The following is a 57671-nucleotide window of genomic DNA, read 5'->3' on the forward strand; positions in this document are numbered from 1 at the left end:
CAATGTAGCCAGCGGTGACATCACCGATGACAGCAAACCGCTCATCAGTGGTATCGGTGAAGCCGGGAACACCGTCTTTGTCTACACCACCGACTCTTCCGGCAAACACCTGATTGGTACAGCGGTGGTAGGCAGTGATGGCACCTGGAGCCTGACACCAGAAACCCCACTGACGGAAGGCCTGAACAAGCTGACCCTGGAGACGCAGGACCCGGCGGGCAACCGCGTTGCCGGTGAAGCGCCGTCTTACGACATCAATCTGCTGATCCCGGTGAGTACTGCACCGTCCATTAACAGCGTTGTGGACAACGCCGAGCCACATGTGGGTCCGTTGCAGAAAGGTGAATCCACCAACGACACCACCCCAACCCTGAGCGGCAGCGCTGCACCGGGCGACATTGTGTCTATCCTTGACAACGGGAAAGTGATTGGTACCGTCACGGCGGACAGCAACGGGAAGTGGGCGTTCACCCCGGATACCGCGCTGGCGGATGGCAAGCACACCTTCACCGTCACGGCGACTGACGCAGCGGGCAACGCGCGCACCAGCGGCAGCTTCCCGATCGTGATCGATACTGCGGCACCGTCTCCGGCAAGAAAATATCGTTATCAATGATAACGTGGGCGACAAGCAGGGGCCGGTAGGTCCAGGCGACACCACCGACGATCAGTCCCCGACCCTGAGCGGCGAAGCTGAGCCGGGCAGCGTGGTGGACATCTATGATAACGACGAGAAGATCGGTTCCGTCATCGTTGATGACGAAGGTAAATGGTCCTATACGCCAGACACGCCTCTGGCTAAAGGCGATCATGAGATCACCACTACCGTGACCGATCCGTCTGGCAACACCAGTGAACCGTCTCCGGGGATCTCCTTCACCGTCGATCCGGATCCAAACCAGGTGACCGTGGGTGAAGTGGTGGATGACCAGGGCCCGATCGTGGGCAACCTGAAGCCAGGCACCGTGACCGATGATGTCCGCCCTGAACTGAGCGGTAAAGGTAAGCCAGGCAGCACCGTGACCATCATGGATGGCGACGATGTACTGGGCTCCACCGTGGTGGATCCGGACGGCAACTGGACCTTTACCCCTGAACAGGATCTGGCCGATGGCGATCACAGCCTGACCGTGATTTCCAAAGACCCGGCCGGAAACGAGGTGACCTCTCCGTCCTTTGATATTACCGTTGATGCGACCGCCCCGGAAAAACCTGTACTGGGATCCGCAACGGATGATGTGGGAACAATTCGTGGCGATCTGAGCAACGGCGGCACCACCGACGACGCAAACCCAACCTTCAACGGCTCTGCAGAGCCGGGCAGCCGTGTCGATATTTATGACAACGGTGAGCATATTGGTTCGACGATTGCGGACGACAACGGCGCCTGGCAGTTCACGCCAACCACACCTCTGCCAGAAGGTGAGCACCATATCACCACCACCGCAACGGATGAAGCGGGCAACACCGGTCCGGAATCGGATGATTTTGTGCTGGTGACCGACTACACCCCACCAGTGGCAAGCAGCGATGTACTGAACATTACGTCCGTAATGGATGATGTCGGCGGCCGTCAGGGTAACGTGGCCAGCGGTGAAATCACCGATGACAGCAAACCGGTTATCAATGGTATTGGTGAAGCGGGAAGCACCGTCTTTGTTTACAGCACGGATGCTAACGGCAAACATCTGCTGGGCTCAGCCGTGGTCGACAGTGAAGGCAACTGGACGCTGGCACTGGATACACCGCTGGTGGAAGGGCTTAATCAGCTGACGCTGGAAACCCAGGACGCAGTAGGCAACCGCGTAGCGGGTGAAGCACCGTCTTACGACATTACCGTTCTGATCCCGGTCAGCACCGAGCCGTCCATCAACAGCGTTGTGGACAACGCCGAGCCGCACGTCGGCCCAATGCAGAAAGGTGAAACCACCAACGACACCACCCCAACCCTGAGCGGCAGCGCTGCACCGGGCGACGTTGTGTCTATCCTCGACAACGGGAAGGTGATTGGCACCGTCAAGGCGGACAGCAGCGGTAAGTGGTCGTTCACCCCGGATACCGCGCTGGCGGATGGTCAGCACACCTTCACCGTCACGGCGACTGACGCAGCGGGCAACGCGCGCACCAGCGGCAGCTTCCCGATCGTGATCGATACTGCGGCACCGTCTCCGGCAGAAAATATCGTTATCAATGATAACGTTGGCGACAAGCAGGGGCCGGTAGGTCCAGGCGACACCACCGACGATCAGTCCCCGACCCTGAGCGGCGAAGCCGAGCCGGGCAGCGTGGTGGACATCTACGATAACGACGAGAAGATCGGTTCCGTCATCGTTGATGACGAAGGTAAATGGTCCTACACGCCAGATAAGCCTCTGGCTAAAGGCGATCATGAGATCACCACTACCGTAACCGATCCGTCTGGCAACACCAGTGAGCCGTCTCCGGGGATCTCCTTCACCGTCGATCCGGATCCAAACCAGGTTACCGTGGGTGAAGTGGTGGATGATCAGGGGCCGATCGTGGGCAACCTGAAGCCAGGCACCGTGACCGATGACGCACGTCCTGAACTGAGCGGTAAAGGTAAGCCAGGCAGCACCGTGACCATCATGGATGGCGACGATGTACTGGGCTCCACCGTGGTGGATCCGGACGGCAACTGGACCTTCACTCCTGAACAGGATCTGGCCGATGGCGATCACAGCCTGACCGTGATTTCCAAAGACCCGGCCGGAAACGACGTGACCTCTCCGTCCTTTGATATCTCTGTCGATACCGTGGCACCGGAAAAACCGGTTATTGGTGTTGCGACTGATGACGTCGGCTCCAGCCGTGGCGATCTGAGCAGCGGTAGCACCACCGATGATGCGAACCCAACCTTTAAAGGTTCCGCAGAGCCGGGCAGCCGTGTCGATATCTATGATAACGGGGAGCTGATTGGTTCTACCATGGTGGACGAAAATGGCGGCTGGCAATTTACGCCAACCACCGCGCTGCCAGAGGGTGAGCACCATATCACCACTACCGCAACCGATAAGGCCGGTAACACGGGTCCGGAATCAGATGATTTTGTACTGATCACCGACTACACCGCGCCTGACGCCAGCAAAGTGGCGATCACCGAAGTCTACGACGACGTGAACACCGCAGGCGTGATTGCCTCCGGCGGAGAAACCGACGACAACCGTCCGCTGATCAAGGGGACGGGCGCAGAGCCGGGCAACACCATCACCGTCTACAACGGCGACAAGGTGATTGGCACCGCGAAAGTGCAGGCTGACGGCACCTGGTCCCTGGAGCCGACCACGCCGCTGCCGGACGGGAAGTACACCCTGACGGCGAAAGAGACCGACGGCGTGGGCAACGTCTCCGGCCCGTCCGGTGAGTACATCATCAACGTGGCCACCGTACCGCCGCAGGCACCGACGCTGGATACCGTCTATGACGATGTGGCCCCGCATGCGGACTACCTGCAGAAGGGCGATGTCACCAACGACACCACCCCGACCCTGAGCGGCAGCAGCGGCGTGGCGGGCGGCACCATCAGTATCTACGACAACGGTCGTCTGATTGGCACCACCTCCGTGGCCGGCAACGGCAGCTGGAGCTTCACGCCGGATACGGCGCTGGCAGACGGCAGCCATAACTTCACCGCCACCGTCACCGACGGCGTGGGCCGCACCAGTGAGCCAACCGGCGGCTTCGGTATCGTTATCGATACAAAAGCCCCGGACGCGGCCTCTGACCTGCTGGTCACCGACAACGTCGGCGCCTACCAGGGCCCGGTCGTGAGCGGCGACACCACCGATGACAACACCCCGACCCTGAGCGGTAAGGCCGAGCCGGGCAGCACGGTGAACATCATCGACAACGGCCAGGTCATCGGCACCGCGAAGGTGAACCCGGACGGCACCTGGAGCTACACCCCGGACCAGCCGCTGGCGAACGGCGCACACGACCTGACCACCACCGTCACCGATCCGTCGGGCAACACCGGGCCGGAAGGCTCGCACGTGGTCATCACCGTTGACGTGGTCCCGGGCAAGGTGGAAATCACCGCCGTGACCGATGACACCGGCAGCGTGACCGGCAGCCTGTCGCAGGGCGCGCTCACCGACGACACCCGTCCGCAAATCAGCGGCACGGCGAAGGCGGGCAGCACCGTGACCATCATGGACGGCAGCAACGTGCTGGGCACCACCACCGCGGGCGCGGACGGCACCTGGAGCTTCACGCCGAGCGTGGACCTGGGCCGCGGCGACCACACCTTCACCGCCACGGCGAAGGACCCGATGGGTAATGAGTCAGCCAGCAGCAGCTGGACCGTGACCATCGACACCGATGCACCGGTGAAACCGACCATCGATGCGGCGCTGGACGACGTGGGCAGCGTGCAGGGTAACCTGGCGAACGGCGGCACCACCGACGATCCGACCCCGACCCTGAGCGGCAAGGCGGAAGCGGGCAGCACCGTGAAGATCTACGATCAGAACGGCCTGCTGGGCGAAGTGACGGCGAAAGCTGACGGCACCTGGAGCTTCTCACCGGTGGCGAAACTGCCGGAAGGCGAGCACCGCTTCCACGTGACGGCCACCGACAAGGCGGGCAACACCAGTGTGGCATCGGACGACTTCGTCCTGACCCTGGACTACACCGCCCCGGATGCGAGCAAGCTGGCGATCACCGAAGTCTATGACGACGTGAACACCGCAGGCGTGATTGCCTCCGGCGAAGAAACTGACGACAACCGTCCGCTGATCAAGGGTACCGGTGCGGAGCCGGGCAACACCATCACCGTCTACAACGGCGACAAGGTGATTGGCACCGCGAAAGTGCAGGCCGACGGCACCTGGTCCCTGGAGCCGACCACGCCGCTGCCGGACGGGAAGTACACCCTGACGGCGAAAGAGACCGACGGCGTGGGCAACGTCTCCGGTCCGTCCGGTGAGTACATCATCAACGTGGCTACCGTACCGCCGCAGGCACCGACGCTGGATACCGTCTATGACGATGTGGCCCCGCATGCGGACTACCTGCAGAAGGGCGATGTCACCAACGACACCACCCCGACCCTGAGCGGCAGCAGCGGCGTGGCGGGCGGCACCATCAGTATCTACGACAACGGTCGTCTGATTGGCACCACCTCCGTGGCCGGCAACGGCAGCTGGAGCTTCACGCCGGATACGGCGCTGGCAGACGGCAGCCATAACTTCACCGCCACCGTCACCGACGGCGTGGGCCGCACCAGTGAGCCAACCGGCGGCTTCGGTATCGTTATCGATACAAAAGCCCCGGACGCGGCCTCTGACCTGCTGGTCACCGACAACGTCGGCGCCTACCAGGGCCCGGTCGTGAGCGGCGACACCACCGATGACAACACCCCGACCCTGAGCGGTAAGGCCGAGCCGGGCAGCACGGTGAACATCATCGACAACGGCCAGGTCATCGGCACCGCGAAGGTGAACCCGGACGGCACCTGGAGCTACACCCCGGACCAGCCGCTGGCGAACGGCGCACACGACCTGACCACCACCGTCACCGATCCGTCGGGCAACACCGGGCCGGAAGGCTCGCACGTGGTCATCACCGTTGACGTGGTCCCGGGCAAGGTGGAGATCACCGCCGTGACCGACGACACCGGCAGCGTGACCGGCAGCCTGTCGCAGGGCGCACTCACCGGACGACACCCGTCCGCAAATCAGCGGCACGGCGAAGGCGGGCAGCACCGTGACCATCATGGACGGCAGCAACGTGCTGGGCACCACCACTGCGGGCGCGGACGGCACCTGGAGCTTCACGCCGAGCGTGGACCTGGGCCGCGGGGACCACACCTTCACCGCCACGGCGAAGGACCCGATGGGCAATGAGTCGAGCAGCAGCAGCTGGACCGTGACCATCGACACCGATGCACCGGTGAAACCGACCATCGACGCGGCGCTGGACGACGTGGGCAGCGTGCAGGGTAACCTGGCGAACGGCGGCACCACCGACGATCCGACCCCGACCCTGAGCGGTAAGGCGGAAGCGGGCAGCACCGTGAAGATCTACGATCAGAACGGCCTGCTGGGCGAAGTGACGGCGAAGGCCGACGGCACCTGGAGCTTCTCACCGGTGGCGAAACTGCCGGAAGGCGAACACCGCTTCCACGTGACGGCCACCGACAAGGCAGGCAACACCAGTGTGGCATCGGACGACTTCGTCCTGACCCTGGACTTCACCGCCCCGGATGCGAGCAAAGTGAGCATTACCGATGTGGTGGATGATTTTGGTTCCGTGACCGGATCGATTGCTTCGGGTGGTAAGACGGACGATAACACGCCGTTGATCAAGGGTACGGGCGCAGAGCCGGGCAACACCATCACCGTCTATAACGGCGACAAGGTGATCGGCACCGCGAAAGTACAGGCTGACGGCACCAGGGAACTTCAGGTTACGAAAGCCCTGCCTGACGGGACGTACAACCTGACGGTGAAAGAGACCGATAGCGTGGGTAACACCACGGCGGCATCACCGGAATACATTATTCAGATCGATGCTGGCGGTCAGCCGCTGCCACCGACCCTGAGCAGTGTGGAAGATGATGTTGCGCCGCATACCGGGCCATTACAAAAGGATGCGACAACCAACGACAACACCTTGTTGTTGACGGGTACGGCTGAAGCCGGTGTCACGGTTCGCATTTATGGCGGCCCGAACGGTACCACCCTGCTGGGTGAAACCAAGGCCGATGCCCAGGGCAAATGGAGCTTCAATACGCCGAAACTGGCGGACGGCGTTCATACGTTTGTCGCGGAAGCGATTAACGACATTGGTCAGGTAAGCCCGCAGACTGGCGGCTTCCCAATCACGGTTGATACCAGCGCGCCGGGTGAGGTCACTGGCTTTATCGTGAGCGATAACGAAGGTCCGAAGACCGGTACATTGTCCAATGGCGATACCACTGACGATGCGACACCGACGATCAGCGGTAAAGCAGAGCCAGGCAGCGTTGTTCACATCTATGTGAACGGCCAGGAAAACGGTACTGCGGTTGCAGACGCGAACGGTAACTGGACTTACACCACCGGTTCTCTGGCGGATGGAGAATACACCTTCACCGCGCGTGCTGAAGATTCAGCAGGCAACCTGGGGGCTGAAAATGCCGGTGTCACCGTCACGCTTGATACCTCCAGCGTTCCGGTCACCATCGTCCGCGTAATGGATGATAAAGGCAGCGTCACGGGTGAACTGAAGGCGAACGACGTCACTGACGACGCGCGTCCGGAAATCATCGGTAAGGCGAAAGCAGGCAGCACTGTCACCATCATGGATGGCAACGTGGTGTTGGGCAGCGTCAAGGCCGATGCCAGTGGCAACTGGGTATTTACGCCTACCAGCGATCTGGGCGATGGTGTACACAACATTACGGCAATCGCGAAAGATCTGACGGGTAACGAGGATACCTCCAGCACCTTCAGCTTCGAAATTGACAGTAAAGCACCGAACCGTCCGAGTATCGATTACGCGGAAGATCAGGTGGGAACGATCAAGGACGATCTGAACAGCAACGATGTCACTGACGATCCGCAGCCAATCCTGCACGGTACGGCTGAAGCGGGTAGCACCGTCAATATTTACACCGTTGACGGCACCCTGCTGGGTTCAGTCACCGCGAACAGCAACGGTGCATGGAACTTCAAACCGGGCAGCAAGTTACCGGAAGGCAAAAACACCTTCTACGTGACGGCCACGGATGAAGCCGGCAACGTCAGTGACAAGTCTGCGGACTTTATTCTGACTACCGACTACACCGCGCCGGATGCGAGCAAAGTGACCATTGATTCCGTAACGGATAACGTGGGTAACGTTCAGGGTATTGTTGCAGATGGCGGGGTACTGGATGACTCACGTCCGGTGATCCGTGGCTCTGGTGCTGAAACGGGCAACGTCATTACCGTCTATACCACCGACAAAGACGGCAACACGAAAGTGTTGGGCACGACCAAAGTGGATCAGAATGGCAAATGGGAACTGACGCCATCTGAGTCTCTTTACGGTGATTCAATCAACAAACTGACCGTGACGGAAACCGATAGTGTTGGCAACGTGGCGAAACCGGCTGACAGCTATGACGTCATTATGTCTGACACCCCGAATGCGCCAGCGATTGTTAACGTCCTGGATGATACTGGCACAACCGTTATCAATCTGGCCGACAATGCGTTGACCAAAGATGACACGCCGACCCTGAAAGGGACTGCGGATGGTGTTGCAGGCGATACCATCACCATCTACAACGGTAGTCAGGTTGTGGGTAAAACAACGCTGAACAGCGATGGCACCTGGAGCTTTACGCCATCACCAGCGCTGGCTGATGGTAACTATATCTTTACGGTGACCAATACCAACAGCGCGGGTCAGGAGAGCGAGCGTAGTGGTTCGTTCACCCTCACTATTGACTCAACAGCACCAAATCCGGTTTCCGGTTTACAGGTGGCTGACGATCAGGGGGCCTGGAAAGGTCAGTTAACCGACGGTATGACCACCGACGACAACAAACCGACCTTCACGGGTAAAGCAGAGCAGGGTAGCACGGTCACTATCTACGATAACGGCCAGGCGATTGGTTCAGTTGTTGTGACTAACACTGATGGTAGCTGGCAGTACACGCCAACCACGCCATTAGCAGATGGTGAACACCAGTTTGCGACCCAGGTAACGGATCCGGCGGGTAACGCGAGCGCGATCGTTGACGATATCACCGTTAACGTCTCCACGGGCGCAAGCTATCTGCAACTGCTGCAGGTGGTGGATGATGTCCAGGAAACGGGCGGCTCACGCGTGCTTCGCGAGGGTGAAGTCACCAACGACAGCCAGGTACAGCTGGTTGGTAAGGCGACGGCAGGCAGCACCATTATCATCACTGACGTCGGTGGCGTTCAGCTTGGCACGGTGAAAGCAGATGCCAACGGTGACTGGGAATTCACGCCGCTGAGCAGCCTGAGTGATGGCGCGCATACGCTGCGTATTACCGGGACCGATCCGTCAAATAACCCGCTCACCCCGATTGACTTCGATCTGGTGGTGGACACGGTTGCGCCTGTTGCGCCGGTTATCACAAACGTGCTGGATGATGTGAACCCTGTTCAAGGTTCCGTTGCTCACGGCAAGCCTACCAACGACACCACGCCGGAAATCACCGGTACGGCGGAGAAGGGAAGCACGGTCAATGTGTACCATCAGGTGGATGCGACCACGCGTATTCTGCTTGGTACCGCCGTTGCCGATAGCACGACGGGCCTGTGGACGCTGCAGATCACTGACGCGAACAAGCTGACTGAAGGCACCTGGAATCTGGTGGCAACCTCCACGGATGCGGCTGGCAACATCAGTACGCCGAGCAACACCTGGACGATTGTTGTCGATACCACCGTGTCTGACGCGGTTATCAATATCAGCTCTATTTCAGAAGACCGGGGGGCATCAGATACTGACTTCATCACCAGCGATAACACGCTGTTGATTAACGGTCAGCTGACGAAAGCCCTGCAGGCGGACGAATGGGTTGAGATTAGCCTCGACAACGGTGCAACCTGGACGCGTGCCTCAACGGTGACCAGTACATCCTGGACTGTGGATATGCAGAACACGCCGCTGAATGATGGTGCTTACACCATTCAGGCTCGCGTGGTGGATAACGCCGGTAACGTTGGTAGCACTGATTCTCAGGCGCTGCAGGTGACAACAGGCGGCAGTGACATGAATGGTCTGTCTACGACCACCAAAGTCACCACCGATACCAGCCATGGCCTGACGACCGGTGATCACTTCAGCCATGCTGCGACAGCAACTAACAGCGACATGGTCACCCGTGACCGTACGGTGACCATCAGCGGTAACCTGAGCGCGGCGCTACAGGCGGGTGAGCATCTGCAGATCTCCCTGGATAACGGCAAAACCTGGCAAACGCTGGCACTCAACGGCCAGAGCTGGAGCTATGTACTGCCGGAAGCGACAGCAAGCACCACTCACAGCTTCAAGCTGCAGGTCATTGACGTTGCGGGCAACCCAGGTACGAACACGAAGTTTGCGGATAGCTACAACGTGGTTATCGATCTGGATTCTCCGAACGGTATTACCGGGGCGCCAGATGTGCCGCAGCACACCACCACAGGAGATTCGTTCACCTTCTCCAGTGGTCAATACGGTCGTGTTGAAGCGGGGGCGATTGTCTCGCTGGTGAGTGATGTCAACAACAACGGGACATATCAGGAAGGTCTGGATCAGGTCATTGGCTTCGTGAAGGCTAACGCTGACGGCTCCTGGAGTCTGAATACGTCACTGCCTTCTGGCGCACATAACCTGGCCTTTGTGGTCTGGGATGAAGCGGGTAACCGCTCAAGCATGAGCGCCAGCACCAGTACAGGTGTCACCGAAGGTGGCGGCAGTACGCTGATTGAACAAACCTGGGGGGGAACGACCGATGCGGATAGCCGCGGTCTGAACGCCGCTGCGGTGACCATCAGTCAGGATGGTTTGTGGTCATTCTTCCAGAGTGCTCGTGGCACTTCTGGTACATCGACCGCTAACGCCGGACGTGTCTATGACTCCGTCACGCGTGAAGACTACGATTCAACGTACCTTGCCCAGCCGTCAACCGACAACGGTGCGGGTTACAACGTAGATAGCACGTCCTACAGCCGTTATGTTAACTCCGCAGCCTTTGCGGACATTAACCGCGATGGCTATGCCGACGTCATGTCTCAGATCAGTAGTTATAGCAACGCGGGTCGTACCGCCTACTGGCTGCAGAACGCGGACGGTAGTTACTCCGCGAAGGCGCTGGATCAGGGCACCCTGAACCACCTCGGCGGCGTGATTTCCTATGACCGTGAAGGTGATGGCTATCTGGACTTTGTGCTGGGTGACTCCGAAGCAGACTCCATTTCGTTCATCAAAAATACGCAGGGCACGCTGAGTTACGAGGACAACTCCGGCTTCTCTGACGGACATCCTGGCGGGGCATTGCCAACGTCGCTGAGTGTGCTGCACGAAGTCGGGGCTGTGGATATCGATAACAACGGTACCGTAGATATTACGGCACATATCGACTACAACGGCGCTGGCAACCTCGTCGGCAACAACTCCCGCGGTCTGGGTATCTTGTATAACCAGACTACCGGGACGTCGAACACCAACTTCGGTGAAGTTGGCTACTACGCGAACGTGTTCCGTGACGATGGCCATGAAGACTACGGTAACTTGTCTATCTCCATGACCTATGCGGATTACAACAACGATGGTTGGCTGGATCTGTTCCTGAGCCGTGGTTCGAAGGGGGGCAGTAACAGCGACGAGAGCCGTATCTATCTGAACGATGGTACCGGTAAGCTCAATGCAACGGACAGCCAGGCGCAGTGGTTTGGCGATAACGTTGATGGCGGCACGTCGCTGGCAGTGGACTGGAACCACGACGGTAAGATGGACATCATCGAAGTGCCACGCTCTGGCGTGACTGGCTCGCCGATGTTGTATACCAATACCGGTAGTAACAATTGGGGCGCCAATAAAGTCAGCCTGACAGGTAGCACGACGTTCAACAACATGACGGGTGCCGTCGCACTCGACTATGACTGGGACGGTTCGATGGACCTGGTGCTGTACCGCTCTGGCGCAGATGCTGATGTCGTGGCAAGAGACGACGCGGGACGCACGATGCTGGTGAAAAACACCAATATCGCGGCGGACGGCACGAGCCTGCAGATCCGTATTGTTGACGGCAACGGCATCAATACCTTCTACAGCAACACCGTGAAGTTATACAACTCAGCGGGCGAGCTTGTGGCAACCCAGTTGATTAACCCGCAGTCCTCTGGTTCCAGCAACAGTATGGGTCTGGTGAGCTTCTTCGGGCTGGATCCGAATGAAGTTTACTCCGTGCAGATGCTGCGCATTACCGATGGTAAAGCGGATCACGTTGGCGCAACGAGCAGCATTGGTGGGTACACCAACGGTACGGTAAATGAGAGCTGGGGGGGCCTGACAACAGGTAAAGCCCATGACTCTTACGTACTGACGGCGGAAAACAGCAATGCGGCGAACAACACCTCCGGAAACAACGGGATCATCGGGACGGGCTATAACGACACCTTCTTCGGTTCTGCAGGCAACGACACCTACAACGGTGGCGGCGGCTGGAACCAGATTGTGAGCGGTAATCCTGTCTGGAGCGAAACTGCCGGTATGGACGTTGTTGACTACAGCCGTTCAACCACTGCGATCAACGCGAACCTGTGGACAGGCACTGCAACCGGTAACGGCACCGATCAGCTCCTCAACATCGAGGGTCTCGTAGGTTCCAGTCAGCAAGATACGTTTACGGATAACTCCGCGAATAACGTGTTTGAAGGACGTGGTGGCAATGACGCCTTCTACCTGGTCAACGGCGGTAACGATACGCTGATGTACAAGGTGTTGGCAGGTCTGAGCAACGACAGCACCGGTGGCAATGGTCATGACACGATCTACGGCTTTAAGGTGGGTAATCTGGTGAAAGACAGTGATGCAGATCTGCTCGATATGAGTGAACTGCTTGACTACAAAGGTTCTATCTCCTTCTTCGAAGACGAAGGAAAACTGGAGCTGGATTACTCCTCCCGCGGCGTACTTGACTACGTCAAGGTGGAAGTTGTGGGTAGTGATACCGTGATCAGTATCGACCGTGACGGTCAGGGCGGACAGCATGGATTTACGCAGGTTGTCACGCTGGCTGACGTGCAAACGGATTTGGTGACGCTGTTACAGAATAACCAAATCATGATGTAACCCAGTAAATACCCGCCATCTTCGGATGGCGGGCTTTCTGCACGCATCTACCAATCGTTGTTACACAGTCATTCACTGGGTTAATCGGGAATTTGATAAATGAAAGTAACCCTTAATAAGTTTAAAAAAATAAACCTGGCGTGTGCGATTACTGCCGCGCTCAGCATATTGATATCCAGCACTGCATATTCAGCAGAACGAGTGAAGCACGTCATCGATATACCGGAAGACGTCAAAACCACTTCAGGGAAGACGGCACCACAGCCTTACCGTCCGGTTGCGGATGTGACACCGGAACTGGCACAAATTGTGGTTTATTACCCTGAGGGGAGCGTGCCCGCGACGATTTACGTCGACCGCGAGCTGCAGTCGGTACTGCTGCCGGGGCAATTTACCGTCCTGTGCGCCGCGCCAGGCGCGCATGCGGTGGAGTCCTGGTTCAACGATCACCCTGCTTATCAGGGGAAACAAAATCCTCTGCAACAGCTCAATGCCGAGAGTGCGCAAACCTATTTTATTCAGGTTAATCCAGGTACGTCAGGAAATACGGCGGCCCTGGAAGAGCGTTCCCGGGCTGAAGCCCTGTTGAGTAAGATGCATAAACAGACCAAAATTATTAACCGTGCATCGCAGGTAAAAACCTGTGATTACATTAATAACAGCGGTGTGGTGCTTATTCAGGAGCAAGTCCTGTTCCGCTTTGCGGCAAGTAATGCGGCAGGGATTTTTGCTGAATCCCGCAATAAGCTGGACGAGGTGGTGAAATTCACCAAAAAGGCGAATAACGTCAGTGAGATCCAGATTGTGGGTTATACCGACGCAATTGGTAGCCGTGAGGCTAACCAGCGCCTGTCTGAAGCACGTGCCGATACCGTTCGTTCATTGCTGATCGAGAAAGGGATTAAACCGGAGCTGATCAATAACACGACGGGCAAAGGAATAGCACAAAGCGCTGAAGGCTGCGGTACCTCTGCCAGCCAGCAAGCGGCAGGATGTAACGTCAATAGCCGCCGCGTAGAAATTTTAGTGAAAAGCCACTAAGTCAGCATCGATACAAAAATACGGATTGCGGAGACGCTTTCCGTATTTTTTTTTGTGAATAATTTGACGGTGTTATGGAGACACGGGGGACGTGTTAGAGGCGGTGAGGGATTAAGCAGTTTGTGGTTCGTACATCTTAATGTGGGCAATGCTGTAGTACTTTTTCTTTTCTCTGATTATGTCATGGTCAATCGAGGATTTAATGATTTCGCCGCAGGAATAGATTTTCTTTAAAGAGTTAAACCCCAATTGTTTCATTATGCTGTTGCTGTAGGTATAGGTGGTTTTGGGTTTGATGTTATATAAGGTACTGATGTCGTCAATCGTGTAGCCTGAGATCATTAACTTCAGGACACAGAACTCCATATGCGTCAGTTCGATGTGTTTTTTGACGATCCCGCTTTTGCTGGGATGACGCTGGGTATGCATTTTCCTGACGATTTCATCGTTGGTCAGATTATTGATATTCACGAGACGATGTTTGTAATGCGAGCAAATGCATGCGAAAAGCTCCGGAAAGATATCCGAGTGGTAAGCGATGATGATCTCTTCAATGGCGTGGAGGTTTGTTTTCTGTTTTAGTGAGATAAGCCACTGAAAGTAGATGATGTTGCTATAAATAGAGTCAGGAAGCACCAGGTACAAAGTAAAAAAACTCTCTTTTTTCATACCTTTTACCCAGTCGTGTAAATGGTGCTGATTATAAAAAGAGAGAATCTCTTCTTTTTTGAACGTATTGGAAAGTAAATGGCGCAATCCGATGTTGCTGAAATGACATCTTGATAATATGACCCGCGACGTATCCATTTTTATCCCTTTGGTTAATGTATTCTGCACGCCTCTTTTTAGTGTAAGATTTGCATGCTAACGATCTTATGATACGGTATGTATATATTTTCATTTTACACGATGTCTCAGGGTTAATATGTGAGAATAGTCTTCGCATAAATGGGAATTGTTTACGTGCCTGATGATTGGACCGCTTTCTATATTAATAATAAGAAAGTGATGTCAGGGGTTAGGATTACTCCACGTCTACAGGACATGCATACTTTTAAGGTTTATCATTTAATCAATTGTGGAATGCCACGCTTCATTCTCTCTGCACCGCCATGGGTGATTGATTAATTATAAGGAAATGTCATTTCACCGAAATGGCATAAAGAAAAGTATGAGAAAATTGCCAGCTCTGTTTATTTTCACCACGCTATTTTTACTGGCAGGGTGTCAGATAACCCCCGGAAGCCATATTGATACCGACGGAAAAACGGTTGTCGAAACGCCCGACCCCGATAATATCAATGACGTAAAGGTGAATGTTTACCCCGTTACGCCGGCGCTGATTGAGAAATTACGTGAAAACGTCGTAGTCGCCCACGCCAATGCGGAGCTGAATAAACGACTCGAAGCGTATGAGTACCGTATTGGGGTTGGTGACATCATTATGGTCACGGTGTGGGAACATCCTGAGCTTACCACCCCGTCTGGCCAGTATCGTAGCGCCAGCGATACGGGAAACTGGGTCCATTCAGACGGCACTATTTTTTATCCGTACATCGGGAAAATCCATGTTAAGGATAAAACGGTCACTGAAGTCAGAGAGCTGATTACCGAACATCTGGCGAAATACATTGAGTCCCCACAGGTCGATGTGGGGATTGCCGCGTTTCGCTCTCAGAAAGTGTATGTCTCTGGTGAAGTTAATCAGTCCGGGCAGCAGCCCATCACTAACGTTCCATTGACCATCATTGATGCGGTTAATCTGGCGGGTGGGCTGACTGAAAACGCAGACTGGGGGAATGCTGTTTTAACCCAGGGGGGTAAAAAATCAATCATTTCGCTGCAAGCGCTTATGCAGTATGGCGATCTGCAGCAGAACAGGTTGCTCTATTCCGGCGATATTCTGTATATCCCGCGTAATGATGATTTAAAAGTCTTTGTTATGGGCGATGTGGTGAAGCAAACCACCATGAAAATGGATCGCTCAGGCATGACGCTGACCGAAGCGTTGGGTAATGCGGAGGGCATGAATCAATTAACCAGTGATGCCAGCGGTATTTTTGTGATCCGTTCGGAAAACAAACCGGATGCGTCAAAGGGAAAACAGGCAAATATTTATCAGCTTGATGCCAGGGATGCGACGGCGCTGGTGCTTGGCACCGAATTCAGGCTCAAGCCGTACGATATTGTGTATGTGACGACCGCACCGATTGCGCGCTGGAACAGAGTCATTAATCAATTAATGCCAACCATTAGTGGTGTCTACAGCCTGACTGAAACGACGCGCTTCATCAGAAACTGGAGTAATTGATATGAATGGCAGGTATCAGTCCATTCTTGTCGTCTGCACAGGCAATATTTGTCGTTCCCCGGTGGGGGAACGCATTTTGCGTTCACGCTTGCCCAATATGATCGTGGATTCCGCCGGGATTGCTGCGTTAACGGGAGAAGCGGCAGATCCCGTAATGGTTAACACTGCACGTGAGAATGGCCTTTCGTTAGAGGGTCATTGTGCCAAACAACTTACACCGCTGATGTGTCGTGAATATGATTTGATTCTGGCCATGGAGCAAAACCATATTGAAGCCGTGACCCGCCTGGCAATGGAAGCCCGGGGAAAGACATTTTTATTCGGATATTGGCTCCAGCAAATGGAAATTCCTGATCCTTATCGTCGGGGTCGAGATATCTCAGGTGTTATTTTTCAACAACTTTTTTCCGCTGCCGAAGAATGGGTCAAGGTTTTCCAGCAGGTTAAATAATCAGGGCTGATTAGAGCATGTTTGACAAACAGATTAGCAATTCGCAAACCGATAATGTTCCGCGGCAGGAGGATATTGACATCGTTCAACTCCTCAAAGTCTTATATTACAGTAAGGTCTGGATAGCGGCGACGACATTACTGTTTATCGCTTTCGGTATCGTTATTGCTTACACCTTAGCGCCGGTCTATAAAAGCGATGCGTTAATTCAGGTTGAGAGAAATGCATCTACGGGGCTGTTGAATAAGCTCTCTACGATGCTGCCTGAAGGTTCCGGGGTCGCTTCAGAATCTGAAATTTCGTTAATTAAATCGCGGATGGTGATCGGTAAAACCGTGCGCGATCTGGGGCTGGATATCTCCGTGACTGAAAAGCGCTATCCGTTTGCGAATGGCCTGCTCCTGCGCCTGCTTGGTAAACCCACGGGTAACATTGAGGTTTCAACCTTAACTGTCCCCGAGGAGTTCCTGAACGAAGCGTTGATCCTGACGATAACTGCTGCGGGTGAGTACACCCTGCAGGTCGGCGAGGCCGTTTTGCACGGTAAAGTGGGGGTTCCTCTTCACGCGCACGGCATTGATTTTATGATTGAACGTGCCGAACTGACCCAGGACACCGTGTTCATTTTACGTAAGCACAATGAATATTCGGTAATTGATGAGATCAAAAACAATATCGTCGTGGATGGAAAATCCGGGGGCAATGGGATGCTGCATCTGAGCATGACCGGCACCGATCCGGTCATGATCAGTAAAATCCTTGAAACCATCAGCCACAATTATCTTGCCCAGGACGTTGAGCGTAAGTCAGAAGAGGCCAGCAAGAGTCTGGCCTTTGTGAACGAACAATTACTGCAAATCAAAAACAATCTGGTGACGGCAGAAACGAAACTCAATGATTTCAGAAAGAATAATGAGTCGGTGGATTTATCCCTTGAAGCGAAATTCATTTTAGACAATGTGGTGTCCATTGATACCCAACTGAATGAATTAACCTTTAAAGAAGCTGAAATATCAAAGCTCTATAAACGTTCGCATCCGGCTTATAAAGCGCTGTCAGAAAAACGTGCGGTACTGCAGGAAGAGAAAGAGAAGCTCAATCAACGTATCAGTACGATGCCGCGGACTCAGCAAGAAATTTTGAGCATGACCCGTGATGTGCAGATGGGAAATGATATCTATATGGTGCTGTTGAATAAGCAGCATGAACTCAATATCAATAAGGCCAGCACGCTGGGCAATGTTCGCATTATTGACAATGCCGTCACGCAGCATAAGCCGATTAAACCGAAAAAAACGTTGATTGTCATCCTGTCGGCGCTGTTGGGCTTCCTGTTCGCCTCCGGTGTGATTCTGCTACGCAACATGTTAATTAAAGGGATCAAACAACCCGCGGAGCTGGAAAAACGGGGCATCCCTGTCCACGCCGTCGTACCGCTGGCACCTGAACTGACAAAGAGCAGACGCTGCCGGGCGATTACCACCTATCAGTCTGATGAGCTGTTAGTGAAATCGTCCCCAACCTCGCTGGCGGTCGAGGCGATAAGAGGGCTGCGGACCAGCCTTCATTTCGCCATGCTGAAGTCAGAAAATAAAATATTAATGATTTCAGGCACCTCTCCGGGGGTGGGTAAATCCTTCGTCAGTTCAAACCTGGCGGTGCTGATGGCGCAGGCCGGTTCACGGGTGCTGCTGGTTGATTGCGATCTGAGAAGGGGATATTTGCACAGCATCTTCTCCCAGGCGGAAGGCCATGCCGGGCTTGCCGATTATCTCTCAGCGAATGTGGCGGTGTCCCAGGTGATAGAAGAGACAGAGTACCAGGGCGTCGATTTTATTGGCCGGGGAAGAATGGTCAATAACCCCGCCGAGCTGTTTATGACGGAGAAATTCCAGACACTCGTTGACGCCTGTTCAGCGCAATACGATGTCATTCTTCTCGATACACCGCCAATTCTGAGCGTTACGGATGCCGCGATTATTGGCCGATTTGCCTCAACGTCTCTGATGGTCGTCAGGTTCGAACAGAATTCGGTCCAGGAGGTGGAAGCAGGGCTGCGTCGATTCAATCAAAACGGGATTGCCATCCAGGGGGTCATATTCAATGGCGTTGAAAAACGCGCTTCGGCCACCTATAGCTATGGCGATTACTCATACCAGGAGTAATTCATCTCTCTTCTTTTAAGGAATAAGTCTTGACAGGCCGGGAATGTGTAATATTCCTAATGCCTGTTGACTTGTTCCTGGTTAAAAGTTCCCGTTATGTAATGCAGTCTGAATGCCAATTCCAGATAAAAATGCCAGAATTAATACCAAGGAATGCTCTTAAAATCTAAATTAATGAACCATCAGGGAACCACAAGGGGGGATAAACAGTAATCAACGGATGTGAAGTAGTTATTTAGAGTGGTGATGTTATATTTTGAAAAAATGTAATGATTCCGAAATAAAGAGTCGATTAAATGAATAGTAATAAAAATAAAGTCTTTCAACTCGAGTTGAAGTGGCATCCTGTTGCCGCTTCTGTGCTACTCGCTCTGCCAATTGTTGCGCACTCAGCAGAGATCAACATCAAGAACGGCGTGGTTTATACTGCCGGGAATGTGCCTGTCATTAACATTAATAAAGCCAACGATAAGGGGCTTTCTCATAATGTGTATGACAACTTAAACGTTGATAAGAATGGCCTTATCTTCAATAACAGCATGACTGAATCAAATACCGTTCTGGCGGGTAAGATTCAGGGGAACAGCAATCTGACGTCCGGGACGGCGAAAGTCATCCTGAACGAAGTCACGTCTAAAAATGCCTCTGCGATTAACGGCATGATGGAAGTGGCCGGCGATAAAGCCGATTTAATTATTGCTAACCCGAACGGTATTACCGTTAACGGTGGCGGCGCCATTAACACCAGTAAACTGACCCTGACAACCGGTACGCCGGATATTCAGAACGATCAGTTAGCGGGTTATTCTGTTAACGGTGGCACCATTACGCTGGGTAAACTGAATAACGCCAGCCCGACGGAAATTTTGTCTCGCAATGTTGTCGTGACCGATAAAGTCACAGCTAACGAGCTGAACGTTGTCGCCGGTAATAACTACGTTAACGCTGCAGGTCAGGTGACCGGTTCAGTAACCGCAGCCGGAACGCGTAATGCCAACAGCATTGACGTTGCTGCGCTGGGCGGTATGTATGCCAATAAGATTAACCTCGTCAGCACCGAAAGCGGTGTCGGCGTGCGTAACCAGGGCATTATTGCGGGTGGCATCAACGGCGTAAATATTGACGCTAACGGTCAGTTGCTGAACAACACTGCGCGCATTGAGTCCTCTGGTCAGATCAATATTAAAACCAACGGCGCACTGAGCAACGTCACCGGGGATATTACCTCTGTGGGGCTTTGTTGAATAAATCGAACTTTTGCTGAGTTGAAGGATCAGATCACGTATCTTCCCGACAACGCAGACCGTTCCGTGGCAAAGCAAAAGTTCAAAATCACCAACTGGCCCACCTACAATAAAGCCCTCATCAACCGTGGCTCCATAACTTTCTGGCTGGATGATGAAGCTATTCAGGCCTGGTATGAGTCAGCAACACCTTCTTCACGAGGCAGACCTCAGCGCTATTCTGACCTTGCCATCACTACTGTGCTGGTCATTAAACGCGTATTCAGGCTGACCCTGCGGGCTGCGCAGGGCTTTATTGATTCCATTTTTTCTCTGATGAACGTTCCGCTACGCTGCCCGGATTACAGCTGTGTCAGCAGGCGGGCAAAGTCGGTTAATGTCAGTTTCAAAACGCCCACCCGGGGTGAAATCGCACACCTGGTAATTGATTCCACCGGGCTGAAGGTCTTCGGTGAAGGCGAGTGGAAAGTCAAAAAGCATGGCCAGGAACGCCGCCGTATCTGGCGTAAGCTGCATCTCGCCGTTGACAGTAAAACACATGAAATCATCTGCGCTGACCTGTCGCTGAACAACGTTACGGACTCAGAGGCCTTCCCCGGGTTAATCCGGCAAACCCACCGGAAAATCAGGTCAGCCGCCGCCGATGGCGCTTACGATACCCGGCTATGTCACGATGAACTGCGGCGTAAGAAAATCAGCGCGCTTATCCCTCCCCGAAAAGGTGCGGGTTACTGGCCCGGTGAATATGCAGACCGTAACCGTGCAGTGGCTAATCAGCGAATGACCGGGAGTAATGCGCGGTGGAAATGGACAACAGATTACAACCGTCGCTCGATAGCGGAAACGGCGATGTACCGGGTAAAACAGCTGTTCGGGGGTTCACTGACGCTGCGTGACTACGATGGTCAGGTTGCGGAGGCTATGGCCCTGGTACGAGCGCTGAACAAAATGACGAAAGCAGGTATACCTGAAAGCGTGCGTATTGCCTGAAAACACAACCCGCTACGGGGGAGACTTACCCGAAATCTGATTTATTCAACAAAGCCATTCCATTACGTCGTCTGGGTAAATGCGACGAGGTTGCCAATACCGTCGTTTATCTGGGCTCCACTGCCTCCAGCTACATTGTGGGTCAAACCATCGTTATCGATGGCGGCCTGGTGATGCGGTGATTTATGTCTAAATACGTTATCCCCTCGAAGATCTTTCTGGAAATGGGCGGCTGGCGTCAGCCGTTGCTGATGGTCGACAGAATTGATGACTTCAAATATGGCGAAAATGGCTTTGTGAAGGTGACGAAGCATATCACCTACAACGAGCCCTATTTGCTCGGGCATTTCCCGGACGATCCGATCATGCCTGGGGTTATTATTTCTGAGATTTTTGGTCAGGCCAGCGAGTACCTCTCGTTCCTCACCGATATTTGCGATATTTACAACCAGACATACGGCACGGAACTGAAATCGTTACGCGATATTCATGCGCTCATTCAGCGTGACGAGATGCGGGAGATCATTCGCACGCGCCGCGCGCAGGTTCGCGGTGTTCTGGCGGCCCAGAATTTGAAATTTAAAGATATTGCCTACCCAGGTGATTCGATTGAAGTGACCAGCAAGCTGGCATTTTCTGATGCCCATGGCTTTAAGCATTATTCCGTGACGGCTAACGTCGGCAAGCGGTTAATCAGCCATGGCACCATTATTAATTTCCGCGAAACAAAGTAAACCCCTGAGAGAGTTAAAACCATGTCTACAATGAAAAACGAAATTGACCAGCGCAAGGACGTGCTGATGACAATTAAAACTGAGATTATTCAGCGTTTAAATATTCAGCGCGATGAGTCTCAAATTGATGATGATACCGCCCTGTTTGGTAATGGTTTAAAACTGGACTCCGTTGATGCAACGGAAATCGTGGTCATGCTGGATAAAGTTTTCGATATCAAAGTGAGCGAAAGCGATGATCCTTCTTATATGAGAAGTATCAACAATCTGGCGACGTTTATCATCCAGAAGAAAAAAGCTTAATTTATCATTGCGAACAACAGGATCACGTTATGAAGTCTCTTTATGATTTTCATTTAAAAAACAATGCGAAAATGGGCATTTACAACAATGCCAACGTTCCTTCTGCCTATCACGATCCGATGGTGGAATATAAAGCCGTACGTGAAAATGCCCTGCTGGTGGACTATTCACACATGTCCATTGTCAGCGTGATGGGTGATGATGCCTGGGCACTGGTGAATTATTATGTCTCTGCCGATGTTTCAATTATCCGTGACGAGCAAGGGATCTACTCGCTGGTATTGAATGAAGACGGTACGGTGCGCGGTGATGTGTATGTGCTCTGCTCATCCGACGGCTACTACATCATGTCCGAGAACATTCCGGCGGCGGAAATTATCACTGGCCTGAACGCCCTTCTGGAAAAAGCCGACGAACTGGATATCCAGGAAACCCCTGAAATTGCTGACATGCGCGAGCAGAACTGGGGCGCGATCATGGTAGAAGGGCCGTACTCCTGGGAGCTGATGTCTGAGATCCACGGTTTCGACGTGATTGGTCTGCCTTATTACGAGTACATGAATACCGACGACGAGCTGATGGTATTCCGCTGCGGTAAACACGGTGAATTCGCCTATATGGTTGTTGGTCAGCAGGAACAGCTGCTGGATCAGTGGCAGCAACTGCTGGAGCACGGCGGCAAATACCTGCTTCAGACTGGTGGGCTGGACTACCAGAAAATTGTACGTATCGAAAACCCAGGCTGGGATGACGCGCTGTGGGCTGAGTACAACCTCAATCCGGTAGAGCTACAGTTGCAATGGGCTGTGCAGTACGACAAAGAGGGCTTTGTGGGTAAAGACGCGGCCGAAGAGCTGTCTCACGGCGAAGGCGCACGCAAGGTGATCGGCATGATTGTCGAGGGCGAATGTTCAGGCATTGAATCCGGCGATAACGTACTGGTTGAGGGTCAGGTGGTAGGGAAAGTCGCTAAGGCTATCTATTCTCCAGCCCTGCAGTGCTTTATTGCCCTGGCGCTGATCGACAATGAATATGCATGGTCTGATATTAGCGGCTTTGCTATTCAAACGCGCTCTGAAACGGTAGCCGCGAAAACCAAAGGTATGCCATTTATTTATAACCTGAGCATGCTGGTTAATCCAACTGAACACAGTTTTGTGGATGCCTCTAAAGCGAAAAGCGCACTGTAATTATTAATCGAAACAGCGAGAAGCGAATCCGTGGGAATAACACCACGGATCCTTTTCGCTGCTCATTGCCTGTACATGGCGGTACATATATTTATGAAGACAAACAGAAAACGGGTTGTCATTACCGGGATCGGTATTCTCTCTTCGCTGGCTGAAAACCTGCAGGATTTCAGAAACGCCTTACTGAATAAAAAAAATGGCGTCACGGACAGCGTGCGTTTTTCAAAATGGTTTGAAAACGCCAGAGCCGCTGAAGTCTTGCATGACATTGACTATTCGGAATTACCGGACGACGTTATCGCCTCCCTGGATAATGCCGCACTCTGGGCCTACAAAGTGGGTAAAGATGCGCTGAATCAGGCGGGGCTGGCTGAGAATAAAGCGCACCTCAAAGAAACCGGTTTAATTGTTGGCGTGTCATCTGCCGGGACCGAGGCATTTCTGCCGCTGTTTGAGCAACGCATGGAAGACTTTTCCCTGCGTAAGGCGCTGTTCTCTGGCGGTTTCTCCTCCTGCTGTTCCAGCGTCTCCACGCTGCTTGGGTTACAGGGCGGTGTTGAACTGGTCGCGACCGCCTGTACGGCCAGCCCTAACGCGGTCGGCATGGCGTTTGACTACATCCAGAACGGCAAAAGCAAAACCATGCTGGCCGTCGGGACAGAACCTATCTACCTGCCCACCTTCGCGGGCTTTTATGCCCTGAACGTGATGCATCCGGACGCCTGCACGCCGTTCTCCGGCAATTCGGGTATGTCCATCGGTGAAGGGGCCGGGGCGATCGTGCTTGAAGAGTACGAACATGCTGTCGCACGTGGCGCCACCATTTACGGTGAAATTCTCTCTTATGCCACCTCCTGCGATGCGTTCCACGAAACCGGACCGGATCCACGCGCCAGCGGCGCGGTACAGGTGATGCATAAGGCGATGGAAAATGCCGGCGTCACCCCGGATCAGATCGAATACGTCAACGCCCACGGTACCGGAACAGAAGCCAACGACCGTATCGAAACGCTGGCGATGAAAAAGGTGTTTGCCAACAATGAGAAACTGTTGGTGAGCTCTACCAAGTCTTATTTTGGTCATAACATCGGCGCGGCGGGGATCGTCGAACTGATCGCCTGCCTGGTCACGCTGCCGGATAACCGCGTGCTGCCGACGCTGAACTTCACCAACGCGCGTCCAAATTGCGATCTGGATTACGTACCAAACGACTTCCGTGACCAGAAAATCAACCTCTTCATGAAGAACAATTATGCCTTCGGCGGTAACAACTGCAGCATGATTATCAGCATGGAGCCTTGTTCGATCCCGGTCAGTACCTACGACGAAAAGCGCGTGGCGATCACCGGCCTGGGTGCCGTTTCCGCGATTGGCCACACCGTTCACGAGATCCTCGACAACGTATGGCAACAGAACCATACCGTTGAGCTGGGCGGCGTCACCTTCCCGGAAGACACGCTGGAAGAGGCGAAAGAGTTACTGGATGTGCTGGAAACCACCCGTCAGTTCGAAGCGCTGTTTGGTGACGATTTCAACGCGCTGGCCGAAACGCTGCCGGAAGCGAATGAACACTTTAAAACCTTCCAGGTTTCCGGGCTGGAACCGCGTAAACATCTGCGCCGCTTTGACCCTCGCAAGGCCACGCGTGGCGGTACGTTCGCATTAATTGCCCTGTCCGAAGCGCTGGAGCAGGCGAAGCGTAAAATCAAGCGTGATGGCGATGAGCTTGGCATGGTCATGGGAATGTCTAGTGGCCCGCAGGAGACGACCTACAAATATCTGCAGAGCCTTAAGCCAGACCCACGTAAAGTCAGAACCTCTGAATTCCCGGGATCGTTGATGAACTCCATCCCGACGTTCTGCGGTATTTCGGAAGGGATCAAGGGCTACACCACTACGCTGGCGACCGGCGAGAATGCGGCATTAGGCGCATTAACCTACGGCTACGAAATCGTGCGTCAGGATCTGCAGCCGCAGGTGCTGGTGGGCGGCGCGGACGAGTATTTCCCGTCCATGTCACTCTATATGGACGCCGTAACCCGCAAGCTGCATATGACCTCCGACGCCAGGGAATATCAGATCTACGGTAACGATCCGAAGGGTTACATTCCTGGCGAAGGTGCCTGCATGTTGTTGCTGGAAGATCCGCAGCGTGCAGCCGCACGTGGTGCAGAAGTGCTGGCGGAAGTGGCCGGTTACGGTAAAGCCTGTAGCAACAGCTATTTTGATGCCTCTCAGCGGGACGAGAAATCCTCCTCCATGGCGCTGGCTATCGCCCGTGCGCTGGCGGATGCCGGTGTAACGGCGCAGGAGATCGACCTTGTCTGTGGTACCAGCAACGGTAGCGATGAGAGCTCACGCATTGAAATCGATGCGATTTACGCCACCTTCGCCCAGGCAAAACCGGACGTACCGGTCGTGAACTACAACGCCTGCTTTGGCTTTGTCGCGTCTGCTGCCGGACTGCTTAACCTGGCCGTCATCATTGACTGTTTTAAGACGCAGGCGGTTCCCGCTATTCCTCATACCGTCGAGTTTTTCGATAAGCGAATTAACTTCGTTCGTGAACCGTTAAAACTTGCCCTGAAGCACGTATTGCTGGTGGGTGCGACGGAAGGCGGTAACTACTACGCGTTTGTGATTAAAGGATAATATTGTGGATAATGCCGCTATCATTTCGGGGTTCAGTTCTTGTCTGCCGTTTGCCGAAGACAGTCTTCAGCTTATTCAAAATCTGAAGCTGGGCAAACGCGTTGAAAGAAAGCCCTGGTTTAAATCCGACGACGAGGCAATTAAATGTGGGTTCGATGGCAATAAACATATTGCCACGCTGGATCATACGGATGATAGCGCATTAGATCTGCTTTATCGTCTGATTGACGATGCACTCGACCAGGCCGACCTGGATGTTCAATGGCTGGCCGGGTGCAATGCCCGGGTTTATTTAACCGGTATTGGCCCGCGGGTCGATGGCATGGCCTTTAAGAGTTTCTATAACAAAAATGATGTGGAAGATATTTATCTTTCAAAATCATTAATGCAGCTGTATGTGGATAATATGTCGCAGGATCGTATTGCCGGTCACCTTGCGCGTAAATATAACCTGCAGTATTTACCCCCGAATATGAATTGCACCAGTAATTCATCCATGACAGCCGTGCATTTAGGTTGCCAGGCCATCGAGCATGGCGGCGTAGATATTGTCCTGGTGGTGAACTGCTCAAAAATTAAAACGCAGGATATCTGGTTTCTGGATACGCAATCCATGCTGGATAGCCATCTTGTTCAGCCCTTTGGTGAAAACAGCCAGGGGGTGCTTTTTGCGGAAGGCTATAGCGCCATTCTGCTGGAAAATTCCCGCCACCGTCGCGCCAGAAAGGCGAAGGGCGGCGTGCGGTTGCAAACAACCTATACCCAAATCGGCGCAGGCAGAAGTAACGACAGCTCATGGCTCAGCACCAATATTTTAAAAGTGATGCAGGCCACAATGAAAAAAGCCGAACTGGACGTTGAGGCACTGTGCGCGATTATCCCTCACGGTAACGGTTCATCCGTCAGCGATAAAGCGGAAGCCAAAGCAATAGCGATGTTGACGGAAGGACATCCGGTTCCGGTTCTGGCTTATAAAGGCCAGATTGGCTATACCGCAACCGGCTCTGGGATTGTCGATTTAATTATTGGTCATCATTCGCTCACCCAGCAGGAGCTTATTTCCCCCGTTGGTAATGACACCATTATTGATGCCGTTGCTCAGCATGTTTTGATTGACCGTGGCGTTATTGGTCATCACAAAAACCACCTGCTTAAAGTTGGGGTTGGCGTGGACGGATCCATTATTGGCGCCGTCATGTCTACGGGTCATCCAGGCTGTTGAACGATCATGGAGAGTAACATGTTTTTATCCTCATTTTCGCTCATTGAGCCGGAAGATAAATTTTATTTCTATCAGCCCAGCTGGCTAAACGCGTGGGAGTCGCATTTATTTAATAAAGCGCTTAAATCAACCCATGCAAACGGCTGGGGTCTGAAACGTTTTGGTACGCAGCCGGAGTTATATGCCGGTGAGATGATCCGCAATCCTCAGTATCAAAAATACCTGGATGCGATGGAGCAAGCGGCGGATGACGCGCTCATGGCGCTGCCGGCGAAAGAGCGAATGAAGCTGCTAAAGCAGCGTACGGCATTTATTTATGTCGACTCCTGGGGGGAATCCGGGCCGTTTGAAAATATCTCCAGCGCATTACACATCTCAATGATTGATACGCTGCCAAAAAACCTGGTGAAGAAATTCTCTGTGAATTCACCGACGTGCAAAATCCGGGGTGAAAGGCAATCCTTCATCCAGGCCATGAGTCTGGCAAAGGATTATCTGAGCTGGGATGTGTTTGATTACGTGGTGATCTGCGCCGCCTACCGTGCGATCCCGGTGCTGGTGTTTTCGGACGAAGATATCGCGCTGAAGTGGGGAGAGAAGCGCAGGGGGAAAGCCCAGGATGTCAATTTAACCGTTGAGCGCGCGGGCTGTTTCATCTTTAGTCAGCATGAAAGTGCAATCCGGGTGAACGGCGGTCAATACGTGATGGCCGATACCCTTGAGGACATGCAGGCAGCGGATCGCGTGGCGTTTGCCGGTCTGCGTAAAGAGATGCTGTCTCGCTCAACCGTTGCGCCGCAAAAGACGTTAGATCTGGTCGATACCTTTGGTGCCAGCGGCTGTCTGACGCCAGCATTAAGCTTTGCGTATCTCCAGCAGGCTCCTCATTTTGCGGGAAAATTAAGAACTGTCGTTCCCGATAAACAGTTCGGTTACAGCTATTTCGACATTGACTATTGCAAGGAATAACGGCACCCCCATGAGCGGAATGATTAAAGAACTCCCAATGATATCGCTGAACAATATCTATAAGAGTTATGGCTCGGGCGAAGGCAAAGTCGATGCCCTGAAAAATATCAATCTTGAAATAGAGAAAGGCGAATTTCTGGCACTGTGCGGCCCCTCCGGCAGCGGTAAAAGTACGCTGTTAAATATCCTGTCGGGTATTGATAAACCGGGATTTGGTTCGGTGATGTTTTTGCGAAAATTACTCAACAATTTACCGGAAGAACAATTAGCAGAAATTCGTGGCAAGCATCTGGGGTTCATATTTCAGTTTTTTAACCTCATCCCCGTGCTGAGCGTATTTGATAACGTTTTTTACCCGCTGGTGCTGAATGGGCACATTGGCAAAAAAGAGGCGAAAGAGCGGGCGCTGCATTTTATCGAGAGCGTAGGACTGGCGGGATATACCGAACGTAAGCCGGGCCAGCTTTCGGGTGGACAACAGCAGCGTGTGGCTATTGCCCGTGCACTGGCGCATGACCCTCAGGTCGTGATTGCCGATGAGCCAACCGGAAACCTCGACCTGGTCTCCGGTGAGGCCATTCTCGATCTGCTGCTGAAAATCAACCGGGAGACACGCACCACTTTCATTATTTCGACGCACTCAAGCCAGCTGAAAGAGCGCGCGCGGCGTGTGGTTGAAATTAAGGACGGAGTATTAGTTCATGATTCACAATCGTAATTTCTTCATTCTCTGCTGGTTATTGATCTGCATGGCCTATGCCGGGAGCGTTAAAGCCGCCGCGGCCCCCGTGGCTGAGCAGGTGATAAAAAATGGCTTCCCGACGCAGGCCGATAAGCTAGCCGATATCACCCGTGCGTTGTTTACCGAATACAAGGCCAATGATAACGCGCTGTCGCTGGTTTTTTATGCCTACGGCATGCTGCGCCAGGCGGAACATGCCCTCAATACCAATGACGTCATTCGGGCGTCTGAGTATGGCAAAACGGGCTTTTTCTATCTCGATGAAGCGGTGGACCTCTACGAGGGCAATCAACGGGTGCGCTACATGCGTGCCCGTGTGGACGCGTACCTGCCAGCCGATATTGGCCGCTGTGTGGTGACGTTAAAAGATACGGAACAGATGGCGAAAAGCCCTGACGTATTCAATGCCGGGTTGATGAAGCACATTGACGAAATGCGTTATCGCGCGCTGTTGAGCTGTAACCGTACCGCCGAGGCAGACGCGCTGCTGGCGCAAACAGAACTGCGTCACGCCAACTCTGCATTACCACTGGCTTCTGGCGACGCGCCAGAGTGGGATATCAACGAAGTGACAGAGGTCTTGTTACCGCTGGTGAAAGGGAACTAAATGTCCGGGGTTATGGTGTTAGCGAATAGTGTTGTTGTACTGATTCTGATTTTTGTCCTCTGGTGCGTATTATTCCGCTCGCGGGATGTGAAGTTTGCTTTTTTAAACCTCTTTCGCCACAAGAGACGATCTTATTCAACCATTGCCGCCATTATGCTCGGTGGCGTGTCGATTTTTCTGTATGGCGGGTTTATCGATTACTCTTTCTGGATTTTGAAAGAGCAAACGATTCGAACCAATATTGGTCACGTGCAAATTTATAATGAAAATTATTTCCAGACGTCGAATAAAAACAAAAGCCTGATTGCAGATTATGCATCCCTGAAAAAGGCGATTCTCAACGATCCGGATCTTGCACCGCATATTTCGACGCTGTCCGGTCAGCTGGAATTTACCGGGGTGATTTCGCAATATGAAAGCGAAACGTCCAGCTATTTTTCCGCCCTGGGTGTGGAGCCGCTGCCTGCGTTAAAGCTGGGATCGTTTGATAAATTAATTTCCGGCAGCGATCTCTCCCGGGTGCGTACCGACGAAATCACGCTGGGCAGTGGGCTGGCGAAAACGCTCAATGCCCACTATGACGACTGGCTGGATGTGCTGGTGGTGAATACCGAGGGCGGGCAGGGCGCGTTATCGATGAAGCTGCGCGGCATCTTTGAGTCCGGTATTAAGGATTACGATGATGTGGCGATGAAAATCCCGCTTGATACCGCACAACGCATCATGGGAACCAACAGCGTCAGTAAGGTATTAATCCTGCTGAAGGACGACGATACCGCCGTCTTTAGCGCCAAACTGCGCCAGTTTATTGCGAAACATCATTTACCGCTGCTGGTCAAAGACTGGAAAGAGACCTCGATCTTTTATCAGCAAGTCGAAGGCTTATTATCCGGGATCTATTTCTTCATTAAGCTCATCGTCGGATTGATCGTGATCTTTATGATCGGCAATTCGATGACCATGAATATTATCGAACGTACCCGGGAAATAACCACCCTCAGGGCGATTGGCCTGAAACCCCTGCACGTCACCAGGCTGTTTTTACTGGAAGGGATTTTCATTGGTCTTATCGGCGCCATTGGCAGTCTGGCGACAGGTTATGCCATTGCTTCTGCCATCAATCTTTACGGTATCGCCATGCCGCCGTCACCGGGGCAATCGCTGGGCTATACGGCCTTTATTAAAACCGACAGCGTAGCACTGACCTGGATAACCCTCGTATTACCGATCCTGGCCGCAACCGGCGCCTCTGTGCTGCCTGCATTACGTGCTTCACGGCTGAATATTTCAGATGCTTTTAAATTTTCGTAAGGAAGCGATATGAAACGCGTTGTCATCACAAAACTGCTCTTTTGTCTGTGCCTGTTTTCCTCGGCGGTATTATCAGCGCCGGTGGATAACAAAGCATCAGAGATTATTCGTCGTGCCGATGAGGTTCGTTCCCCGAATAAACCTTTTCGCTACACCCTGACCATTCATGAATATAAGTCGGGCGCATCTCAGCCTGACAATAAGCAGGTGCTGGATATTTCCATGCGCTTTATGAAACCCGAAGGGGGAATGAAAGCCGATGCCCGTTCGCTGGCGCGTTTTATTTATCCCCCGCGGGACAAAGGCAAAGTGCTGCTCTCTGACTGGTACGATCTTTGGTTCTACACGCCAGAACTGCGTCGACCGGTTCCCGTTTCGCGCCAGCAGCGCCTGATTGGACAAATTTCCAATGGCGACGTCATTGTCACCAATTTTGAGTATGCCTACCACGCCACGCTGCTGGGCGAGGAAGCATGCGGCGATACGCAGTGCTATAAGCTGGAGTTGGTGCGCAAAACGGATGACGTCACGTGGCCAAAAGTCATCTATTACGTCGAAAAAGAGGGGGAGAACCGTCCTTTTAAAGCGTCGTATTACTCTCTGGATAATAAATTGATGAAAGAAGTGCTGTACCAGGATTTTCAGATGGTATTAGGGAAGATGCGTCCGATGAAAATTATTGTGAAGGAGGCCCGTCACGGTAACAGCTACTCCGTGATGGAGTACAGCGATGTTCGCCTGGAGTCCTTGCCTGAATCCCACTTTACTCGCGAGTCTATTCAGCGAGGTGCCAATTGAAACGCACATTACTGGGGTTAACTCTGGCACTCTCCGCTCTGCCCGTGAGCGCACTGGCGGACTGCCTGTCCGGTTCCGACTTTGCAAAAAACAGCACTGTCACGCTGTATGAGCAGGTGTCGCTGGTCAAAAAACAAATTTCAGACTGGCGAATTAACGGCCGAAATCCGTATACCAGACACAATATCTACAATGACGCGGGCGTGAATCTCACCAGCAAGTGCGCGATCGTTGATAATGCGCTGGATCTGGATTTGTCTCTCTACGGGCTCACCTGGTACTCACCGCGCAAGGTGGGAGCATTTGAAGAGGACGACAGCCGCTCTCAGCTGCTGATTGAGCGTCTGAGACTGGTTTACGCCGTTTCAGACAGCGTGCAGCTTGAAGTGGGAAAACTTCAGGCGAAGCAGGGTCTCTTTTTCCTGCGCTCACCTTCCGATCTGACTCCGCATTACTACGCCGGGTTCAAACCGACGCGGCTTTACGATCCCGCGCTTCGCACTGCGTATCAGTCCTCGTCCTGGGCCGCGACGCTGTCAATGGACAACCGGGATGAGTCGCTCTCGCTGACCATGATTCCGAAGCTGGCGACGATCGATAAATACTATCTGACCTCCAGCAACTGGTCCGCGAACCAGCGTGGCAACAGCAGCGAGGCCTGGCTTCTGAGCTATACCTCACATGCCTTCCGTCAACATACCCCGGGGATGCGCATTCTGCTGGGAGACTCGCAGTCGGTTGCCGTCTCTGACAGCTATCACTACACCCCACAGCTGACCCTGAATGCCGGGATGGCCTGGCACCGGGAGCAGCGCTGGCGTCATCTCTCTGAGGAGAAAAGTGCAGAAGTCCAGAACTATGCATTTCCTTCATCGCTGTATGAGACCGAGGACAAAAATGGCGTAGAGCTGGCGGTGGGCGGGCAATATACCACTGATACCTTTAACGTTTTCGGCCTGGAATATTATTACCAGAGCGAAGGCTACTCCCGCACGGAATGGCGCAAACAGCGCGAGCTGATGACCTTTTTGAATACGCCGACAGGTTATGCGCCGCTCGACAGGGCGTTTGATTCCTATAAGTACCTGATGGCGTCTGAAATCAGCAATACGGGCAACAAAGGCATGTTGCAGGGGAAACACTATCTCAACGCCTGGTCCAGCGTGCAGCTCACGCATCAGATCGCCGTGCAGCCTTATTTTATCGTCAATCTGATGGATAAAAGCACCCTGTCGGGGCTCCACATCAGCGCACCGCTGACCTTTATTGATGACCAGCTGGAAGCGTATACCGGCGTCTATTCAGCACTGGGTAGCGCAAATTCTGAGTTTGCTTTCTTCGGCGATGTTGCCGGTGGCTATGTTGGCTTTAAGTATTACTTATAAGGAAATGACTATGACGCTTGATAATCCATCGCAGCCTGTGGTGCTGCTGTTTTCCGGCCAGGGAAACCCGGTGATTGGTATGGGCAGCGATCTGTGGGATCTCAATGCAATGACGAAACAGATCTGGGATTGTGCCAGCGATGTGTCGGGTCTCGATCTGCGCCGACTCTGCCTTAAGGGGCCGATGAACAGGCTGATCCAGACCACGGTACAACAGCTGGCCGTTACGGCTATCAACGTATCGCTTTATAGCCTCTGCCGCGAGCGCTTCCCGACGCTGCGCGTCGTGGGTGCCTGCGGCCATAGCGTTGGCGAATACAGTGCCCTGTACGCGGCAGGCGCGATCTCGCTGGAGACCCTGTTCCGTACGCTGCATTTTCGTGCCAGCACCATGGATGCGGTGAGTAAAAAGCAGAAAGGCGCGATGCTGGCGCTGAAGGGGGCCGATTTTGCCACGCTGAGTGACATCATCACCCGTTCCGGGATCGCGCTGGATATCAGCTGCGACAACACCCCGCGTCAGCAGGTGATTGGCGGGACCCCGTCTGCGCTGAGTGATTTTGCCAAAGTGCTGGCCGATGAAGGCTATGAGCCGATCAAGCTCGGCGTCAGCGGGGCCTGGCATACCCGTTTAATGGCTGAGGGCGTGCAATTGATGCGTGACTTCCTGGCGGGACAGCCCTTCACCTCGCCAGCCTATGACGTGCTGATGAATGTGACCGCCAGAGTCGAAACGGTGCCGGACAATATCAAAGAGAACCTCTCCCTGCATCTGACGCAGACGGTGAAATGGGCCGATTCCATGGCCAGATTCATCCATCATCCAGACCAGCCGCTGTTCCTGGAGATGAGCAACAAACCCTATCTGGGACAGATGCTAAATGATTTTTCCGGTTTTTCTGCCGGGCGTGTCCTGCACTGCAGAAAAGTGTTAGGGATGTAATGGCCGAGCTATGATTCCAGATTATTTAACCTTCATCCGCTATCAGGATAAAAGGAACGTGCTTTTTATCTATATCGTGACGTTTATCCTGCTGGGCTTTTACTGGAAAAATGCCGGTTTCTCTTTTTCCCGGCAGGATGCCTGGGTCGCGAGCGGTATTTTCGCGCTGATCGGGTATAGCTTCATTGCCGACCTTAAGGCCTTCTGGGCCTATAAATGCGTCGTCAAGAATGTTGATTTGTCGGTATTTGTCGGCAAAGAGAGCCCGAAAACGAATTCGATCATCTTCGAACCGTTCGTTGTGCTTGCCGTCTCGATCCTGATTTTCGCGGGCATCACGGGGCTCTTCCTTGCGCTGACCACGCCAGGCATCACGCTGCTGATCATGGTTTTCGTGGCGCCGCTGATTATCTGGGGGATCTTTGCCGCACTGCGTCATGTCTATATTCAGCAGGTCGTTGCCTCAGCCAGAGACAAGGCAAAATACACGCAGCTTTCACAGTATGTGGCCGTTGCTGTCGTGATGAGTGTGGTGATGAATCTCCTGACCATCAGCCCCTTACGCAACAGTGCGCAGTTTGATCTCTATGGGCGCTACTTCACCTTAACCGCCATCATTACCATGGTGGTGCTCTGCGTGGTGGTGCTGGGAATCAATCTGCTGTTCTTGCGCTTTACCCGACGCTATGTGTTTCTGGGGCATCTGTTCCTTAACGAGATTGATCTCTATTTCTCCCCGTCAATCCCGTGGAGGACGCTGTCAGAGAAACCATTATGGCTGCGGCTGGTGATGCTGGTGGGCGTGGAATGTGTCTGGTCGGCTGTTATCGGCGTGCTGCTTACGCTTTCGGGATGGCAGGTCTGGTTTGAGGTCTATTTCCTGCTTTGCTATCTGCCATGTCTGGTGTACTACACGCTGCACACCTGGTGGAAATGGCATACCGATTTTATGATGTCGAGCGATATGTATCTGCGCTGGGCGGAGATCAGCAGAGAGGACACCCCCTGGTAGTCGCCTTCTGAAAGACATAAAAAAGCCAGACCCTCATCACTGACGGTCTGGCTTTTTATTACGTCTGTTTCGCTTAGCTCATTTTCATCCATGACAGCAGCATGGAGGCGCTGGCAATGACGTTAATGTTGGAAATATAGCCGTCGTAGCGGTTGTTAATGGCAGAAAGCTGATTATTAAAATGATCGTTTTCTGCCGTCAGCACGTCGAGCAAGGTGCGTTTGCCAAGGTGATACCACTGTTCGTAGAACATACGACGCACCCGATCCGTTTCACTTGTCAGGCGATCGTAATCATCGGCGCGCAGGAAAGAGGAGTCACGTACCTGAATCTGATAGTTAATCTGATACTCCAGATCTTTGTAACTCACTTCATATTGCTGCTGCGCCATATTGGCTTTCGCCCGTGCCGACATCTCAGCGGCACGCTGAGAGCCGCCGCTAAACGCCTCCCACTCGACGTTTAAGCCCGTATACCAACCCGCTTCGTTGCCGTTGCTGTCTTTGGCGGTGCTTTTGGAGATGACCCAATTCACCTGCGGCAGGGCCGACGATTTAATGCTTTCTGCCTCATACTCCGCCGCCCGGACTTTGGACTGCAGGTTCAGCATCATCGGGTTTTTATCCAGCCCAGAAAGCGCCACCGACGCCGGGATGACCGTGTCGTGCCAGCTTATGCCTTCCGGTAATTCAGGCTCGATCCCCAGCAGACGCACCAGTTTAATTTTGCTGGCACTCAGCTGATGCTCAATATTGTCGAGACTCGCCTGGGCCGACATCAGTTTTGCTTTTGCCTGCACCAGTTCACTCTCTCTGCCGCGGTCTGCCTGGGTAATTTGCGACAGCATGGTGACCAGCTCTTTCATGCGGCCAACATACTGTTTCGCCACAACCTTACTGTGCTGGTAACGCCCCATGTTCATCAGCTCGGACACGGTGTTGTAGGCCAGCTGTTCGCGGGAATACTCTTTTGAATAACGGGCTGCTTTTGCCGTTTCCAGAGAGTTGTCCACCTGGTTACTGATCCTTCCCCAGTCAATAATCGGCGTATTAACGGAGACCGTGCCGCTTGAGTCGCTGATATGGCTATTGTTGGATGACGACTGGCGATCGCCGCCCACGGTCGACAGCGGCGAGGTTACGCCCAGACGTACCTGGGGCATGCGCTGGCCTTTTACCTGATCGACCATGTAGTCAGACGCCATCACCTCTGCTGAGGCGGCCCGCAGTTCCGGGCTATACGCCAGCGCTCTGGCCACCATGCTGCGCAGAAAAACAAGCGAATCCTGACTGCCGGCACGGTAGCCCTGCGACATGCCGCTGATGGCTTGACGCGCACCGCCGTCACGACGCACCCCGGCGTACGCCGGGTCTGGTTTGTAATACTCGGTGACGGGCGGGAAGAAGTCTGCGTTTTTCTTCAGCGCAGCCCGGCTTTCCGCCGGTTTTGACGGGGCGGGGGCAAACTCCCTGGCTGTTGGTGCAGAGGCGTAACGTTCAGGGCGCGCAGTGGCTTGCGTTGGCATCGCCTTTTGCGTACTGACGTATTGCGACTGGGTACGCATGGCGGGCAGCGAACGCGGCGATGCCGCACTTTGCGACACCGTCCGCTGCACAGGCTGCACTTCGCGGTTGAGCTGTGACTGTGTGCGCATCGGCGGCAATGACGCCAGGCTGCTTTTAGCCTGAGCAATGTCAGCCGCGTGCAGCGGAATGACAAAAGAAGAGCAGGGCAAGCAGAGTGCAACTGCGGTTGCTACCCTTGCCCAACGACGCTCTTTACGTGCCTTAACCATATAATTATCTCTCCCTGAAGGCTTCGCGCGCTTTCAGTATCGGTTTGAGGATGTAAGACAAAATGGTCTTCTCCCCCGTTCTGATTTCTACGTTTGCCACCATTCCCGGCATGATCGGGAACGACTTGTCTTTTACCTGTAACGCGGCACGGTCGGTGCGGACGAACACCCGGTAATAGGTAGAATCTCCACGCCCCTGACGGGCTTTCTCTTCATCGATCAGGGTGTCTGAACTGAGGTGTTCAACGACACCGTTTAATCCGCCATAAATGGCATAGTCGTAGGCGGTAATTTTCACCGTGGCGGGCAGGCCCGGATGGATAAAGGCCACATCAGAGGGTTTGATTTTGGCTTCAACCAGCAGGTTATCTTCGAGCGGAATGAGGGTCATGATCTCCGCCCCCTGCTGAATGACGCCGCCACGGGTTGTCACCCGGATGTTGTTGACGGTGCCGCGCACGGGCGCCACCACCGTGGTACGGTTCATTACGTCCTGGCGTCCGCGCAGAATTTCTTCCGCCTGCGCCAGCTCAGATTCCAGTCGGTTCAGTTCGCTGTTGGCATCAGAGCGGAAGCGGTTGGTACGCTCGGTGATCTGCAGGCTGAATTCGTTCGCCTGGCGCTTGAGGCGCAGGATTTCGACATCCGACATTAACCCTCTGCGCGCCAGCGGCTCCGACAGACTGACCTCGTTTTGCGCCAGCGTCAGGCTCCGTTTTAAGGCCTCTACGCTTTCATTCAGGGTTTTCAGGCGGGCGTTATAGGCCTGGGTCTCATCACGCACGATTGACTCAATCCCGGCGATATCCGGCGGGAAGGTCAGTGGCGTGTCGTAGGCTTCCGCCCTGAGACGGGCAATGCTGCCTTTCAGCCCCTGCACTTTGGACAACGATTCGCCATAGCTGGCCCCGGCGCGAGTCGGGTCAATCTTCAGCAGAATCTGGCCTTTCTCGACGATGTCGCCTTCCTGCACGTTTAGCTCTTCGAGAATGCCGCCTTCCAGGCTCTGAATGAGCTGCTCGCGGCTGGCGGGGATCACTTTCCCGTCGCCACGGGTAATCTCCTCAACCCGGGCGAAATGCGCCCAGACCAGCGCTACCACCACAACCAGGGTGATGGTGTAGAGCATGATCATGCTGAAAGGGGTCTTCTGTGCGATCAGCGCGCCCTGCAGGTCGTGCATGAATTTCAGATCGTCGGCTTTCACTTTCCCCGTTGGCTGTGCAGGGTGTAATGCCAGCCCGGTGCCCGCTCTCTGCGTAGCGTTCACGTTTTCCAGTGCCGTTGAGGGTACGCCTGCATCCGTTTCGGCCTCTCCCTTTGAGGCGTTATGATTCACTTCGTCCTCGTTCATCATTCATTCACACCTTGTTTCTGTTGCTTCTCTTCGACTGAATGCATTGCTTGCTTTTTCTTCATGACATTCTCATTCAGGCTGGCCATCACCTGATCTTTGGGACCGTCTTTCACTACGTGTCCGTCTTCCATGACGATCAGACGCTCTACCAGGCTCAGTACGGACATGCGGTGGGTCACAATGACCAGCGTTTGTCCTTGCGTCGCTTCTTTGAGCCGACGAAGGAACAGGGTTTCCGTCATCGCATCCATTGAGCTGGTGGGTTCATCCATCAGCAAAATCTTTGGCCGCAGCAACAGGCAGCGGGCGAGGGCGACGAGCTGTTTTTGTCCACCGGAAAGGCAATTGCCCATTTCGCCGATAGGCATGTCAAAACCCAGTGGATGTCTGGCCGCCACGTGATCAAGCCCGGTCAGGCGAACCACCCGCAGAAACTCTTCCGTGCTCACGCCCGGGTTGCCAATGATGATGTTATGGCGCAGGGTGCCGTAAAACAGGCGGCAGTCCTGCCCGACGTAGCCCACCGCAGCGCGCCAGTCGGCGGGATCAACCTGTGTCGCATCCACACCATCAATGAAAAGCTGTCCGCTGCTCTGCTGGTACAGGCGCGCCATCACGCGCAGCAGGGTCGACTTACCGCTGCCAATTTTGCCCAGCACGGCCACCTGTTCCCCGGCCTCGATGTTGATATTGATGTTGTCCAGAATGCGTGGCGCGACCATCATTCCCGGTACCGGATAGGTGAATCCCACCTTTTTCAGACGCAGGCTGCCGGTGAAATTGGGCGTCGGCAGATAATTGATCAGCGCATCGCGCTCGGTCGGTGTTTCCATCAGCTGGTTAAGGGATTTCAGCGCGGTTTTGGCGTGCTGATAACGCAGCGCCAGACCGACCACAGAGGCCAGAGGCGCGAGCGAACGGCTGGAGAGGATCACCACCCCAATCATGGCCCCCATGGTCAGCTCTCCGGCGTGGATTAAATAGACGCCGAGCACCACGATGCAGACGGTGGTGATTTGCTGCACAAAAGAGACAAAGTTGGTGGTCAGCATGGAGAGATAGCGGGTTTTCATCGAGGACGCCGCAGCCAGTGCGCTGAAATCATTCCAGCGCTTTTGCATCACCCCTTCGCCCTGAGCGGCTTTTAAGGCCTCAAGCCCTTCGATGCTCTCGATCAGCAGACCCTGCTTAAGCGAAATTTCCCGGACGTTTTCTTCCATGTAGCGACCCAGCGGCCACTGGATAATGACGCTGACAATCAAAATCAGTGGCATGGCAACCAGCGGTACAACGGCCAGTGGGCCGCCAATCATGTAAATGATGAACATGAACAGCAGACAGAACGGCAAATCGGACAGCGTGGCGAGGGTCGCAGAGGTGATAAAGTCGCGGACGGCCTCAAAATCGCGTAACTGGTTCGCAAAGGTTCCGGAGGATTGCGGCTTGTATTCCATACGCATCGACATCACCTGGCGAAACAGCTTCGCCCCGAGGATCAGATCTGCTTTTTTACCGGCGATGTCGATCAAATAGGCGCGGATTTGTCGGCTGGCAAATTCAAAAATAATGGCAATCACCACGCCAATCGCCAGCGACCACAGGGTGACGTACGCCTGGGTGGGGATCACGCGGTCATAGACGTTCATGGTGAAGAAGGTACCGGCCAGCGTCAGAATGTTCGCCAGCAGCGCCGCCAGTGCCGCGCTGTAGAAGTAATGCCGGTAGCGCCACAGCGTCGAATAGAGCCAGTGACCTTCATCCTTGGCTTTCGGTAACAGCTGGTCTTCAGCACGCGCGTCCAGCGTGGGTTTTGGCGTCGTCACAAGGGCATAACCGCCATAAGCCTCGTGTAAATCCGCCTCTGCAACGAGGAGCGTTCCGTCGTTTTCAGGTACCACAATCTGATACGTATGTTGCCCGCGCTTTCCCTTGCGTGCGGTAAGAATGCAGTATGTCCCGTCTTTGCGTGCAATAAGCAAAGGGAACAGCCAGGAGGAAAGCGAATTCAGATCGCGCTTAACCCAACCGGCGGATATGCCCATCTGCTCAAGCATACGTAATGCCATTTCAGGCTCCAGCTTGTCGCTTTTTGGCAGGCCTGCATACAGCACCTCTTTGCTGGCATACTTAGAATGATGCCCACAAAGCCATTCAACGCCCCACAGAAGAGAATCTTTTTCAGGGGCTTCAATATCTTCAAGAGTATGCTCTGAATTAATTTTTACCGTGGAGAGATGCGTATTCATTTTGAATTCAGACCTGTAGTTGCGTTCCTCACTTAGAATTAAAAAAGTAAAGAATATGTTATTTAAAAACGACCAGGGGCATCCGTAAATACAACGGGTGACGCGGGTGGATTATGTAAAAATACAAGCACTGGTAATATCGTAGTGTAGGGTTTTATCCCTCTCACACACAATAAAGAAAAGTAACTGTTCCTTTAGGAATATTCTACGTCATATTTGCTATGCTGATGTTTTAACATCTCTTTCTTACGTGGACGTATTAGCTCGCCAGCCTTGAAATGGGAACGCCCAGCTTTGTTTCAATTCTTATTTTCATGGCGTAAATGTTTTTGACATTCGTGGCATTTTTCATGGCAATCTTTTTAGGCAGTTGGCCTTTATACAGTTCAGAAAAGAGTGCATATTCATTTGCGCTAAGTTTGGCTCTTTTTTCTGAAGGTCGTATTATTTTTCCCATAAAGGACTGACTGATCTTCATTTTGATATCCTCGGCCAGGTCATCATGAAAAATAACCGTACTGATGATCGTGTCTGCCGTATCGTTGTAGAACCAGTAGTGGGCAATGGCCGCCATTTTTTTGTCGGTGATCAGAATCAGGCGCGAGTTTCTGAACTGAGATAACCAATTGTTTGATAAGAAATAATTTATATTTTTGTAATTAAAGTCTATCACGACAATGGGTTGTGAAATTATTTTTGAATTAATATCAGCAAAGTATTGTAAAATGCCTTCTATCAGAAATGAGTTATTTTCTGGCCAAATATAAAACTCGGCTCCCGAACATTCATCGCACTTTGTGCTGCGAATGGAGGCATAGGCGCATTTATGCATACAACCGTAACAACGCATAGTGTAGTTGTCATTCTCATTTTGTTTAATAGTAATAATGTTCATGTGATCAAACGCTACGCGTCCATATAATATATGTAAAATATTATGTAATATATCAACAATCAGATTAATTATGCATTACGGAAAAACACGAGTGACAGTCAGAGTACGCTCTGTTCGTCCAGGAATTTTCGACAGAGCGTATTGTCAGTTTTACACTAACTTGCAAGCCGTGTGATGGACACGCCCAGCTTGCGTTCAATGCGGTTCTTCATGGCGTAGGTGTTTTTAACACTGGTGCCGTTCCGGTAGGCGATTTTCTTTGGCGACCATCCGTTAAAAAGGAATGAAAACAGGCTGTATTCATTCTGACTCAGTTTGGGTCTGTTACCTGTCGGTTTAATCGTTTTTGCCAGGAACGTTTTTTTCAGTTTCGTCGAGACTTCTTCTGCGCTATCGTCATAAAAGATAATTGAACTGATAGTGGTTTCTAACGTGTCGTTGTAAAACCAGTAGTGCGCAATTGCCGTCATCTTTTTATCAGTGACAAGAATCAGTCTCATGTTTTTGAACTGATCTAACCAGTTTTCAGATAAAAAATAATTGATGTTTTTATGACTGAAGTCGATGATGACAACCGGCTGCGAAATATATTTATCATTTACCTCGCCAAAGTGATGGCGAATGCCTTCAACCAAAAAGGTGTTATTATCAGGCCAGATATAATATTCAAGCGCGTGGCAATCACGGTTTTGGCCATCTTCAGACGTATTAAAGCGGCATTGCTTTTCGCAACCATAACAACGCATTTCAGGGGTATGACAAACAGGTTGTCCACCTGTATGAGATAAATAGCCAGGATTGTTAGTTGCACAGTACATATTATACCTCACACGCGATGTTTTCTTACGTTAATGATATTAAGCCGGAGTCTGACAAACGCCGTCGTTCTTTAGGAATAATCATATGCTGGACCAGGCAATAATCTTAATTAAATAGTCTGAACTGACTATTATGAATGCGATTTAAGAACTAATTTTATATAAAACAAGGAGTTGTATAAGTTCTTAAATGAGAGTGAGATTCATTTATTTTTATCTAAAATGCTGTAATTGTTGTTTTTTGGTTAATTTTTGGCAGAGTCGTTTACTTTCTGAAATACCGGGTGAAAGACACGGTTTAATAAGCCGAAAAAGCACGGACTTTATTAACTAAAGTAAGCGGCGTGGAGCAATAAAATACGCATTTAAATATCGCCGGGGAAAATAGTTGTCCTGTTTATAAAGTGTATTATTTGCCTGTTTCTTGTGACTCGTCGTCCGTTATATCAGTGCCCGGCGTTACCAACCGACGGCATCGTTGCCTGTTTTATCGGTTACATAATCTTTAGTTAACAAAGAGTATACATAAACAGTGCATTTATTTAACATTCGATCGTTTTTGGTGCGTTTATTGCACTGTTTTTGTGCAGTTGACGGGGGGCTAATGTGCTGACGCAACGTTTGACGTGCCAGTTCGTTTTTGATGTTTTGCTTATCAATTAACAGGTTAACTCTCTTTATACTGCGAAATTTTGAACCAATATAAAATTGGTTCGTTTATTGCTTAATCATTAGCACGATAAGTAGCGCCTCATATCAATAACTTATCGTTAATAACAATAAAGTCATGATGAAAGCGAGCGAACCAATATGGAAAAACCGTCACGGTTTCTGGCAAATTCCAGCACCGCGCTTGAACAATTGCGCGGTCTTATTCACCAGCACGAGTCAACACCAGGCCTTCCGCTGCCCACGGAACGTGAGCTGTCGGAAACTCTCGGCGTAGGACGACGTGAAGTACGTCGTGCGCTGGATGTGCTGGAAGAAGAGGGGCGGATCTGGCGTAAGCAGGGCAAAGGCACCTTTATTGGTCCTGCTGCGCCTGTGGAACCGCTGGCCCTTCAGGGATTGGTTCAGCAAACCAACCTTCTGGAAGTGATGGAAGCTCGTCTACAACTCGAACCCGGCTTAGCCCGGCTTGCGGCACTGCGTGCCACCAGGGAAAACCTCGCGCTCATGCAGCGCATGCTGGAACGCATCGATAAGGTCAGCCCGGACGACCGCGATCTGAATGAACTGTGGGACAGCGCCTTTCACCGCGCCATTGCGGAGGCCGCAGGCAATCGCCTGATGCTGGGTCTTTTTGATGCCATTGATGCCGTCAGGCGTGAGCCAGGCTGGCAGCATTTGCGTGAGCTTGCCCGAACCCCCGAACGGGTCGATGTCTACAACGACCATCATCATAAAATCATGTCCGCGATTATCCATCGCCAGCCCAACGAAGCAGCGGCCGCCATGCGCGAACATCTGCTTAGTCTGCAAAACGCCCTGATACAGGCGATCCACCTTGAGGACGACATCACGCTATGACGACGATTCCGTTTAAGGAAGCCACTCCGGTACTGCGCCTGCAAAAACTCAACGTTAAGTTCGCCGGATCGCCGGTGAGCGTGCTTGACGGTATCTCGCTGACGGTCAAAGCGGGTGAAACGCTGGCGCTGGTGGGGGAGTCCGGCTGCGGGAAAAGTATCACCTCCTTAGCGCTGATGGGGCTACTGCCCGCCAGCTCGCAGATTGTCAGCGGCGATATGCAGTTTCGTCGCCACGATCTGCGAAAGCTCTCCCCGCGGGAATATGCCGATCTCCGGGGTAACGAGCTGGCGATGATTTTCCAGGAGCCGATGACGTCGCTCAACCCCGCCTTTACCCTTGGGGACCAGCTCAGCGAAGCGGTTATGCGCCATCAGAACGTTTCGCGTGCGCAGGCGATGAATACCGCGCTGCAAATCCTGGAGAAGGTGCAGATCCCGGCGGCAGAGATGCGCCTGAAAGCGTATCCGCACCAGCTTTCCGGCGGCATGCGCCAGCGCGTGATGATTGCGATGGCGCTCATTAACCATCCGCGTTTGTTGATTGCCGACGAGCCGACCACCGCGCTGGACGTCACCATTCAGGCGCAAATCCTCGCACTGCTCAACACCTTAAAAGAGGAGACCGGTACGGCGGTGCTGATGATCACCCATGATTTAGGCGTGGTGGCGGAAGTGGCGCAGCAGGTGGCGGTGATGTATGCCGGGCAGGTGGTGGAGCAGGGGAGCGTCGAGGCCATCTTTGCCGATCCGCAGCACCCGTACACCATTGGTCTGATGGGCTCTATTCCGTCCGCGGGCGCGCGTAAAGGGCCGCTCGCCACCATTCCCGGCGCGGTTCCCCTGGCGGAATCCATGCCGAAAGGCTGCCGCTTTGCGACCCGCTGCCCCTTCGCGCAAACGCGCTGCCATAACGAAAAACCGTCGCTCGCGGCGCAGGGGGCTGACCATCTGGTCGCCTGCTTCCGCGTGCCGCTGGAACAACACATTGCGCTGGGAGAGATCGCATGACCACGCCCATTCTTGAAGCCCGTGACCTGAGCAAGCGCTTCCCCGGCCCGAAGAAGCTTTTTTACTCCAGCCCGCTTTGTGACGGCGGTGGATCGCGTCTCCCTCTCCGTGATGCCCGGCGAAACGCTGGCGATTGTCGGGGAGTCCGGGTCCGGCAAATCCACGCTCGGCCGTCTGCTGCTGCGTTTGCTGGCCGCCAGCGAAGGACGCGTGTTTTATCAGGGGGAAGAGATCACACACGCCTCAGGAGCTCGTCTCAACCAGTTGCGCCGGGAATTACAGATTATTTTTCAGGATCCTTTTGCGTCGCTAAACCCGCGCATGACGGTTGAGCAGATTGTGGGTGAGCCGCTGTGGCTGCATCAGGAGATGAAAAAAGCCGATCGTCACTATCGCGTTGCGGAACTGCTTAAAACCGTGGGTCTGCCTGCCGCCTGGGCGGCGCGTTTTCCGCACGAGTTTTCAGGTGGGCAACGCCAGCGCATTGGTATTGCGCGTGCGCTGGCCTCCGGGCCAAAACTGCTGCTGGGTGACGAGCCCGTCTCGGCGCTGGATGTTTCCGTGCAGGCGCAGGTGATCAATCTGCTGGAAAGCCTGAAGCATCAGCTGGGGCTAACGATGGTGATTGTTGCCCACGGCCTGGCGGTCATCCGCCATATGAGCGACCGCGTGGCAGTGATGTATCTCGGGCAGATCGTTGAGCTTGCCAGCGTCGACGAGATCTTTGACGCGCCTCTCCATCCTTACACCCAGGCGCTCATCGCCTCTGCACCGCAGATGCAGCCGGGCGCCCGACGCGCAGCCCCGTTGCTGCAAGGGGATTTACCGAACCCGGCCGATCCCCCGTCCGGGTGCCGATTCCATACCCGTTGTCCGTATGCCACGGATGAATGTCGCCTTGCCGAGCCCATTAACCAGGTGCTGGAAGGCGGACGCCAGATTGCCTGCCACCGCTGGCAGGAGATTAACCGCGATCGCAGTGTTATCCAGATAGCACCGCCGTCTACCGCCTTTCTGCGCCGCCGCGCGCTGTTTGAACACGCGGCCTCTCACTCCTCCCTTCCTTCAAGGAACTCATGATAATGACAATGCGTAATTCTCTTTTGACCGTACTGGGAAGTGTTATGTTGCTCGGCGCGGCGCTGCCCGCCCAGGCTGAAAGCGTGCTGCGAGTAGGGCTGGGTGCAGACCCGGATATGCTCGATCCGCATCTGGCGCGCACCTATTATGGCCGCTTCGTTTTTGCCTCCCTGTGCGACAGGCTGGTGGATGTGGACGAAAACCTGAAAGTGGTGCCGGGTCTGGCGAAAGAGTGGACCTGGAGCGAGGATGGCAAAACCCTGACCTTCAATTTGCGTGAAGGCGTCACCTTCCATGACGGCGAAAAATTCGATGCGGCAGCGGCAAAATACAACCTCGACCGGGCGCTGACCTTAAAAGGCTCTCTGCGTAAAAGTGAAATATCGTCCGTGGAGTCCGTTGAGGTCACCGGCCCGATGCAGATCGCCCTGCACCTGAAAACCCCCGATGCTGCCCTGTTAATGCAGCTCACCGACCGCGCCGGGGCGATGATGGCCCCCGAAGCGGCGAAAAAGCCGGACTTTGCCGCCCATCCCGTCTGCTCCGGTCCTTATAAATTCGACAGCCGCGTCTCCCAGGACCGCATTGTTCTGACTCGTTTCGACAACTACTGGAATAAAGACGCTTACCACTTCGACAAAATCATCTACCTGCCGATCCCGGATGCCTCCGTGCGTCTGGCGAACCTGCGCGCGGGCGATCTCGATCTGACCGAGGGCATTGCTGCCAGCGACGTTAAAACCGTCGAAGCCGACAGCAAGCTGGCGCTGGCGAAGGTGACCGGCCTCGGGTATCAGGGCATCACCTTCAATATCAATAATGGCAAGGTGCCAGCGAACGATCCGTTCAAGGACGCCCGCGTGCGTGAAGCGTTCTCTCAGGCCATTGACCGCGATGCGCTCAATCAGGTGGTCTTTGAAGGACTCTATACGCCTGCCAACCAGCCCTTTTCGACGGTAAGCCCGTATCACGTCAATCTGCCGGTGCCCCCGCGTGACGTCGACAAGGCGAAAGCGCTGCTTAAAGCCGCAGGCGTCGCGACGCCGCTGAACGTGAATCTGCTGGTGCCGAACAACCCAACCTCGCAGCAGGTCGGCCAGGTATTGCAGGCGATGGTGGCTGAGGCGGGCTTTACCCTGAATCTGCAGATGACCGAGTTCGCCACGCTGCTCGATCGCCAGCAGAGCGGTGATTACCAGCTGAGCTTCTCCGGCTGGTCAGGACGCCCGGACCCGGATGGCAGCATCTACGGTTTTATCCACAGCAAAGGGACGCTTAACGACGGCCGTTACAGCAATGCGCAGGTCGATGAGTGGCTGACCCAGGCGCGTCTCAGCAACGATAAAGCCGTTCGCCAGCCGCTGTACGACAAGGTAGTGAAGCAGCTGCAAACCGACATGCCTGTTGCCTACCTCTACTTTGAGCCGCGTATTTTCGGCCTGAACAAAAGCGTGCAGGGCTTTAAGCCGTACCCGGACGGCATCGTGCGTCTGGCCGGTGTGACGCTGGCGAAATAACCGTCCCGAGGAGAGACCATGCTGGAACTGATTTGCAAACGTCTGCTGCTGGCCATTCCGACGCTATTGCTGGTGAGTATGATGGTGTTCGGGCTGCAGAAGCTGCTGCCCGGCGATCCGCTCATCGCCATGGCGGGCGAGGAGCGGGATCCGGCGGTGATCGCCCAGCTGCGCGCTGAGCTCAATCTGGATGCGCCCATCCCGGTGCAGTATTTCCACTGGCTGACGCGCGCGCTGCAGGGCGATCTAGGGGTCTCCTTACGCACGCACGAACCGGTGACCGAGCTTATCGCCAGCAAACTGCCGGTCACGCTGGAGCTGTCGCTGCTGGCGATGATCATCGCCCTGGTGTTCGGCATCAGCATGGGGATCCTCGCGGCGGTGAACAAAAACAGCTGGGTCGATCACGGGGCGAACTTTGTGGCGATCTCCGGGATCTCGATACCGCACTTCTGGCTCGGGATCCTGCTGATACTGGTCTTTTCGGTCAATCTGCAGTGGCTGCCGGCGTCCGGGTTTGTGCCGTTTAGTGAAGATCCGGTGCAGAACCTGCGGACGTTGCTGCTGCCTGCCGCCGTGCTCGGCACCGGGCTGGCGGCCACGCTGATGCGCCATACCCGCGCCTCCATGATCGCCGTGCTCAAAGCTGACTACATCCGCACCGCGCGGGCCAAAGGGCTGCTGCCAAAAGCCGTCATTATCAAGCATGCGTTTCGCAACGCGCTGGTACCGGTGATCACGCTTACCACGCTGCTGTTCGGCGAGCTGCTGGGCGGCGCGGTGCTGACCGAGCAGGTCTTCACCATTCCGGGATTTGGCAAAATGATCGTCGACTCGGTGTTTAACCGCGACTACGCGGTGGTGCAGGGCGTGGTGCTGATCGTGGCGATTGGCTTCCTGCTGCTGAACCTGCTGGCCGATGTGCTGTACGTTCTCATCAATCCGAAAATGCGAGGTTAACCATGGCGGAATTGACAACTCAAACCGTTGCGCCGGTTCTGCCCCGCGCGCAGAACCGGGTGCTGAAGAAATTTCTCGCCAATAAAAGCGCGGTGATCGGCGCGGTGATTGTGGGCTTCTTTGTGCTGGTGGCGCTGCTGGCACCGTGGATCGCGCCGTTCGATCCGGTGAAGGCGAATTTCCTCGCGGTGCGTAAAGCGCCCTCGGCGATGTACTGGTTCGGCACCGACGAGCTGGGGCGCGATATTTTATCCCGCATTATCTGGGGAGCCAGAACCTCGCTGATGGCGGGGTGTATGTCGGTAGTCATCGCCGTGGTCATCGGCGTGCCGCTGGGGCTGGTGGCTGGTTACTTTCAGAAGATGTGGGATGGGGTGATCTCACGCGTTATCGAAGCGCTGCTGGCCTGTCCGTTCCTGATCATGGCGATCGCCCTCGGGGCGTTTTTAGGCCCAAGCCTGACCAACGCCATGATCGCCATTGGCCTTTCCGCGATGCCGATCTTCGCCCGTCTCACGCGCGGCCAGGTGATCGCCATTCGCAACGAAGAGTACATCGACGGCGCGCGGGCGATAGGCCTGCCGGATCGCTGGATCATCATCAAATATGTCCTGCCGAACGTCATGTCACCCATTCTGGTGCAGGCCACGCTGGCCATTGCCTCGGCAATTATCGCCGAAGCCAGTCTCTCGTTTCTGGGTCTGGGGCAGCAGCCGCCAAACCCCTCCTGGGGCTCAATGCTTAACACCGCCAAAGGCTTCCTTGAGCAGGCGCCCTGGATGTCCGTCTTCCCCGGCGTGGCGATTTTCCTTGCCGTGCAGGGCTTTAATTTACTCGGCGACGGGCTGCGCGATGCGCTCGATCCGCGCCACGACTAAGGAGTCATGATGACCAAAGCGCTTGATTTTACGTCCGGTTACGCTTCACGACGCCCGCCGATGATGGGCTATAACGCGGTTGCCACCTCGCAGCCGCTGGCGGCGCAGGCGGGGATGAAGATGCTGCAGCTGGGCGGCAACGCCGTTGATGCGGCTGTCGCCACCGCGATGGCGCTGACGGTGGTTGAACCCACCGGTAACGGGATTGGCAGCGATGCCTTCGCCATCGTCTGGGATGGTGAAAAGCTCCACGGCCTGAACGCCTCTGGCCGCTCGCCTGCGAGCTGGCATGCGGATCTGTTCGCTGGTAAAACGGCGATGCCGGAAATCGGCTGGGATGCGGTAACCGTGCCCGGTGCGGTATCGGGCTGGGTGGCGCTGGCGGAACGTTTTGGCACGCTGCCGCTGACCACGCTGGCGCAGCCTGCCATTGAGTATGCGCGTAACGGTTTCCCCGTCTCACCGCTGATTGGCCATCTCTGGCTGCGCGGTTATAACAAACTCAAAGACCAGCCGGGCTTTAGCGCCTGCTTCGCACCGGAAGGCCGCGCCCCGCGTGTAGGGGAGATCTTCCGTAACCCGGCGCAGGCTAACTCCCTGGAGCTGATTGCAAAAACCAACGGCGAGGCGTTTTATCGGGGCGAGCTGGCGCAGAAAATTGCCGCCTTCGCCAAAGCGCACGGCGCACATCTGACGGCTGAGGATCTGGCGAACCATCGTGTGGACTGGGTGGAGCTGTTGTCGCGCGACTTTGCCGGCGGTTCGGTGCAGGAGCTGCCGCCGAACGGGCAGGGGATCGCCACGTTGATTGCGCTCGGCATTCTGGAGCAGTGCGGCATTGAGCACCATCATCCGGACTCCGTGCAATCCCTGCATTTATCCATTGAGGCGATGAAGCTGGCGCTGGCGGATCTCGACCGCTACGTGGCGGATGAAGCGCACATGGAGTTTGCGGCTAAAGAGCTGCTGAGCGACCATTATCTGAAATCGCGCGCGGCGCTTATCGACCCTGATAAAGCCTCGGATTTTGAGTACGGTTCGCCGACGCAGAGCGGCACGGTCTACATCAGCACCGCGGATGCCAGCGGGATGATGGTTTCGTTTATCCAGTCCAACTATATGGGCTTTGGTTCAGGGATTGTGGTACCGGATACCGGCATCAGCCTGCAAAACCGCGGCTGCGGATTTGTGCTGGATCCGAAGCACCCGAACGCGCTGGCGGGCAGCAAGCGTCCGTTCCACACCATCATTCCGGGTTTTGCGATGGACGGCAACGGCCAGCCGCTGATGTCTTTTGGTGTGATGGGTGGGCCAATGCAGGCGCAAGGGCATATGCAGATGGCGCTGCGCATCATGCTGCACGGGCAAAACCCGCAGGCGGCAATCGACGCCCCGCGCTGGCGCGTGGTGCAGGGCCGGGAGGTGATCGTCGAAGCGACGTTCGATCGCAACACCATTGCTGCCCTGCGTGAACGTGGCCACCACATCGTCGTGGAAGATCCGCTCCAGGAGTATAACTTTGGCGGTGCGCAGGTGATTTACCGGATGCCGGAAGGGCACTACGTGGCCGCGACGGAGAGCCGCAAAGACGGGCAGGCGCTGGTGAGTTGATCTTTTATCCTCCCTCTCCCTTTGGGAGAGGGTTGGGGTGAGGGGAAAATGTCACCCAATACTAAACGGATCCGCATCCTGCCATGCGGGGAACTTCTCGCGATACTCCTTTTAGCGCCGTCAACGACAGCTCGGCATCAATGCGCGTCGCCTGATGCGGTTCGGCGGTGGCGATGATCTCGCCCTGCGGATTCACCACCCGGCTATCGCCCCGGTAGTGATGTCCGTTGCCGTCTGTTCCCACGCGGTTACACCCCACCACGTACGCCTGGTTTTCAATTGCGCGCGCCACCAGCAGCGACTGCCAGTGCAGGGAGCGCGGCGCAGGCCAGTTGGCGACATACAGCGCCAGGTCGTAATCGTTGCGGTTGCGCGACCAGACCGGGAAGCGCAGGTCGTAGCAGACCAGCGGCAGAATACGCCAGCCGCGCCATTCAAACACCACACGTTCGCTGCCGGCTTCATAATGATGATGTTCATCGGCCATGCGGAACAGGTGGCGTTTATCGTAAAAATGGACCTTCCCCTCCGGTTCAACCAGCAGGAAGCGGTTCACCGGGCCGCGTTCCGTTTGCAGGGCGGCGCTCCCGGCGATCAGCGCGTTGGTCTGCTGCGCTTTGGCGTGCATCCAGGCGACCACCTCATCCTGCGGCATCGACTGTTGTGCGGCTTCCATCGCGAAGCCCGTGGTGAACATCTCCGGCAGGACAATCACATCGCGCCCGGTAATGCCTTCCAGTTGACGATCAAAGTGGCGCAGGTTGGCAGGGCCATCCATCCACACTAAAGGTTGCTGCAAAATAGAAATCTTCAGACCAGGCACAATTCAGACTCCTCAAACGACCCTTTTTGACACTGTAGCACGACATAAAGAGAAAAGATGGCAATAAAAAACCCCGCTCGAGGCGGGGTTTTTCAGGACGAAACGCGTTAAGCGGCTTCAGGTTTGCGGTGTTTCTCCGGCAGCTTTACCGGCTGTGTCGCCAGCTCGTCCGGTTCGAAATCATCGACGTTAATGCTGCGCAGACGGCTCTCTTCGGCTTTCACCAGGAGTGCGGCTTCGCTGTTGTCAATGATGCCACCCGCCAGCGCCTGTTTCGCCAGTTCATCCAGGCGGGTAAACGGCAGGTTTTTGCCCAGCTGTTTACAGATCTTCTGGTGAATCGGGTCGGCGGCCATCACGTCCAGCAGCGCCTCTTCCAGCAGACCCACCGGGTTATGTGGCGTTGGCGCCAGATACTGACCGCGGCCGATACGTGAGCGGGTTGCGCTCGGTACCTGCAGGATTTTCGCCACTTTATGATCCAGCTTGTCAGACGGCGCCAGATGATGACGACCGGTCGGGAAGATCGCCACGCGCAGGGCACCTGCCACCAGACGGTTAGGGAAGTTCACCAGCAGATCGTCAATCGCCTGCTCGGCCTGATACAGCGCATCCTGCCCCCCCCAGTGCACCAGCGGCAGATCCGCTTCCTGACGGCCTTCGTCGTCGTAGCGTTTCAGTACCGCAGAAGCCAGGTAGAGCTGGCTCAGCACATCACCCAGACGGGCAGAGATGCGCTCGCGACGCTTCAGGCTACCGCCCAGCACTGCCATGGAGACGTCGGACAGCAGCGCCAGGTTGGCGCTCAGCCGGTTCAGATGCTGGTAATAACGTTTTGTCGCATCATGGGTTGGCGTGGCGCTGGTCAGCCCACGGGTCAGACCCAGCCAGAAGCTGCGCACTTTATTGCTGCCTACATGACCGATATGTTTGAACAGCAGCTTGTCGAAGGCATCCACGTCGTTGTTCTGCGCGGCGGCCATCTCTTCCAGCACGTACGGATGGCAGCGAATCGCCCCCTGACCGAAGATCATCATGCTGCGGGTCAGGATGTTTGCCCCTTCTACAGTGATGGCGATCGGGGCGCCCTGATAGCCACGCGCCAGGAAGTTGCCTTCGCCGAGCATAATGCCTTTACCACCTGCGATATCCATTGCATCAATGATCGACTGCTGTGCGCGGTGGGTGCAGTGGTACTTCACAATCGCGGACAGTACGGCCGGTTTTTCACCCAGCATAATGCCGTAGGTAATTAACGACGCGGCGGCATCCATCACGTAGGCGTTGCCTGCGATACGCGCCAGTGGCTCTTCGATCCCTTCCATCTTGCCGATGGAGATTTTGAACTGACGACGGATGTGCGCGTAGGCACCAATCCCCATCGCCACCGATTTCAGCCCGCCGGTTGAGTTCGACGGCAGAGTAATGCCGCGACCAACGGACAGACATTCCACCAGCATACGCCAGCCCTGACCGGCCATTTTCGGCCCACCGATGATGTAATCAATCGGGACAAAGATATCCTGACCGCGGGTCGGACCGTTCTGGAACGGCACGTTCAGCGGGAAGTGGCGACGACCAATTTCAACGCCCGGGGTAGAGGTGGGGATCAGCGCACAGGTAATGCCCAGATCTTCTTCACCACCCAGCAGTTTTTCCGGGTCGGAGAGTTTAAACGCCAGGCCCAGCACGGTAGCGACAGGCGCGAGCGTAATGTAGCGTTTGTTCCAGGTCAGGCGCATACCCAGCACCTGTTCGCCCTGCCATTCGCCCATGCAGACTACACCGGTATCCGGGATGGCGCCTGCATCGGAACCCGCTTCCGGGCTGGTCAGTGCGAAGCATGGAATTTCCTGACCGCGTGCCAGACGCGGCAGATAGTGATCTTTCTGCTCTTTTGTACCGTAATGCTGCAGCAGTTCGCCCGGGCCTAAGGAGTTAGGTACGCCCACGGTGATCGCCAGGATCCCGGAGACGCCAGCCAGTTTTTGCAGCACGCGAGCCTGAGCGTACGCGGAGAATTCCAGACCGCCGTACTCTTTTTTGATGATCATCGCGAAGAAGCGATGCTCTTTCAGGTATGCCCACAGCTCCGGCGGCAGGTCGGCCATTTCATGGGTGATGGCAAAGTCATTGGCCATACGGCAGGCTTCTTCTACCGGGCCGTCAATAAAGGCTTGTTCTTCCGCCGTCAGACGCGGTTGCGGGTAGTTATGCAGTTTTTTCCAGTCCGGGTTGCCCTGGAACAGATCGCCTTCCCACCAGGTGGTACCGGCGTCAATCGCTTCTTTCTCGGTGCGCGACATCGGTGGCATCACTTTGCGGAAACCTTTGAATACCGGCGCGGAGATCATCGACTTACGCATCGGGGCAAAGTTAAACGGCAGAAGGATGATGGCCAGCGGCACTAAAAGCCAGATATTCCAGAGACCTGCGACGCCAAGCACAGCCGTCCAGGCCAGAAGAATCAGGCTGCTCAGGAATAAACTTACACGGTGATAGAACAGCACACCGAGCAGGACAACGGTTGCGAGAATGCTCAAAATCATCATAAAGAAAAGCTCCCTTGCTTGTAGGAGGTCTGACCACTTGTGATGATATGGTTGTAGTTGATGTTATTTCCTTTAGCAATGTGTTTACAAAATAATTACAACCTGGTTCACATTGTTCGTTTGTTTGCCGGCACGAAAACGCAAAACGTCAGACGATTCGCATGCCTTTAGCTTCTCGCTTTTATTGCTATCCGGTACACTCCACTGTGTTATCTCATCAATACTGAAGGATTATCCTCATGTACCAGGATCTTATTCGTAACGAACTGAACGAAGCGGCGGAAACGCTGGCTAACTTTCTGAAAGATGATGCCAATATTCACGCTATTCAGCGCGCGGCGGTCCTGCTGGCCGACAGTTTCAAAGCCGGTGGCAAAGTGCTCTCCTGCGGTAACGGGGGGTCCCACTGCGACGCTATGCACTTCGCAGAAGAGCTGACCGGGCGTTATCGTGAAAACCGTCCGGGCTACCCGGCGATTGCGATCTCCGACGTGAGCCACATCTCCTGCGTGGGCAACGATTTCGGTTACGACTACATCTTCTCCCGCTACGTTGAAGCGGTTGGTCGTGAAGGTGACGTGCTGCTGGGTATCTCCACTTCGGGCAACTCTGGTAACGTGATCAAAGCGATTGCGGCGGCGCGTGAAAAAGGGATGAAAGTCATCACCCTGACGGGCAAAGATGGCGGTAAGATGGACGGTACCGCGGACGTTGAAATCCGTGTTCCGCACTTCGGTTATGCTGACCGCATTCAGGAAATTCACATCAAAGTGATCCACATCCTGATCCAGTTGATCGAAAAAGAGATGGTTAAGTAAGACTTCGCTGGGGGGCTCCGGTGCCCCCCGCAGTTGTGGAGTGGAGGTAATCTATGTGCGAACTGCTCGGGATGAGCGCCAATGTGCCAACCGATATCTGCTTTAGTTTCACCGGGCTGGTACAGCGCGGTGGGGGAACCGGGCCGCATAAAGACGGCTGGGGTATCACCTTCTACGAAGGCAAAGGGTGTCGCACGTTCAAGGATCCACAACCCAGCTTTAACTCACCGATTGCCAAACTGGTGCAGGATTACCCCATTAAATCCTGTTCGGTAATCGCCCATATTCGTCAGGCAAACCGCGGCGAAGTGGCGCTCGAAAATACCCATCCGTTTACCCGTGAGCTGTGGGGCCGTAACTGGACCTACGCGCATAACGGGCAACTTACGGGCTATAAGTCACTGGAGACCGGTAATTTTCGCCCGGTTGGCGAAACCGACAGCGAAAAAGCCTTTTGCTGGCTGCTGCATAAGCTAACAGAGCGTTATCCGCGCACCCCTGGCAACATGGCGGCGGTATTTAAATATATTGCGTCGCTGGCGTCTGAACTGCGCGAGAAGGGCGTGTTTAACATGCTGTTGTCTGACGGGCGCTATGTGATGGCGTTCTGCTCGACGAACCTGTTCTGGATCACCCGACGTGCACCGTTTGGCGTGGCAAAGCTGCTCGATCAGGATGTGGAAATTGATTTTCAGAAAGAGACCACACCAAATGATGTGGTCACTGTTATCGCCACGCAGCCGCTGACCGGCAACGAGACCTGGCAGAAGATTATGCCAGGCGAGTGGGTGTTATTTTGTCTCGGGGACCGTGTAATTTGATGCCAGCTGTGGGTGGACAACTTCGTGGCTCAGCGGTTTGCTGACCACATAACGGCCATCCACAACCGAGACGACAGGCGGCTTGTGCGTCTGCTCGAAATAGTCATAGCCCGGTTTGAGCTGTTTCCAGAAATCCGCGTAGTAAGAGTACTTGTGACGCGCCATGTTGGCATCGGTCATGCGGAACGGATAGATGCTGACCTGAACGTTTGGCTGACCAAAGACCAGTGCGCCCGTGACAAACTGGAAAATCTCATCGATGCCGGAATCGGTCATCGCGTAACAGCCGATGGACACACAGGCACCGTGGATCATCAGATATTTACCTTCGTAACCGTGCGCACGGTCAAAGGCATTCGGGAAGCCGATATTAATCGCTTTATAGAAACGGCTATCCGGTTTTAGCTGGTTACGCTGAACGTTGTAAAACCCTTCCGGGCTTTTGAAATCGCCCTGACGCTGTTTTGGCCCCAGACCACCGGAATAGTTACAAATCTTGTAGCTGTCGAGCAGCTGATATGTCTCACCCATTTTTACAAACAGGTCGAGTGTGCGTTCTTCCTTAAAGATTTGAATATAAACGGGGGATCCCATTAGCTGCTGTTTATATTCTTTGCTCACAGGCGTGGTTGAACTGTTGCTGCTGAGCAGCCCGGCAAACGACACGCACGGAATCAGGAGCATCGCAATGAACAATGCGATTTTACGCATACTACAAGTTCCTTGATAAAACTAAGACCAACTTGCCAGAACGGCAAAAGAGACCCGAAATCAGATTAATCTGTTAGGAGCGCTCACATTAGCACCGCTATAGATTTTCGCAAGAGCGGAGCTGTTAGTTTACAAATTAGTTTTACTTTATAACCCATCAAAATCGCGCTGGCTCCAGGAACTTTGCGTATCAGTTCGCAATTTGACACCTGCAGCTGAGTTTTATCTGCCCGGAAAACGCCGGAAATGGTACACTTCACGCCCTCAGAATAGTTGTTCACGGAAACTTGCTAACCACATGTTTAAAATAAGAAAAGGACTTGACCTGCCCATCGCAGGCGTGCCCGAACAGCACGTTTCGGCAGGCGCAAGCGTTCGCCATGTTGCCATTCTGGGCGACGATTACGTGGGGATGCGCCCCTCAATGCTGGTCCAGCAGGACGATCGCGTCATTAAAGGGCAGGCGCTCTTCGAAGATAAAAAAAATCCCGGCGTGATGTTTACCGCCCCTGCCAGCGGCACCGTTGTGGCGATCAACCGTGGCGAACGTCGCGTGTTGCAGTCGGTGGTTATCCGCATTGAAGGGGATGAACAGCGTGAGTTTGCCCATTATGAGGCCGCAGACCTCGCGGCGTTGAGCCGTGAAACCGTACAGGCGCAACTGCTGGACGCCGGTTTGTGGACCGCATTTCGCACACGCCCTTTCAGCAAAACGCCTGTGCCTGGCACGGTTCCGGCCGCTATCTTCGTTACGGCAATCGACACCAACCCACTCAGTGCAGACCCGCAGCCGGTTATTCTGGCACAACGTCAGGCCTTTGATGCCGGGCTGACCGTTCTCACGCGGCTGACGTCCGGGAAAGTCCACGTGTGCCAGGCCAGTGCCGGTAAACTTGGCGGCCATCCGCAGGGACAGGTGACGTTTAATGAATTTGCAGGCCCGCATCCGGCGGGGCTGGCGGGAACGCATATTCACTTCCTTGAGCCGGTCAGCCTGACAAAACAGGTCTGGCACCTTAACTATCAGGACGTGATTGCCATCGGCAAACTCTTTACCACCGGTAAGCTCTGCACAGAGCGAGTAATCGCGATTGGCGGGCCGCAGGCGGCAAACCCGCGCCTGGTGACAACGCTGTTGGGTGCGGATATCAATGAACTGCTGGACGACGAAACCAAAGCGGGTGAAAACCGTCTGATTTCCGGTTCGGTACTCAGCGGCCGTCATGCCGTTGGGCCGCAGGCCTATCTGGGACGCTTCCATCTGCAGGTGAGCATTGTGCTGGAAGGGCGTGAGAAAGAGCTCTTCGGCTGGGTGCTGCCAGGTGCAGAAAAGTATTCCGTCACCCGCACCACGCTCGGCCACTTCCTGCGTCATAAG

General features: G+C 54.2%; 37 protein-coding genes and 5 pseudogenes (2 of these 42 running past the window's edge). 33 read left to right on the plus strand and 9 right to left on the minus strand.

Translation table 11 applies throughout. The features are described 5' to 3' along the window. The 4 genes and pseudogenes from ECL_RS04940 to ECL_RS04955 all read left to right on the plus strand — a co-directional run. On the plus strand, nucleotides 1-616 hold the 3' end of the coding sequence (locus ECL_RS04940; RefSeq protein ID WP_013095691.1) for an Ig-like domain-containing protein. The gene continues 1850 nt to the left of window position 1, outside the view; 616 of the gene's 2466 nt are visible here — the last part of the coding sequence; its start codon lies beyond the left edge, outside the window; it ends in the stop codon at nucleotides 614-616. 4 nt (nucleotides 617-620) lie between these two features. Further along, nucleotides 621-5579, plus strand: a pseudogene (locus tag ECL_RS27635) (Ig-like domain-containing protein); the annotation flags it as partial. Nucleotides 5580-5733: 154 nt separating this feature from the next. Beyond that, entirely contained in the window at nucleotides 5734-12801 is a 7068-nt protein-coding gene (locus tag ECL_RS04950) for an Ig-like domain-containing protein (RefSeq protein ID WP_237707069.1), read from the plus strand. A gap of 201 nt (nucleotides 12802-13002) precedes the next feature. Continuing rightward, nucleotides 13003-13842 carry an OmpA family protein gene (locus tag ECL_RS04955; protein ID WP_272941380.1) on the plus strand — a complete coding sequence of 280 codons (840 nt, stop codon included), beginning with the start codon at nucleotides 13003-13005 and terminating at the stop codon, nucleotides 13840-13842. A gap of 111 nt (nucleotides 13843-13953) precedes the next feature. Here the strand turns inward: ECL_RS04955 and ECL_RS04960 are convergent, their stop codons facing one another. After that, a complete protein-coding gene (locus tag ECL_RS04960) occupies nucleotides 13954-14649 on the minus strand; it encodes a helix-turn-helix transcriptional regulator (RefSeq protein ID WP_013095695.1) in 696 nt (231 codons plus the stop codon). A 364-nt stretch (nucleotides 14650-15013) separates the two neighbouring features. Here ECL_RS04960 and ECL_RS04965 point away from each other — a divergent pair, with 364 nt between their 5' ends. From ECL_RS04965 to ECL_RS05055, 19 genes and pseudogenes are all read left to right on the plus strand, one after another. Then, entirely contained in the window at nucleotides 15014-16153 is a 1140-nt protein-coding gene (locus ECL_RS04965; protein ID WP_013095696.1) for a polysaccharide export protein, read from the plus strand. 1 nt (nucleotide 16154) lies between these two features. After that, nucleotides 16155-16604 carry an arsenate reductase/protein-tyrosine-phosphatase family protein gene (locus ECL_RS04970; protein ID WP_013095697.1) on the plus strand — a complete coding sequence of 150 codons (450 nt, stop codon included), beginning with the start codon at nucleotides 16155-16157 and terminating at the stop codon, nucleotides 16602-16604. Nucleotides 16605-16621: 17 nt separating this feature from the next. Next, nucleotides 16622-18769 carry a polysaccharide biosynthesis tyrosine autokinase gene (locus tag ECL_RS04975; RefSeq protein WP_013095698.1) on the plus strand — a complete coding sequence of 716 codons (2148 nt, stop codon included), beginning with the start codon at nucleotides 16622-16624 and terminating at the stop codon, nucleotides 18767-18769. A gap of 296 nt (nucleotides 18770-19065) precedes the next feature. Further along, nucleotides 19066-20004 (plus strand): annotated as a pseudogene (locus tag ECL_RS04980) (filamentous hemagglutinin N-terminal domain-containing protein); the annotation flags it as partial. Between the two features lie 30 nt (nucleotides 20005-20034). Beyond that, nucleotides 20035-21003: an IS5-like element IS903B family transposase gene (locus ECL_RS04985; RefSeq protein ID WP_013087110.1), complete on the plus strand. Its 969-nt coding sequence runs from the start codon at nucleotides 20035-20037 to the stop codon at nucleotides 21001-21003. 56 nt (nucleotides 21004-21059) lie between these two features. Further along, nucleotides 21060-21185 (plus strand): annotated as a pseudogene (locus ECL_RS04990) (SDR family oxidoreductase); the annotation flags it as partial. Between the two features lie 3 nt (nucleotides 21186-21188). Then, nucleotides 21189-21737 carry a 3-hydroxyacyl-ACP dehydratase FabZ family protein gene (locus ECL_RS04995; RefSeq protein ID WP_013095700.1) on the plus strand — a complete coding sequence of 183 codons (549 nt, stop codon included), beginning with the start codon at nucleotides 21189-21191 and terminating at the stop codon, nucleotides 21735-21737. Between the two features lie 21 nt (nucleotides 21738-21758). Further along, nucleotides 21759-22040, plus strand: a complete 282-nt coding sequence (locus ECL_RS05000; protein ID WP_013095701.1) for an acyl carrier protein — start codon at nucleotides 21759-21761, stop codon at nucleotides 22038-22040. A gap of 29 nt (nucleotides 22041-22069) precedes the next feature. Further along, entirely contained in the window at nucleotides 22070-23230 is a 1161-nt protein-coding gene (locus tag ECL_RS05005; protein WP_013095702.1) for an aminomethyl transferase family protein, read from the plus strand. Nucleotides 23231-23323: 93 nt separating this feature from the next. After that, entirely contained in the window at nucleotides 23324-25882 is a 2559-nt protein-coding gene (locus ECL_RS05010) for a beta-ketoacyl-[acyl-carrier-protein] synthase family protein (RefSeq protein ID WP_013095703.1), read from the plus strand. Between the two features lie 4 nt (nucleotides 25883-25886). Beyond that, nucleotides 25887-27104: a beta-ketoacyl synthase gene (locus tag ECL_RS05015; RefSeq protein WP_013095704.1), complete on the plus strand. Its 1218-nt coding sequence runs from the start codon at nucleotides 25887-25889 to the stop codon at nucleotides 27102-27104. A gap of 18 nt (nucleotides 27105-27122) precedes the next feature. Further along, nucleotides 27123-28073 carry a hypothetical protein gene (locus ECL_RS05020; protein ID WP_013095705.1) on the plus strand — a complete coding sequence of 317 codons (951 nt, stop codon included), beginning with the start codon at nucleotides 27123-27125 and terminating at the stop codon, nucleotides 28071-28073. 10 nt (nucleotides 28074-28083) lie between these two features. Continuing rightward, complete coding sequence (locus ECL_RS05025; RefSeq protein ID WP_013095706.1) at nucleotides 28084-28791, plus strand: ABC transporter ATP-binding protein; 708 nt, start codon at nucleotides 28084-28086, stop codon at nucleotides 28789-28791. Beyond that, entirely contained in the window at nucleotides 28775-29422 is a 648-nt protein-coding gene (locus ECL_RS05030; RefSeq protein ID WP_013095707.1) for a hypothetical protein, read from the plus strand. The genes ECL_RS05025 and ECL_RS05030 overlap by 17 nt, the downstream gene beginning before the upstream one ends. Continuing rightward, nucleotides 29423-30733, plus strand: coding sequence for an ABC transporter permease (locus ECL_RS05035; protein WP_013095708.1), 1311 nt, complete (start codon nucleotides 29423-29425; stop codon nucleotides 30731-30733). Between the two features lie 9 nt (nucleotides 30734-30742). After that, nucleotides 30743-31531 carry an outer membrane lipoprotein-sorting protein gene (locus ECL_RS05040; protein WP_013095709.1) on the plus strand — a complete coding sequence of 263 codons (789 nt, stop codon included), beginning with the start codon at nucleotides 30743-30745 and terminating at the stop codon, nucleotides 31529-31531. Continuing rightward, complete coding sequence (locus tag ECL_RS05045; protein ID WP_013095710.1) at nucleotides 31528-32916, plus strand: hypothetical protein; 1389 nt, start codon at nucleotides 31528-31530, stop codon at nucleotides 32914-32916. Before ECL_RS05040 ends, ECL_RS05045 begins: the two co-directional genes overlap by 4 nt. 10 nt (nucleotides 32917-32926) lie before the next feature. Beyond that, entirely contained in the window at nucleotides 32927-33859 is a 933-nt protein-coding gene (locus ECL_RS05050) for an ACP S-malonyltransferase (RefSeq protein WP_013095711.1), read from the plus strand. A gap of 58 nt (nucleotides 33860-33917) precedes the next feature. Then, nucleotides 33918-34871 (plus strand): hypothetical protein, encoded by a 954-nt coding sequence (locus tag ECL_RS05055; RefSeq protein WP_370882416.1) that lies wholly within the window; start codon nucleotides 33918-33920, stop codon nucleotides 34869-34871. A gap of 73 nt (nucleotides 34872-34944) precedes the next feature. Here the strand turns inward: ECL_RS05055 and ECL_RS05060 are convergent, their stop codons facing one another. The 5 genes from ECL_RS05060 to ECL_RS05080 form a co-directional block, all read right to left on the minus strand. Beyond that, complete coding sequence (locus ECL_RS05060) at nucleotides 34945-36666, minus strand: TolC family protein (RefSeq protein ID WP_013095713.1); 1722 nt, start codon at nucleotides 36664-36666, stop codon at nucleotides 34945-34947. A 4-nt stretch (nucleotides 36667-36670) separates the two neighbouring features. Further along, a complete protein-coding gene (locus tag ECL_RS05065; protein WP_013095714.1) occupies nucleotides 36671-38023 on the minus strand; it encodes an HlyD family type I secretion periplasmic adaptor subunit in 1353 nt (450 codons plus the stop codon). After that, nucleotides 38020-40269 carry a type I secretion system permease/ATPase gene (locus ECL_RS05070; protein ID WP_013095715.1) on the minus strand — a complete coding sequence of 750 codons (2250 nt, stop codon included), beginning with the start codon at nucleotides 40267-40269 and terminating at the stop codon, nucleotides 38020-38022. The genes ECL_RS05065 and ECL_RS05070 overlap by 4 nt, the downstream gene beginning before the upstream one ends. 259 nt (nucleotides 40270-40528) lie before the next feature. Further along, on the minus strand, nucleotides 40529-41164 hold the full coding sequence (locus tag ECL_RS05075; RefSeq protein WP_044158869.1) for a hypothetical protein: 636 nt from the start codon (nucleotides 41162-41164) through the stop codon (nucleotides 40529-40531). Between the two features lie 155 nt (nucleotides 41165-41319). Further along, nucleotides 41320-41982, minus strand: coding sequence for a helix-turn-helix transcriptional regulator (locus tag ECL_RS05080; RefSeq protein WP_013095717.1), 663 nt, complete (start codon nucleotides 41980-41982; stop codon nucleotides 41320-41322). Between the two features lie 810 nt (nucleotides 41983-42792). Between ECL_RS05080 and ECL_RS05085 the strand changes: the two genes are divergently transcribed. From ECL_RS05085 to ECL_RS05115, 7 genes and pseudogenes are all read left to right on the plus strand, one after another. After that, nucleotides 42793-43512 carry a FadR/GntR family transcriptional regulator gene (locus ECL_RS05085; RefSeq protein ID WP_013095718.1) on the plus strand — a complete coding sequence of 240 codons (720 nt, stop codon included), beginning with the start codon at nucleotides 42793-42795 and terminating at the stop codon, nucleotides 43510-43512. Next, nucleotides 43509-44522 (plus strand): ABC transporter ATP-binding protein, encoded by a 1014-nt coding sequence (locus ECL_RS05090; protein WP_013095719.1) that lies wholly within the window; start codon nucleotides 43509-43511, stop codon nucleotides 44520-44522. The genes ECL_RS05085 and ECL_RS05090 overlap by 4 nt, the downstream gene beginning before the upstream one ends. Further along, a pseudogene (locus ECL_RS05095) lies at nucleotides 44519-45602 on the plus strand (ABC transporter ATP-binding protein). Before ECL_RS05090 ends, ECL_RS05095 begins: the two are co-directional and overlap by 4 nt. 2 nt (nucleotides 45603-45604) lie before the next feature. Continuing rightward, nucleotides 45605-47119 carry an ABC transporter substrate-binding protein gene (locus tag ECL_RS05100; protein ID WP_013095721.1) on the plus strand — a complete coding sequence of 505 codons (1515 nt, stop codon included), beginning with the start codon at nucleotides 45605-45607 and terminating at the stop codon, nucleotides 47117-47119. Between the two features lie 18 nt (nucleotides 47120-47137). Then, nucleotides 47138-48079 carry an ABC transporter permease gene (locus tag ECL_RS05105; RefSeq protein ID WP_013095722.1) on the plus strand — a complete coding sequence of 314 codons (942 nt, stop codon included), beginning with the start codon at nucleotides 47138-47140 and terminating at the stop codon, nucleotides 48077-48079. Nucleotides 48080-48081: 2 nt separating this feature from the next. Further along, a complete protein-coding gene (locus ECL_RS05110) occupies nucleotides 48082-48957 on the plus strand; it encodes an ABC transporter permease (RefSeq protein ID WP_013095723.1) in 876 nt (291 codons plus the stop codon). A gap of 9 nt (nucleotides 48958-48966) precedes the next feature. After that, nucleotides 48967-50568, plus strand: a complete 1602-nt coding sequence (locus tag ECL_RS05115; RefSeq protein WP_013095724.1) for a gamma-glutamyltransferase family protein — start codon at nucleotides 48967-48969, stop codon at nucleotides 50566-50568. Nucleotides 50569-50619: 51 nt separating this feature from the next. Here ECL_RS05115 and ECL_RS05120 read toward each other — a convergent pair. Both ECL_RS05120 and fadE read right to left on the minus strand, forming a co-directional pair. Beyond that, nucleotides 50620-51391: pseudogene (locus ECL_RS05120) on the minus strand (amidohydrolase). A gap of 107 nt (nucleotides 51392-51498) precedes the next feature. Continuing rightward, nucleotides 51499-53943, minus strand: a complete 2445-nt coding sequence (gene fadE / locus ECL_RS05125) for an acyl-CoA dehydrogenase FadE (protein WP_013095726.1) — start codon at nucleotides 53941-53943, stop codon at nucleotides 51499-51501. A 239-nt stretch (nucleotides 53944-54182) separates the two neighbouring features. Here fadE and lpcA point away from each other — a divergent pair, with 239 nt between their 5' ends. Together lpcA and ECL_RS05135 are read left to right on the plus strand one after the other, a co-directional pair. Further along, nucleotides 54183-54761: a D-sedoheptulose 7-phosphate isomerase gene (lpcA, locus tag ECL_RS05130; protein WP_013095727.1), complete on the plus strand. Its 579-nt coding sequence runs from the start codon at nucleotides 54183-54185 to the stop codon at nucleotides 54759-54761. Between the two features lie 53 nt (nucleotides 54762-54814). Continuing rightward, nucleotides 54815-55582 carry a class II glutamine amidotransferase gene (locus tag ECL_RS05135; RefSeq protein ID WP_013095728.1) on the plus strand — a complete coding sequence of 256 codons (768 nt, stop codon included), beginning with the start codon at nucleotides 54815-54817 and terminating at the stop codon, nucleotides 55580-55582. Here ECL_RS05135 and dpaA read toward each other — a convergent pair. Beyond that, nucleotides 55553-56293 (minus strand): peptidoglycan meso-diaminopimelic acid protein amidase, encoded by a 741-nt coding sequence (gene dpaA / locus ECL_RS05140; RefSeq protein WP_013095729.1) that lies wholly within the window; start codon nucleotides 56291-56293, stop codon nucleotides 55553-55555. The two genes, ECL_RS05135 and dpaA, sit on opposite strands and share 30 nt — an antisense overlap. A 298-nt stretch (nucleotides 56294-56591) precedes the next feature. Here dpaA and ECL_RS05145 point away from each other — a divergent pair, with 298 nt between their 5' ends. After that, on the plus strand, nucleotides 56592-57671 hold the 5' portion of the coding sequence (locus tag ECL_RS05145) for a Na(+)-translocating NADH-quinone reductase subunit A (RefSeq protein ID WP_013095730.1). Its footprint extends 264 nt past the window's final position; the window shows 1080 of its 1344 coding nt (coding positions 1-1080); its start codon is at nucleotides 56592-56594; its stop codon lies beyond the right edge, outside the window.

Origin of the sequence: Enterobacter cloacae subsp. cloacae ATCC 13047 (assembly GCF_000025565.1) — a bacterium.
GTDB classification, from domain to species: Bacteria; Pseudomonadota; Gammaproteobacteria; order Enterobacterales; family Enterobacteriaceae; genus Enterobacter; species Enterobacter cloacae.

What these genes read in the sequence shown, in the direction of transcription:
- ECL_RS04950 (WP_237707069.1), top strand. Translation starts at nt 5,734, where the DNA reads ATGGACGGCAGCAACGTGCTGGGCACCACCACTGCGGGCGCGGACGGC.
- ECL_RS04960 (WP_013095695.1), bottom strand. Translation starts at nt 14,649, where the DNA reads ATGGATACGTCGCGGGTCATATTATCAAGATGTCATTTCAGCAACATC.
- ECL_RS04965 (WP_013095696.1), top strand. Translation starts at nt 15,014, where the DNA reads ATGAGAAAATTGCCAGCTCTGTTTATTTTCACCACGCTATTTTTACTG.
- ECL_RS04970 (WP_013095697.1), top strand. Translation starts at nt 16,155, where the DNA reads ATGAATGGCAGGTATCAGTCCATTCTTGTCGTCTGCACAGGCAATATT.
- ECL_RS04975 (WP_013095698.1), top strand. Translation starts at nt 16,622, where the DNA reads ATGTTTGACAAACAGATTAGCAATTCGCAAACCGATAATGTTCCGCGG.
- ECL_RS04995 (WP_013095700.1), top strand. Translation starts at nt 21,189, where the DNA reads ATGTCTAAATACGTTATCCCCTCGAAGATCTTTCTGGAAATGGGCGGC.
- ECL_RS05000 (WP_013095701.1), top strand. Translation starts at nt 21,759, where the DNA reads ATGTCTACAATGAAAAACGAAATTGACCAGCGCAAGGACGTGCTGATG.
- ECL_RS05005 (WP_013095702.1), top strand. Translation starts at nt 22,070, where the DNA reads ATGAAGTCTCTTTATGATTTTCATTTAAAAAACAATGCGAAAATGGGC.
- ECL_RS05010 (WP_013095703.1), top strand. Translation starts at nt 23,324, where the DNA reads ATGAAGACAAACAGAAAACGGGTTGTCATTACCGGGATCGGTATTCTC.
- ECL_RS05020 (WP_013095705.1), top strand. Translation starts at nt 27,123, where the DNA reads ATGTTTTTATCCTCATTTTCGCTCATTGAGCCGGAAGATAAATTTTAT.
- ECL_RS05025 (WP_013095706.1), top strand. Translation starts at nt 28,084, where the DNA reads ATGAGCGGAATGATTAAAGAACTCCCAATGATATCGCTGAACAATATC.
- ECL_RS05030 (WP_013095707.1), top strand. Translation starts at nt 28,775, where the DNA reads ATGATTCACAATCGTAATTTCTTCATTCTCTGCTGGTTATTGATCTGC.
- ECL_RS05035 (WP_013095708.1), top strand. Translation starts at nt 29,423, where the DNA reads ATGTCCGGGGTTATGGTGTTAGCGAATAGTGTTGTTGTACTGATTCTG.
- ECL_RS05040 (WP_013095709.1), top strand. Translation starts at nt 30,743, where the DNA reads ATGAAACGCGTTGTCATCACAAAACTGCTCTTTTGTCTGTGCCTGTTT.
- ECL_RS05050 (WP_013095711.1), top strand. Translation starts at nt 32,927, where the DNA reads ATGACGCTTGATAATCCATCGCAGCCTGTGGTGCTGCTGTTTTCCGGC.
- ECL_RS05060 (WP_013095713.1), bottom strand. Translation starts at nt 36,666, where the DNA reads ATGGTTAAGGCACGTAAAGAGCGTCGTTGGGCAAGGGTAGCAACCGCA.
- ECL_RS05065 (WP_013095714.1), bottom strand. Translation starts at nt 38,023, where the DNA reads ATGATGAACGAGGACGAAGTGAATCATAACGCCTCAAAGGGAGAGGCC.
- ECL_RS05070 (WP_013095715.1), bottom strand. Translation starts at nt 40,269, where the DNA reads ATGAATACGCATCTCTCCACGGTAAAAATTAATTCAGAGCATACTCTT.
- ECL_RS05075 (WP_044158869.1), bottom strand. Translation starts at nt 41,164, where the DNA reads ATGAACATTATTACTATTAAACAAAATGAGAATGACAACTACACTATG.
- ECL_RS05080 (WP_013095717.1), bottom strand. Translation starts at nt 41,982, where the DNA reads ATGTACTGTGCAACTAACAATCCTGGCTATTTATCTCATACAGGTGGA.
- ECL_RS05085 (WP_013095718.1), top strand. Translation starts at nt 42,793, where the DNA reads ATGGAAAAACCGTCACGGTTTCTGGCAAATTCCAGCACCGCGCTTGAA.
- ECL_RS05090 (WP_013095719.1), top strand. Translation starts at nt 43,509, where the DNA reads ATGACGACGATTCCGTTTAAGGAAGCCACTCCGGTACTGCGCCTGCAA.
- ECL_RS05100 (WP_013095721.1), top strand. Translation starts at nt 45,605, where the DNA reads ATGACAATGCGTAATTCTCTTTTGACCGTACTGGGAAGTGTTATGTTG.
- ECL_RS05105 (WP_013095722.1), top strand. Translation starts at nt 47,138, where the DNA reads ATGCTGGAACTGATTTGCAAACGTCTGCTGCTGGCCATTCCGACGCTA.
- ECL_RS05110 (WP_013095723.1), top strand. Translation starts at nt 48,082, where the DNA reads ATGGCGGAATTGACAACTCAAACCGTTGCGCCGGTTCTGCCCCGCGCG.
- ECL_RS05115 (WP_013095724.1), top strand. Translation starts at nt 48,967, where the DNA reads ATGACCAAAGCGCTTGATTTTACGTCCGGTTACGCTTCACGACGCCCG.
- fadE (WP_013095726.1), bottom strand. Translation starts at nt 53,943, where the DNA reads ATGATGATTTTGAGCATTCTCGCAACCGTTGTCCTGCTCGGTGTGCTG.
- lpcA (WP_013095727.1), top strand. Translation starts at nt 54,183, where the DNA reads ATGTACCAGGATCTTATTCGTAACGAACTGAACGAAGCGGCGGAAACG.
- ECL_RS05135 (WP_013095728.1), top strand. Translation starts at nt 54,815, where the DNA reads ATGTGCGAACTGCTCGGGATGAGCGCCAATGTGCCAACCGATATCTGC.
- dpaA (WP_013095729.1), bottom strand. Translation starts at nt 56,293, where the DNA reads ATGCGTAAAATCGCATTGTTCATTGCGATGCTCCTGATTCCGTGCGTG.